The organism is Streptomyces sp. TM32, assembly GCF_004122755.1.
In the GTDB taxonomy this organism is placed as follows: Bacteria; Actinomycetota; Actinomycetes; order Streptomycetales; family Streptomycetaceae; genus Streptomyces; species Streptomyces sioyaensis.
In genome coordinates, this window is record NZ_SDIG01000015.1 from 1 (window position 1) to 57671 (window position 57671).

49 protein-coding genes and 1 pseudogene (1 of these 50 running past the window's edge) are annotated in these 57671 nt (G+C 71.1%); 27 read left to right on the top strand and 23 right to left on the bottom strand.

Features of this window, described 5'->3' with window-relative positions; translation table 11 throughout:
• Positions 1-570 (top strand): annotated as a pseudogene (locus tag EST92_RS05740) (hypothetical protein); the annotation flags it as partial.
• 152 nt (positions 571-722) lie between these two features.
• Positions 723-1055, top strand: a complete 333-nt coding sequence (locus EST92_RS05745) for a hypothetical protein (RefSeq protein WP_129279841.1) — start codon at positions 723-725, stop codon at positions 1053-1055.
• A 93-nt stretch (positions 1056-1148) separates the two neighbouring features.
• On the opposite strand, the gene EST92_RS05750 is transcribed toward EST92_RS05745, so the two are convergent.
• Positions 1149-2318, bottom strand: a complete 1170-nt coding sequence (locus tag EST92_RS05750) for an FAD-dependent oxidoreductase (RefSeq protein ID WP_129279842.1) — start codon at positions 2316-2318, stop codon at positions 1149-1151.
• Positions 2315-2635 carry a bifunctional 3-phenylpropionate/cinnamic acid dioxygenase ferredoxin subunit gene (locus EST92_RS05755; RefSeq protein ID WP_093481817.1) on the bottom strand — a complete coding sequence of 107 codons (321 nt, stop codon included), beginning with the start codon at positions 2633-2635 and terminating at the stop codon, positions 2315-2317. The genes EST92_RS05750 and EST92_RS05755 overlap by 4 nt, the downstream gene beginning before the upstream one ends.
• 216 nt (positions 2636-2851) lie before the next feature.
• Between EST92_RS05755 and EST92_RS05760 the strand changes: the two genes are divergently transcribed.
• The 4 genes from EST92_RS05760 to EST92_RS05775 all read left to right on the top strand — a co-directional run bounded on the left by EST92_RS05760 (position 2852) and on the right by EST92_RS05775 (position 8940).
• Positions 2852-3964 carry an S-(hydroxymethyl)mycothiol dehydrogenase gene (locus tag EST92_RS05760; protein WP_129279843.1) on the top strand — a complete coding sequence of 371 codons (1113 nt, stop codon included), beginning with the start codon at positions 2852-2854 and terminating at the stop codon, positions 3962-3964.
• 76 nt (positions 3965-4040) lie between these two features.
• Positions 4041-6536: an FAD-dependent oxidoreductase gene (locus EST92_RS05765; protein WP_129279844.1), complete on the top strand. Its 2496-nt coding sequence runs from the start codon at positions 4041-4043 to the stop codon at positions 6534-6536.
• A gap of 74 nt (positions 6537-6610) precedes the next feature.
• Positions 6611-7771 carry an N-methyl-L-tryptophan oxidase gene (solA, locus tag EST92_RS05770; protein ID WP_129279845.1) on the top strand — a complete coding sequence of 387 codons (1161 nt, stop codon included), beginning with the start codon at positions 6611-6613 and terminating at the stop codon, positions 7769-7771.
• Positions 7772-7782: 11 nt separating this feature from the next.
• Complete coding sequence (locus tag EST92_RS05775; RefSeq protein WP_129279846.1) at positions 7783-8940, top strand: aromatic ring-hydroxylating dioxygenase subunit alpha; 1158 nt, start codon at positions 7783-7785, stop codon at positions 8938-8940.
• 28 nt (positions 8941-8968) lie between these two features.
• Here the strand turns inward: EST92_RS05775 and EST92_RS05780 are convergent, their stop codons facing one another.
• Positions 8969-10942: a heavy metal translocating P-type ATPase gene (locus tag EST92_RS05780; protein WP_129279847.1), complete on the bottom strand. Its 1974-nt coding sequence runs from the start codon at positions 10940-10942 to the stop codon at positions 8969-8971.
• A gap of 96 nt (positions 10943-11038) precedes the next feature.
• Here EST92_RS05780 and EST92_RS05785 point away from each other — a divergent pair, with 96 nt between their 5' ends.
• Complete coding sequence (locus EST92_RS05785) at positions 11039-11419, top strand: metalloregulator ArsR/SmtB family transcription factor (protein ID WP_129279848.1); 381 nt, start codon at positions 11039-11041, stop codon at positions 11417-11419.
• Between the two features lie 81 nt (positions 11420-11500).
• On the top strand, positions 11501-12127 hold the full coding sequence (locus EST92_RS05790; RefSeq protein WP_129279849.1) for a GntR family transcriptional regulator: 627 nt from the start codon (positions 11501-11503) through the stop codon (positions 12125-12127).
• A 13-nt stretch (positions 12128-12140) separates the two neighbouring features.
• Here the strand turns inward: EST92_RS05790 and EST92_RS05795 are convergent, their stop codons facing one another.
• Complete coding sequence (locus tag EST92_RS05795; protein WP_129279850.1) at positions 12141-12935, bottom strand: carbon-nitrogen hydrolase family protein; 795 nt, start codon at positions 12933-12935, stop codon at positions 12141-12143.
• A 381-nt stretch (positions 12936-13316) separates the two neighbouring features.
• On the opposite strand from EST92_RS05795, the gene EST92_RS05800 reads away from it, so the two are divergent.
• The 3 genes from EST92_RS05800 (at position 13317) to EST92_RS05810 (ending at position 16172) form a co-directional block, all read left to right on the top strand.
• Positions 13317-14912, top strand: coding sequence for a zinc ribbon domain-containing protein (locus EST92_RS05800; protein ID WP_254068542.1), 1596 nt, complete (start codon positions 13317-13319; stop codon positions 14910-14912).
• Between the two features lie 135 nt (positions 14913-15047).
• Positions 15048-15416, top strand: coding sequence for a hypothetical protein (locus EST92_RS05805; protein ID WP_129279851.1), 369 nt, complete (start codon positions 15048-15050; stop codon positions 15414-15416).
• A 51-nt stretch (positions 15417-15467) separates the two neighbouring features.
• The gene (locus EST92_RS05810; RefSeq protein WP_254068544.1) at positions 15468-16172 is read left to right on the top strand and encodes a hypothetical protein; all 705 of its coding nucleotides are present in this window, start codon (positions 15468-15470) and stop codon (positions 16170-16172) included.
• A 40-nt stretch (positions 16173-16212) separates the two neighbouring features.
• Here the strand turns inward: EST92_RS05810 and EST92_RS05815 are convergent, their stop codons facing one another.
• The 3 genes from EST92_RS05815 to EST92_RS05825 form a co-directional block, all read right to left on the bottom strand.
• Positions 16213-17538, bottom strand: a complete 1326-nt coding sequence (locus tag EST92_RS05815; RefSeq protein WP_161981705.1) for an acyltransferase — start codon at positions 17536-17538, stop codon at positions 16213-16215.
• 184 nt (positions 17539-17722) lie between these two features.
• On the bottom strand, positions 17723-18820 hold the full coding sequence (locus EST92_RS05820) for an LCP family protein (RefSeq protein ID WP_254068545.1): 1098 nt from the start codon (positions 18818-18820) through the stop codon (positions 17723-17725).
• A gap of 390 nt (positions 18821-19210) precedes the next feature.
• The gene (locus EST92_RS05825; RefSeq protein ID WP_129279854.1) at positions 19211-19846 is read right to left on the bottom strand and encodes a TetR/AcrR family transcriptional regulator; all 636 of its coding nucleotides are present in this window, start codon (positions 19844-19846) and stop codon (positions 19211-19213) included.
• Between the two features lie 145 nt (positions 19847-19991).
• Here EST92_RS05825 and EST92_RS05830 point away from each other — a divergent pair, with 145 nt between their 5' ends.
• The 3 genes from EST92_RS05830 (at position 19992) to EST92_RS05840 (ending at position 24631) form a co-directional block, all read left to right on the top strand.
• Positions 19992-20381 carry a VOC family protein gene (locus EST92_RS05830; RefSeq protein WP_129247892.1) on the top strand — a complete coding sequence of 130 codons (390 nt, stop codon included), beginning with the start codon at positions 19992-19994 and terminating at the stop codon, positions 20379-20381.
• Between the two features lie 157 nt (positions 20382-20538).
• Positions 20539-23034, top strand: a complete 2496-nt coding sequence (locus EST92_RS05835) for a SpoIIE family protein phosphatase (protein ID WP_254068546.1) — start codon at positions 20539-20541, stop codon at positions 23032-23034.
• A gap of 184 nt (positions 23035-23218) precedes the next feature.
• Entirely contained in the window at positions 23219-24631 is a 1413-nt protein-coding gene (locus EST92_RS05840; protein ID WP_129279856.1) for an amino acid permease, read from the top strand.
• A 98-nt stretch (positions 24632-24729) separates the two neighbouring features.
• On the opposite strand, the gene rox is transcribed toward EST92_RS05840, so the two are convergent.
• Positions 24730-26211, bottom strand: a complete 1482-nt coding sequence (gene rox / locus EST92_RS05845; protein WP_129279857.1) for a rifampin monooxygenase — start codon at positions 26209-26211, stop codon at positions 24730-24732.
• Between the two features lie 302 nt (positions 26212-26513).
• Positions 26514-27254 carry a MerR family transcriptional regulator gene (locus EST92_RS05850; protein ID WP_129279858.1) on the bottom strand — a complete coding sequence of 247 codons (741 nt, stop codon included), beginning with the start codon at positions 27252-27254 and terminating at the stop codon, positions 26514-26516.
• 63 nt (positions 27255-27317) lie between these two features.
• On the opposite strand from EST92_RS05850, the gene EST92_RS05855 reads away from it, so the two are divergent.
• Complete coding sequence (locus tag EST92_RS05855; RefSeq protein ID WP_129279859.1) at positions 27318-27809, top strand: DUF6194 family protein; 492 nt, start codon at positions 27318-27320, stop codon at positions 27807-27809.
• 81 nt (positions 27810-27890) lie between these two features.
• Here EST92_RS05855 and xylB read toward each other — a convergent pair whose 3' ends face one another.
• The 3 genes from xylB to EST92_RS05870 form a co-directional block, all read right to left on the bottom strand.
• On the bottom strand, positions 27891-29294 hold the full coding sequence (xylB, locus tag EST92_RS05860) for a xylulokinase (RefSeq protein WP_129279860.1): 1404 nt from the start codon (positions 29292-29294) through the stop codon (positions 27891-27893).
• A 50-nt stretch (positions 29295-29344) separates the two neighbouring features.
• Positions 29345-30343: a zinc-dependent alcohol dehydrogenase family protein gene (locus EST92_RS05865; protein ID WP_129279861.1), complete on the bottom strand. Its 999-nt coding sequence runs from the start codon at positions 30341-30343 to the stop codon at positions 29345-29347.
• Between the two features lie 67 nt (positions 30344-30410).
• Positions 30411-31202: a DeoR/GlpR family DNA-binding transcription regulator gene (locus EST92_RS05870; RefSeq protein WP_129279862.1), complete on the bottom strand. Its 792-nt coding sequence runs from the start codon at positions 31200-31202 to the stop codon at positions 30411-30413.
• 166 nt (positions 31203-31368) lie between these two features.
• On the opposite strand from EST92_RS05870, the gene EST92_RS31980 reads away from it, so the two are divergent.
• The 8 genes from EST92_RS31980 (at position 31369) to EST92_RS05905 (ending at position 40199) form a co-directional block, all read left to right on the top strand.
• Positions 31369-32061, top strand: coding sequence for an MFS transporter (locus tag EST92_RS31980; protein ID WP_254068547.1), 693 nt, complete (start codon positions 31369-31371; stop codon positions 32059-32061).
• Positions 31970-32521 (top strand): MFS transporter, encoded by a 552-nt coding sequence (locus EST92_RS31985; protein ID WP_254068556.1) that lies wholly within the window; start codon positions 31970-31972, stop codon positions 32519-32521. The genes EST92_RS31980 and EST92_RS31985 overlap by 92 nt, the downstream gene beginning before the upstream one ends.
• A gap of 99 nt (positions 32522-32620) precedes the next feature.
• The gene (locus tag EST92_RS05880; protein ID WP_129279863.1) at positions 32621-33571 is read left to right on the top strand and encodes a sugar-binding domain-containing protein; all 951 of its coding nucleotides are present in this window, start codon (positions 32621-32623) and stop codon (positions 33569-33571) included.
• A 170-nt stretch (positions 33572-33741) separates the two neighbouring features.
• Positions 33742-35064, top strand: a complete 1323-nt coding sequence (locus tag EST92_RS05885) for a sugar ABC transporter substrate-binding protein (protein ID WP_129279893.1) — start codon at positions 33742-33744, stop codon at positions 35062-35064.
• 46 nt (positions 35065-35110) lie between these two features.
• Complete coding sequence (locus EST92_RS05890; protein ID WP_216849075.1) at positions 35111-36007, top strand: sugar ABC transporter permease; 897 nt, start codon at positions 35111-35113, stop codon at positions 36005-36007.
• Positions 36004-36876, top strand: coding sequence for a carbohydrate ABC transporter permease (locus EST92_RS05895; protein ID WP_129279865.1), 873 nt, complete (start codon positions 36004-36006; stop codon positions 36874-36876). The genes EST92_RS05890 and EST92_RS05895 overlap by 4 nt, the downstream gene beginning before the upstream one ends.
• Positions 36877-37131: 255 nt before the next feature.
• A complete protein-coding gene (locus EST92_RS05900; RefSeq protein ID WP_161981706.1) occupies positions 37132-37590 on the top strand; it encodes an ATP-binding protein in 459 nt (152 codons plus the stop codon).
• Between the two features lie 503 nt (positions 37591-38093).
• Positions 38094-40199: a SpoIIE family protein phosphatase gene (locus tag EST92_RS05905; RefSeq protein WP_129279894.1), complete on the top strand. Its 2106-nt coding sequence runs from the start codon at positions 38094-38096 to the stop codon at positions 40197-40199.
• Positions 40200-40247: 48 nt separating this feature from the next.
• Here EST92_RS05905 and EST92_RS05910 read toward each other — a convergent pair whose 3' ends face one another.
• The 7 genes from EST92_RS05910 to EST92_RS05940 all read right to left on the bottom strand — a co-directional run bounded on the left by EST92_RS05910 (position 40248) and on the right by EST92_RS05940 (position 48276).
• Positions 40248-40727, bottom strand: coding sequence for a hypothetical protein (locus EST92_RS05910; RefSeq protein WP_254068548.1), 480 nt, complete (start codon positions 40725-40727; stop codon positions 40248-40250).
• Between the two features lie 58 nt (positions 40728-40785).
• Positions 40786-42198 carry an aspartate ammonia-lyase gene (aspA, locus tag EST92_RS05915; protein ID WP_129279867.1) on the bottom strand — a complete coding sequence of 471 codons (1413 nt, stop codon included), beginning with the start codon at positions 42196-42198 and terminating at the stop codon, positions 40786-40788.
• Between the two features lie 52 nt (positions 42199-42250).
• Entirely contained in the window at positions 42251-43279 is a 1029-nt protein-coding gene (locus EST92_RS05920; RefSeq protein WP_129279868.1) for an asparaginase, read from the bottom strand.
• Positions 43279-44838 (bottom strand): amino acid permease, encoded by a 1560-nt coding sequence (locus EST92_RS05925; protein WP_254068549.1) that lies wholly within the window; start codon positions 44836-44838, stop codon positions 43279-43281. Before EST92_RS05925 ends, EST92_RS05920 begins: the two co-directional genes overlap by 1 nt.
• Complete coding sequence (locus tag EST92_RS05930; protein WP_129279869.1) at positions 44835-45572, bottom strand: FadR/GntR family transcriptional regulator; 738 nt, start codon at positions 45570-45572, stop codon at positions 44835-44837. The genes EST92_RS05925 and EST92_RS05930 overlap by 4 nt, the downstream gene beginning before the upstream one ends.
• Positions 45573-45802: 230 nt before the next feature.
• Positions 45803-46495, bottom strand: coding sequence for a response regulator (locus EST92_RS05935; protein ID WP_129279870.1), 693 nt, complete (start codon positions 46493-46495; stop codon positions 45803-45805).
• 104 nt (positions 46496-46599) lie between these two features.
• On the bottom strand, positions 46600-48276 hold the full coding sequence (locus EST92_RS05940) for a sensor histidine kinase (protein ID WP_129279871.1): 1677 nt from the start codon (positions 48274-48276) through the stop codon (positions 46600-46602).
• 227 nt (positions 48277-48503) lie between these two features.
• Between EST92_RS05940 and EST92_RS05945 the strand changes: the two genes are divergently transcribed.
• The 3 genes from EST92_RS05945 to EST92_RS05955 all read left to right on the top strand — a co-directional run bounded on the left by EST92_RS05945 (position 48504) and on the right by EST92_RS05955 (position 51277).
• Positions 48504-49319: an ABC transporter ATP-binding protein gene (locus EST92_RS05945; protein WP_129279872.1), complete on the top strand. Its 816-nt coding sequence runs from the start codon at positions 48504-48506 to the stop codon at positions 49317-49319.
• Positions 49309-50181 carry an ABC transporter permease gene (locus EST92_RS05950; protein ID WP_129279873.1) on the top strand — a complete coding sequence of 291 codons (873 nt, stop codon included), beginning with the start codon at positions 49309-49311 and terminating at the stop codon, positions 50179-50181. Before EST92_RS05945 ends, EST92_RS05950 begins: the two co-directional genes overlap by 11 nt.
• 64 nt (positions 50182-50245) lie before the next feature.
• The gene (locus tag EST92_RS05955) at positions 50246-51277 is read left to right on the top strand and encodes an ABC transporter substrate-binding protein (protein ID WP_129279874.1); all 1032 of its coding nucleotides are present in this window, start codon (positions 50246-50248) and stop codon (positions 51275-51277) included.
• A gap of 158 nt (positions 51278-51435) precedes the next feature.
• Here EST92_RS05955 and EST92_RS05960 read toward each other — a convergent pair whose 3' ends face one another.
• Positions 51436-51627, bottom strand: a complete 192-nt coding sequence (locus tag EST92_RS05960) for a DUF6381 family protein (protein WP_129279875.1) — start codon at positions 51625-51627, stop codon at positions 51436-51438.
• Positions 51628-52070: 443 nt separating this feature from the next.
• Here EST92_RS05960 and EST92_RS31295 point away from each other — a divergent pair, with 443 nt between their 5' ends.
• Positions 52071-53108: a hypothetical protein gene (locus tag EST92_RS31295; RefSeq protein ID WP_254068550.1), complete on the top strand. Its 1038-nt coding sequence runs from the start codon at positions 52071-52073 to the stop codon at positions 53106-53108.
• Positions 53109-53271: 163 nt separating this feature from the next.
• Here EST92_RS31295 and EST92_RS05970 read toward each other — a convergent pair whose 3' ends face one another.
• The 3 genes from EST92_RS05970 to EST92_RS05980 form a co-directional block, all read right to left on the bottom strand.
• Positions 53272-53769, bottom strand: coding sequence for a DUF6328 family protein (locus tag EST92_RS05970; RefSeq protein ID WP_129279877.1), 498 nt, complete (start codon positions 53767-53769; stop codon positions 53272-53274).
• 8 nt (positions 53770-53777) lie between these two features.
• Positions 53778-56327 carry an ATP-dependent Clp protease ATP-binding subunit gene (locus EST92_RS05975; protein ID WP_129279878.1) on the bottom strand — a complete coding sequence of 850 codons (2550 nt, stop codon included), beginning with the start codon at positions 56325-56327 and terminating at the stop codon, positions 53778-53780.
• A 214-nt stretch (positions 56328-56541) separates the two neighbouring features.
• Positions 56542-57671 carry the 3' portion of an FUSC family protein gene (locus tag EST92_RS05980; protein ID WP_129279879.1) on the bottom strand. The gene runs 1102 nt beyond the window's last position, so the window shows 1130 of its 2232 coding nt (coding positions 1103-2232); the start codon falls outside the window, past its right edge — the gene reads right to left on this strand; the stop codon is at positions 56542-56544.

Here is a 57671-nt window from a genome sequence, read left to right on the forward strand (position 1 = left end):
GAGCCGGCGCCCAGGCCGGCTCCGGTCCCCCCACCTCAGCCCGTCGGGCCCCAGCCCAATGAGCCGGCCTGGGCGCCGGCTCTGGACGCGGTCCTGATGAGCAGCTGGCAGGCCGGAGTTGACCTCTCCGCCCTGGCCGCCGAACTCGGGCTGGACGTCCGGATCCTGGTGGCCCGCGCACAACAGCTGTCCGCCGAAAGCCGTCCCGCGCCGCCACCGGACCGCATCGGCCGGCACCGCCGCCTCGTCAACGTCCCGCCACCCTCCCCGCACAGCGAGACTCCCCCTCCGGCCTGGCGTGAGCGGCCGCCGCAGCCGCCACGGGAGCACTACGAGCAGGAACCCTGGAAGCAACACCCGTACCAGAACTACCCGGAGCAGCAGGAGTATCAGGAGTACCGGGTCTACGAGCAGCATCCACAGCAACACCACTACCAGCAGCCCTCCCAGGGCACCTGGGACGCCAACGCCATCACGGCCGCCCAGCACGACTGGGACGGCATCCTCAGCCAGTGGGAAGCCACCACCTCCACCACCCCACCCATCTCACCCGGCCACACAGGCACATGAGGGAACGGGCCGCGGCCGGAAAACCGCCCGCCGCGGCCCGTGGCCGGAATGAACCCTCGCCCCTCCGGTGCTCCTCCGTATGATCGCCGAGGCAGCGGGCGACCCCTACGGAAGGCGTGAACGGCCATGGCGGAAAAGCGAGTTGTCCTCTCGTGAGCGGCAGTCTCTACCGGGACCGTTGGATCGAGTGCACCTCCGGCGCCCTCCGCATTCGCGGTTACTACTTCCCGTGGGGGACGAAGACCGTGCCGTACACGTCCATCCGCGGGTTCCGGCGCGTGGAGATGGGGGTGTTCGGCGGGCAGATGCGGATCTGGGGAACGTCGCACCCGCGGTACTGGGCGAGCCTGGACCCGGGGCGGCCCGCGAAGAAGGACGCGCTGATCCTCGATCTCGGCCGTTTCGTCCGCCCGTTCCTCACGCCGGGCGACACCGATGCCGTGGAGGCCGTCCTGCGGGCGCATGTCCCCACTACGGACCGCTGAGCCGAATGGAGCGCGGCCGACGGACGGGCCGGCGGCCCGTGCCGTCTCCGGCGCGGACCGTGGCGAGCTGCGCCGGGGCGGTGCCCGGGCCGGTCAGGTGATGGCCGGCTCGGCGGCGCGGGCGAGTGCGCGGCGGTGCCGCATGAAGGGGCGCGGGCGGTTGAGGGCGAGTACCGCGGTGGGGTGCCCGTCGCGTTCGTAGCAGGCGAGGAAGCTGCGGTCGTCGGGGGAGCCTTCGAGTACGCGCGGGGCGTCGCCGGGCAGCCGCCGGCCGGCGAACTGGATGCGGACGCCGTACTGGTCGGACCAGAAGTACGGCAGGCTCCGGTGGGTCGCGACGGTGCTGCCGGCCAGGAGGTTCTCCACCGCCGTGGCGGCCTGTTCGGTGGCGCTGGTCCAGTGTTCGGAGCGGGTGCCGGCCACCCTGGCGACATCGCCGACGGCCACGACCTGCGGCAGCGGGGTGACCCCTCCCGCGTCGCAGCGGACCCCGTCGTCGAGCGGCAGTCCGGAACCCGCCAGCCAGGCGGTGCGGGGCCGGACGCCGATACCGGTGACGACCACGTCGGCGGGGAGCAGCCGGCCGTCGGCCAGCTCGACCCCGGTGACGTGGTTTCCGGCGCCGCCGCTGTGCAGACGCGCGACCCCGGTGCCGGTGAGCAGGGTGACGCCGTGGTCCGCGTGGAGGGCGGAGCAGATTCCGGCCATCGTGTCGCCGAGTTGGGGGACGAGGGGGAGCGGGGCGGCCTCGACCACGGTGACGTGATGCCCGAGGGCGGTGCAGGACGAGGCGACCTCGGCGCCGATGAAGCCGCCGCCGATCACCACGACCCGGACCGGGCCGCGCGTCAGGTCCGCGCGCAGCGCCTGCGCGTCGTCGAGGGTGCGCAGGGTGTGCGAGCCGGCGGGCACCGGGCCCGGGAGGCGGCGCGGGGCGGCGCCGGTGGCGATGACCACACCGTCGGTCGTCAGGGACCGGCCGCCGTCGAGGAGCACCGTGCGGCCGCCGGTGTCGAGGCCGGTGGCCTCGGTGCCCAGCAGCCATTCGGCATCGAGTTCGGCGATCTCCTCGGCGTCGGCCAGAGCCAGTTGGTCCTGCCCGGTGGTGCCGGTGAGGAAGTCCTTGGACAGCGGCGGGCGGTCGTAGGGGCGGTGGCGTTCGTCCCCGACGATCATCAGCCGGCCGTCGAACCCCTGGGCGCGCAGGGCCCGGGCGGCGTACAGGCCGGCCAGCGAGGCTCCGATGACAGCGACCGACTTCATGCGGCGGTGCCCTCCTCGGCGGCGTGCTGGACGTAGATCATGCCGTCCTCGACGGTCACGGGGTGGGTGCGCACCGCCCGGCGGGCGGGCAGGCAGGTGGGCGCTCCGGTGCGGAGATCGAAGGTCGCGGCGTGCAGCGGGCATTCGACCAGGCAGCCCTCCAGCCAGCCGTCCGCGAGCGAGGCGTCCTGGTGGGTGCAGGTGTCGTCGATCGCGTAGAGCTGCCCCTCGGCGTGGAAGACGGCGATCGGAGGTGCGGTGTCGATGCGTACGGATTCGCCGGTGGGCAGATCGGCGAGACGGCAGACAGGAATCACGGGACCCCCTGGATCATCGAGTTTCGCGGTGCGCACGATGGAGCGCTATACGCAACAGAATCCAGTCGCTGGGCCGCTGCGTCAAGCGGTCCCGGGAAATGCCGGCCGCGGCGTGAAGTGCTCGCCCACACCCCCTTGACGGTGTCGATCGGCGTTCCCACTATGTCTCTCATCGCGCAACCAGTCGTGCAGTGCGCAACACTCAGGGGGTAGGGCATGCCACACGAAGTCCATGCCGTCGTCGCGGCGAAACCAGGCGCACCGGTCGAGCTGCGGACGATCCTGGTGCCGGACCCCGGCCCGGGAGAGGTCCTCGTCGCCGTCCAGGCCTGCGGGGTCTGCCACACCGACCTGCACTATCGGGACGGCGCGATCAACGACGAATTCCCGTTTCTGCTCGGCCATGAGGCGGCCGGCGTGATCGAGGCCGTCGGGCCCGGGGTCACCGATCTCGCGCCCGGTGACTTCGTCGTCCTCGCCTGGCGGGCGCCCTGCGGCAGCTGCCGTTCCTGCCGCCGCGGACGGCCCTGGTACTGCTTCGACTCCCGTAACGCGGCCCAGCCGATGACCCTGGTTGGGGGCACCTCCCGGACGGAGTCTGGGGGAGGCACCGCGCTCAGCCCCGCGCTGGGCATCGGGGCCTTCGCCGAGAAGACCCTGGTCGCCGCCGGACAGGCGGTCAAGGTCGACGCCCATGCCCGCCCGGAAGCCGCCGGACTCATCGGCTGCGGAGTGATGGCGGGATACGGGGCGGCCGTGCACACCGGCGCGGTGGGCAGCGGGGACACCGTCGCCGTCATCGGCTGCGGCGGGGTCGGCAACGCGGCGATCGCCGGCGCCTCGGTCGCCGGGGCGCGCCGGATCATCGCGGTCGACATCGACGACCGCAAGCTGGACGGCGCCACCCGCTTCGGCGCCACGCACACCGTCAACTCCCGCGGTACGGACCCCGTCGAGGCGGTCCGCGGCCTCACCGGCGGGCACGGCGCGGACGTGGTGATCGACGCGGTGGGCCGCCCCGAGACCTACACCCAGGGCTTCTTCATGCGCGATCTCGCCGGGACGCTGGTCCAGGTCGGCGTCCCCGAACCGGACATGCGCATCGAGCTGCCGCTGATCGATCTCTTCTCGCGCGGTGGCGCGCTGAAGTCCTCCTGGTACGGCGACTGTCTGCCCAGCCGGGACTTCCCGGTCCTCATCGACCGCTACCTCAGCGGACGGCTCGACCTCGACGGATTCGTCACCGAGACGATCGCCCTGGACGAGGTGGAGTCCGCCTTCGACAAGATGCGCGACGGCACGGTCCTGCGCTCCGTCGTGGTCCTGTGACGGCGTTACAGGACCCTTGGCCGCAACGGCCGTACCCACCCGCCCGCCCACCCCGAACAGCAGCAAGAGGAGGGACATGTCCCGCACGCCCGCACCCCGTTCCCGTGTGGTGGTCATCGGTGCCGGCATCGTCGGCGCCTCTCTCGCCGACGAGCTGACCGCCCGCGGCTGGAGTGATGTCACCGTCCTCGAACAGGGCCCGCTCCCGGCCCCCGGCGGCTCCACCTCGCACGCGCCCGGCCTGGTGTTCCAGACCGGTCCGTCCAAGACCATGACCGAGTTCGCCGCCTACACCGTGCGGAAGTTCGGCTCCCTCGACGTCGACGGGCTGCCCTGCTTCCACCCCGTCGGCGGACTGGAGGTCGCCACCACCGAGGCCCGCTGGGCCGATCTGCACCGCAAGGCCGGACTCGCCGCCTCCTGGGGCGTACGCGGTGAACTCCTCACCCCGCACCAGTGCAAGCAGCTGTGGCCGATGTTGGACGAGACCCGGCTGCACGGCGGCTTCCACACCCCCGACGACGGCCTGGCCCGGGCACTGCTCGCCTGCCGCGCCCAGATCGACCGGGCCACACGGCGCGGCGCACGCTTCCTGGAGCGGCACACCGTCACCGGCATCGAGCGGGCGGACGGCCGGGTCACCGGCGTGGTCACCGACCGGGGCACCTTCCCCGCCGACCACGTCGTCTCGGCCGCCGGTTTCTGGGGCCCGGTGATCGGCGCGATGGCCGGGGTGGACGTCCCGCTCCTCCCGCTGGCGCACCAGTACGCCAAGACCGCACCGCTGCCCGAGCTCACCGGCGTCAACGACCCGCGGACGGAGGCGAGCAAGCCGATCCTGCGCTTCCAGGACCGCGATCTCTACTTCCGCGAGCACACCGACCGGCTGGGCATCGGCTCCTACGCCCACCGCCCGATGCCCGTCGACCCCTTCACCGTCCCCGCCTACGACGACGCCCCCACCATGCCCTCGTCACTGCCCTTCACACCGGACGACTTCGCCCCGAGCTGGCAGGACAGCATCGGACTGCTGCCCGCGCTGGCGGACTCCCGGGTGGCCGAGGGCTTCAACGGCGTCTTCTCGTTCACCCCCGACGGCATGCCGGTCCTCGGCGAATCCCGCGAACTGCGCGGATTCTGGCTCGCCGAGGCGGTCTGGGTCACCCACTCCGCGGGCGTCGCCAAGGCCGTCGCCGAATGGATGACCGACGGGCGGCCCGCGATCGACATCCACGAGTGCGACCTCTACCGGTTCGAGGACGCCCAGCGCTCGCCCGCCTACCTCGCCGACCGCGGGGCGCAGAGCTTCATCGAGGTCTATGACGTCATCCACCCGCTGCAGCCCATGGACCAGCCGCGCCCGCTGCGCACCAGCCCCTTCTTCCCCCGGCAGCAGGAACTCGGCGCGTACTTCCTGGAGGGCGGCGGCTGGGAACGCCCGCACTGGTACGAGGCCAACGCCCCGCTCGCCGAGGGGCTCGAACTCCCCGAGCGCGACGCCTGGTCGGCACGCCACTGGTCGCCGATCGCCGCCGCGGAAGCCAAGGCGACCCGCGAAAAGGTGGCCCTGTACGACATGACCCCGCTGCGCCGGCTGGAGGTCACCGGACCCGGCGCCCTCGCCTTCCTCCAGCGCATGACCAGCAACAACCTCGCGAAGAAGCCGGGCGCGGTCACCTACACCCTGCTCCTGGACGAGGCCGGCGGCATCCGCTCCGACCTCACCGTCGCCCGGCTCGCCCCGGACCGCTTCCAGGTCGGCGCCAACAGCGGATCCGACCTCGACTGGCTGCTGCGGCACGCCCCCGACGGTGGGGGCCCCTCCCGCTCGAGCGAAGCCGAGAGTGGGGGAGTCCAGGTCCGCGACATCACCTCCGGCACCTGTTGTATCGGCGTCTGGGGCCCGCTGGCCCGCGACCTCGTCCAGCCGCTCACCCGCGACGACTTCTCCCACCAGGCCTTCGGCTACTTCAAGGCCCGGCACACCCACCTCGGCCACGTCCCGGTCACCGCGATGCGGCTCAGCTACGTCGGCGAGCTCGGATGGGAGCTGTACACCACCGCCGACCTGGGGCTCCGCCTGTGGGACACGCTCTGGGAGGCCGGGCAGGAGCACGGGGTGATCGCCGCCGGGCGCAGCGCCTTCAACAGCCTCCGCCTGGAGAAGGGGTACCGCGCCTGGGGCCATGACATGACCACCGAACACACCCCGTACGAGGCCGGCGTCGGCTTCGCGGTCCGCCCCGCCAAGGGCGACTTCGTCGGACGGGCCGCGCTGGAGGGCAAGAGCGAGGACACCGCACCGCGCAAGCTCACCGCGCTCACCCTCGACGACCCCTCGGCCGTCGTGCTGGGCAAGGAACCGGTCTACGTGGACGGCGCGCCGGCCGGCTATGTCACCTCCGCCGCCTACGGCTACACCCTCGGCCGCGCGATCGCGTACGCCTGGCTGCCGGCCCGTGCGTCGGTCCCCGGCACCCCCGTCCATATCGAGTACTTCGGTGAGAAGATCCCGGCCACCGTCGCCCAGGAGCCGCTCTTCGACCCGCAGATGGAGCGCATCCGCAGGTAGGAACGGCTGATGCGGCGAGCCGCCCGCACTCCCGGTACGCAGCACCCCCCCCCGTACGCAGAAGGAGCAACCGCATGGCTCCCACCTACGACGTCATCGTCCTCGGCCTCGGTGGCATGGGCAGCGCCGCCGCCCACCATCTCGCCGCCCGCGGCGCCCGGGTCCTGGGCCTGGAGAAGTTCGGCCCGGTGCACAATCGAGGCTCCAGCCACGGTGGTTCCCGTGTCACCCGGCAGTCCTACTTCGAGGACCCCGCCTACGTACCGCTGCTGCTGCGCTCGTACGAGCTGTACGAGAAGCTGGAGCGGGACACCGGCCGGGAGATCGCCACCCTCTGCGGCGGGGTGATGGTCGGCCGCCCCGACAGCCGTACGGTGCGCGGCAGCCTGGAGTCCGCCCGGCAGTGGGACCTGCCGCACGAGATGCTGGACGCCGGGGAGATCCGCCGCCGCTTCCCGACGCTCACCCCGGCCGACGACGAGGTGGCCCTCTACGAGGAGCGGGCGGGTCTGGTCCGGCCGGAGTACACCGTGGCCGCCCATGTCCAGCTCGCCGTCCAGGACGGCGCCGAGCTGCACTTCGAGGAGCCGGTCACCCGCTGGGAGGAGCTGCCCGGCGGCTCCGGGGTCCGGGTCCACACCCCCGAAAACTCCTACACCGCGGGCCAGTTGGTGATCTGCCCGGGTGCCTGGGCGCCCCGGCTGCTCACCGACCTCGGCGTCCCGTTCACCATCGAACGGCAGGTCATGTACTGGTTCGCCCCCGTGGGCGGCACCGCGCCCTTCGTCCCGGACCGGCACCCGATCTACATCTGGGAGGACGACCGGGGCGTCCAGATCTACGGCTTCCCGTCGATCGACGGCCCCGACGGGGGTGCCAAGGTCGCCTTCTTCCGCAAGGGCACCGTCTGCACCCCCGAGACCATCGAACGCACCGTGCACGACGACGAGGTACGGGCCATGGCCGCGCAGCTCGCCCCGCGGCTGCCCACCCTGCCCGGCCGTTTCCTCAAGGCCGCCACCTGCATGTACTCCAACACCCCCGATGAACACTTCGTGATCACCCGGCATCCCGCGCACCCGGAGACCGTGACCGTCGCCTGCGGGTTCTCCGGCCACGGCTTCAAGTTCGTGCCGGTGGTCGGCGAGATCGTCGCCGATCTCGCGCTGACCGGTGCCACCGCGCATCCCATCGAGCTGTTCGACCCCCGCCGGCCCGTCGCCGCGGCCGTCTGAGGAGACCGGATATGACGACCACACCCACCCCGTCCGCGGCCCCCGCCCCCGCGAGCACGCCCAGCCTGCTCGCCACCCTCGCCGGCCACCACTACACCGACCCGGAGATCTTCCGCCAGGAACAGGAGAAGATCTTCGAGCGCCTGTGGTTCTGCGCGGTCCGCAGCGCCGACCTGGACAAGCCCGGCGCCTTCCGCACGGTCCGGATCGGCCGGGAGAGCGTACTGATCACCCGCAACCGCTCCGGCGCACTGCGCGCCTTCCTCAACATCTGCCGGCACCGCGGCGCGCAGCTGTGCACCGAGGAGTCCGGCGAGGTCCGCCGCACCCTCCAGTGCCCCTACCACGCCTGGACCTACGACCTCGACGGCCGCCTGGTGGCCGCCCCCAACCTGCAGAAGATGCCGGACGTCGACCGCACCGAGCGCGGTCTGGTCACCGTCCCGCTGCGGGAGTGGCTCGGCTACGCCTGGGTGTGCCTGGCCGACGAACCCCCGTCCTTCGAGGACACCGTGATCGGTGCGGCCATCGAGCGGCTGGGGGACGCCGCCTCCCTCGACCGCTACCGCACCGAAGGCCTCGCCCTCGGCAAGCGCGTCACCTATGACGTGCACGCCAACTGGAAGCTCATCATCGAGAACTTCATGGAGTGCTACCACTGTGCCACCATCCACCCCGAACTCACCGAGGTGCTCCCGGAGTTCGCCGACGGCTTCGCCGCCCAGTACTACGTCGGACACGGCGCGGCGTTCGCCGAGGAGGCCACCGGGTTCACCGTGGACGGCACCGAGGGCTTCGGCCGGCTCCCCGGCATCGAGGACACCCAGGACCGCCGGTACTACGCGATCACCGTCCGGCCGCAGGTCTTCGTCAACCTCGTCCCGGACCATGTCATCGTCCACCGGATGTTCCCGAGGGCACCCGACCGCACCGTCGTCGAATGCGACTGGCTGTATCTGCCCGAGGTCGTCGACTCCGGTGCCGATGTCTCCAAGTCCGTCGAGCTCTTCCACCGGGTCAACGCCCAGGACTTCGCCGCCTGCGAGCGCACCCAGCCGGCCATGAGCTCCCGTGCGTACCGCGCCGGCGGGGTGCTGGTGCCCAGCGAGCACCACATCGGCGCCTTCCACCGGTGGGTGACCGACTGTCTGGCGGGGGAGGGAGCCTGACCCGGGGCCGCCGCTCGGGCGGTGGCCCCTATCGCGCGGCCGCCGCCCGGCGCCAGGCCGCGGTGCGCAGCAGCCGCAGCCCGTTGAGGCCGACGAGGACGGTGGAACCCTCATGGCCGAGGACGCCCAGGGGCAGCGGGAGTTCACCGGCCAGGTCCCACACCACCAGACCCGAGAGGAACACCGAGGCGAGCAACAGGTTCTGGACCACCAGCCGACGGGCCTCCCGCGACAGCGCGATCACGGCCGGTACGGCGGCGAGTTCATCGCGGACCACCACCGCGTCCGCGGTGTCCACGGCGAGGTCGGAGCCCGCCCGGCCCATGGCGATCCCGGTGTGCGCGGCGGCCAGCGCCGGGGCGTCGTTCACCCCGTCGCCCACCACCAGTACCCGCCGCCCGGCCGCTTCCTCCGCGCGGACGGCGGCCGCCTTGTCCTGGGGCAGCAGCCCGGCACGTACGTCCGTGATGCCGACGGCCGCGGCGAGGCGGGCCGCGGCCCGCGGGTTGTCCCCGGTGAGCAGCGTCGGCGTCCGGCCGGTGAGCGTGTCGAGCCGGGCGACGGTGGCCGCCGCGTCCGGGCGTTGCCGGTCGGCGATGCCCAGCACCCCGGCCGGTACACCGTCGGCCAGCACGAGGACGGCGGTGTGCCCGGCCGCCTCCCACTCCGCGACCAGGGCGCGGGCCGCCGCCGCGGCCGGATGGCCGGCGGGCAGCAGCCGGGCCGGGGCGCCGACCGCGATCCGGGTGCCGTCGACGGTGGCCCGTACGCCGGTGCCGGGGGTGGCGGCGAACTCCTCGGCGGCCGGCAGGGACAGCCCGCGGGCGCGGGCGGCCGCCACGATCGCGCGGGCCAGCGGGTGTTCGCTGCCGTGTTCCGCCGCGGCCGCCACGGTCAGCAGGGTCTCCTCGGTCCACCCCGGGCCGGGCAGCGGCCGGACGGCGGTCAGGCGCGGGGTGCCCGCGGTCAGGGTTCCCGTCTTGTCCAGGGCGACGGCGTCCACCTGGCCGAGGCGTTCCATGACGACGGCCGACTTGACCAGCACACCGTGCCGCCCGGCGGTGGCGATGGCCGACAGCAGCGGCGGCATGGTCGCCAGCACCACCGCGCACGGTGAGGCGACGATCATGAAGGTCATGGCCCGCAGCAGGGTGCGCTCAAGATCCGCGCCACAGAGCAGCGGGAAGAGGAACACCGCCAGGGTGACGGCCACCATGCCGAGCGCATAGCGCTGTTCGACCTTCTCGATGAACAGCTGGGTGGGCGCCTTGGTCGCGGAGGCCTCGGCGACCATGGCCACGATCCGGGCGATGACGAAGGCGCCGGCATCGCGCTCGACCTCGATGCGCAGCGCGCCGGTGCCGTTGCGGGTGCCGGCGAACACCTCGTCACCGCACTCCTTGAGCACCGGCAGCGGCTCACCGGTGATGGTGGCCTGGTCGACCTCGCCGGCCCCGTGCCGTACCCGGCCGTCCGCGCCGATCCGCTCGCCGGGGCGGACCAGGACGAGGTCGCCCACGACCAGGTCCGCGGTGGCCACCGTCTCCTCGCTGCCGTCGTCGGCCAGCCGGGTCGCGGTGCCCGGGGCGAGGTCGAGCAGACCGCGCACCGAGTCCTGGGTGCGGGCGGTGGCCAGCGCCTCCAGGGCGCCGGAGCCGGCGAAGATGACGATCAGCAGCGCCCCGTCCCGCACCTGCCCGATCGCGGCCGCACCGAGGGCGGCGACGACCATCAGCAGATCGACGTCCAGGGTTCTCTCCCGCAGCGCCCGCAGCCCCGACCAGGCCGGCTCCCAGCCGCCCGTCACGTAGGTGAGGACGTAGAGCGGTGCCCAGAATCCGGCCGGTGCGCCGGTGAGTTGCAGCGGCAGCGCGACCAGGAACGCGACGGTGGCCGCGGCCGCCCAGCGGGCCTCGGCCAGGGCGAGGACCCGGGTACGCCGCGGGGCGCCGGGGCGGGCGGCGGGCGCCCGGAGCGGACGCTGGAGTACGGCAGCAGGCATGGCAGAACGACCCTTCACGGGCGGGGAACCGGCAGGGTCACCACCGTACCGGAACAAATGAAGAGGTCTTCATCTATCGTCGTTAGGATGGCCCCTATGGGCCACGGAATGGATGACCACCGCACCACCACCCGCGAAAGACTGGACGCGGTGGGAGCCGATGATGTCGCCGCGACCCTCCAGGCCCTGTCGACCCCCTCCCGGCTGCGCATCCTCGCCCGCCTCCAGGAGGGCCCCTGCGCGGTCGGCGATCTCGCCGCCGCGGTCGGCATGGAGCAGTCCGCCTGCTCCCACCAGCTCCGACTGCTGCGCAATCTCGGCCTGGTCACCGGCGAACGCAACGGCCGTTCGATCGTCTACGCGCTCTACGACCACCACGTCGCCGAACTCCTCGACCAGGCGCTCTTCCACGTCGAGCATCTGCGGCTCGGCCTCCATGACGCCCCATCAGGAAGGGTGGACACCGGGGGTCGTTGACCGCCGCCCACCGTGTAGCCTTCGCATGCAGGCGATATGCGGTATCCCGTGGCGGGATGTCACGAGTGGGGAGAGCGGGCGATGCAGTCGGGGCGCGAGAAGGCCTACGCCTATCTCAAGGAGAATGTGCTGACCGACCCGGCCATGCAGGACCGCTTCCTGTCCGAGCAGGAGATCGCGGACCGGATCGGCGTCTCCCGCACCCCGATCCGGGAAGCACTGCTGCTGCTCGCCGCCGAGGATCTGGTGCGGCTGGTGCCCAAGCGTGGGGCGCACATCGCCCCGCTGTCCGGCCGTGAGATCGGCGAACTGATGGAGATGCGCGGTCTGATCGAGCGCTTCGCCGCACAGTGCACGACGGAGCGGGGCACCGCACCCGTCGAGGAGATGGCCGGCATCCTGGACCGGCAGGAGGCGCTGCGCGGCGAGGACGGCGCCAAGGAGTTCCTCGCCGCCGACCACCGCTTCCACGCCACCCTCGTCGCCGCCGTCGGCAACACCCTGATGAGCCGTCAGCACGACGCGCTGCGCAGCCGTCAGATCAGGGCCGGCGTGACCGCCCACTACCGCCCCGGAAACCGCCACGACGAGGTGCTCGCCGAACACCGCAAGATCCTCGACGGGTTGGCGGCCGGGGACGCCGCGGCCGCCTGCGCGGCCATCGACAGCCACCTCCAGGCGACCCGGCGCAGCCTCCTGGCCGCGTGACCACGGCCGGACGCTACAGCCGCCGGTTGTCCAGCACCGCCACGGCCCGCCGTACCCGGAGCGCCTCCTCGGCGTCCACCTCCCCGATGAGCAGGTCCGGCGCGGCGCCCAGTTGGGCGCGTACGGTCCCGTCGGGGCCGATCAGCGCGCTGTTGCCGACCCCGCTCGGCGTCTTGGTCGGCGCCTCCGGATCGGCTTCGGGGTCCGGGGCGGACTGATCGACGGCCGCGACCCAGACCGTCGCGTCCAGGGCGCGGGCCCGCACCAGCAGATCCCACTGGGCACGCTTGCCCGGCCCCGCGCCCCACGAGGCGGGCAGGACGGACACCGTCGCCCCGGCGTCCGCGTGCGCCCGGAACAGCTCGGGAAAGCGCAGGTCGTAGCACGTCGCCAGCCCCACCCGGACCCCGTCGACGTCGATGGTCACCACCCGGCTGCCCGCCGCGACCGTGTCGGACTCCCGGAAGCCGAACGCGTCATACAGATGGATCTTGTCGTAGGACTCCTCGACCCCGGGCCCGGTCGCCAGCAGGGTGTTCGCGACCCGTCCGTCGGATGCGGGGGTGAACATGCCCGCGATCACCGTCACCCCCGTTTCCCGGGCCACCGCCCGCACCCCCTCCGCCCATGGCCCGTCCAGCGGCTCGGCCACCGCTCCGAGCGACGCCCCGAACCGCACCATGGCCGCCTCGGGAAGGACCGCCAGCCGGGCCCCCTCGCGCGCCGCACGGCGGACGTGGTCCTGCACCTCCGCCAGGTTCTGCTTCGGATCGGTCGATGCCGTCATCTGGCACAGCGCGATACGCATCCGGCTCTCTCTTCCCTCGTGCCGATCGGTTACCTGGTGACCGGTCCGGAATCAGCCCCCGGACCCGGCCCGCCCCACGCGCCGGACGGGCCCGGACGGGACGTCCGCACCCCCGTGCCGGGACGACCCACCCAGACCATCCTCCCTCTGGACAGCCCGGCACGGGCCGCCGGGCCGCGCCCCCGAACAGTCCTGGTCACGCCAGGCCTGGTGGGAGGCGCCGTACGGACGGCGCGGGTGACCCGAGGCGGTCGGACGCGGCGGCCACCCGCCCTTCCGGATCAGTAACGGTACTGACTCAAAGAGTGACTCTGACGTTTTCTCAGGTGCCTTTGTGGTGCACTTTTCGGACGTGAGGCCGTCTCATGTACGGGGGGAGCAATGACGCATTCGACAGCCTGCGCCGACTGCGGTCAGGGCCTGGTCGCGGGGGCCGCATTCTGCGCCCACTGCGGCGTGGCCGTGGAAGCCCGCGATGCGGCCGTGACGATTTCGCTGCCGTCCGGCTCCTCGTCGACCGCACCGACCGTCTCCATGGAGCCGCTCACCGGAAGCGTCGCCCGGCGTCCCACGGCCGTGCCGCGGTGGGGCAACGGCGTGGACGTGACCAGGTACATCTGCGCTGCGGCCTATCTGGACCGGGAGTACGCCAAGTCGCTCATCAAACAGCTCGCGGCCGAGCCCCATCTGGGGGTGGTGGCCGCCCCGGCGTGCGACGTTCCGGTGGCTCTCCGGCACGCCTACCTCGCCAATACGCGCCGCCACGGCCGGGACCTCGTCCTCACCGTCCTGTTCCTGCTGGCACTCGTCTTCACTTTCTGGGTCGGCGACCTCGGAATCACCCTGCTGGTGTTGTTCCTTTCCTGGGTGACCCTGTTCTCCTTCGAGCTCTCGACCAAGTACGGCCGCCATCTGCAAAGCCTGCGCCCGGACCGGTTCGACCCCGCGGCCGCGCCCACGCCGCTCAATGACGACATCGCGACGCGCCTCCGCCAGATCGGCACCTACGCCGAGGGCAACGTCACCACCTACAGCGGCTATTCGCCGTTCATCGGGTACGGCTTCGAACGCAACTCGTGGTCCCTGACCTTCGACGTCACCACGTCGAGCGAGCCCGGGAGGAAGCCGGAGGGGTTCGACGTGGCGGATCTCTACGCCCACATCGCCGAGCGGGTCGGCACCCTGGCCCTGCCCTGTCTGGAGATCGAGGAGCGCCTCTTCGTCGACGGCTCGACCATCCTGGACGACCGGCGTTTCCTGCCCGACCCGCTCGGCCGCCCCGTCGCCCGGGTGCCGAACGAACAACTGGACGCGCTGAAACGGACACCCGAGGAAGGGGCGCGCCCCTACTTGGCCGTGCACTCCACCGGCTGGGGTGGCGAGGTGGTCACCTCACTCTTCCTGCGCTTCGTCCGCTCGGACTCCAACCTCTTCGTGGAGGCGGTCCCGACGGTGTTGTACCCCCTGCTCGACCGCTACCGGGTCATCGACACCCTCATGCCCCGCCCGCCCGTGAAGGAGGTCCTCAACCTCCTGTCCGAGACACTGGCCAGCACCGTGTTCGTGCTGCTGGCCGCACCAGCGCGGGCGGTCACGGGATTCTCCCCCGACTACGGGATGTCCCGGCGCAGGCGCCGGCAGAACAAGCTGATCACCCGGCTGCGCAGATTCGACTACGGAGCGCGGCTGAGCGTGCGCCGGCACGCCGCGTCCGCGGGGCACCACCGCCACTTCCAGAATGCCGACAGCGGCATGGTCCTGAAGACGGTCGAAAAGCGGGTCCTGGACGCACTGGTCGAATTCGCCCTGGAGCGCGGGATCGACGTGGGTGAACTGGTGCAGCGTCAGCAAATGATCATCAACAACGGGATCATCGCGTCCGGGGGAGCGCGGGTGGACTCCAGCTCGGTCGCCTCCGGCGAGAGGTCCCGTGTCTCCACGGTGCTCAACAAGATCCCGCTGGTCAACCTGGACTGAGAACCGGGACGGCCGAACTGAGAACTGAGCAGGCCGGGCTGGGAACCGAGAAGGCCAGGCTGTGAGAATCGCCAAGGCCGCCGGGCTGGGAACCGAGAAGGCTGGACCGAGAACGAGAAGGGATGACGAATCGGAATGCAGAGGAACGACGGAATCATCGCGACCGGCGGCTCGAACGTCGTCGGCAACGCCGTCGCCAGCGGCCGGGATGCGAAGGCCGAGGTCCAGAACAACGGGCTGAACCAGGCCGACGGCGGGCAGCGCTCCCCCCAGGAGATCGGCGACCTGCTCTCCCGGCTGATCGACGAGCTCGGCCGGTCCGCCCACCCCGACCGCGCCGACCTGATCGAGGTCGCGGAGGACGCACGCGAGGAAGTCGTCTCGCCGGCACCGCGCAAGACCAAGTTGAGCGTGCTCGCCACGGGGCTCGTGGCCGCGGTACCGGGGTTCACCGCTCTGGCCGCCCTGGCGAAGACGATCGAAGAGGCGGTCCGCGGGCTGTAGCCGGGCGCCACACGACCAGGATCCGAAGAACACGAGGAAACTCGGGGGGAGATGACCATGCCATCCTGCATCTACTGCGGCGCGCGCGGTGAGGACCCGGCCGCGACCTCCTGCCCAAGTTGCGGAATGCCGTACGAGGGCGGCGCGCCTCAGGAAACGAGCCGGCCCGCCGGGGCCACCACCCGGTACGGCTACGTCCGCGTGGGGCCCACCGTCCTCCCGCAGTGGCTGCTGTGGCTGGTGGCGGCTCTGCTGGTGGTGGGCGGCGTGACGGCGTACCTGCTGCCCGGCTCGTCCACGGAGTCCGCGTATCCGGCGGGCGATACCGTCGCATCGACCGAACCGCCTTCGGAGCCCGGCGTCACCACTGAGCCGCCGACCGACATGTACTCTCCCGCCGAGCCGGAGACCTGGCCGCCGACCGTCACCGACTCTCCCACCGTGGCGGAGACCTCGCCCTCTCCCGAGGACGCGAGCGCGGTCGTGAAGGACTTCTATCAGGACATCAACACCGGGGATTTCACGGCTGCTTGGGACCTCGGTGGCAAGAACATCGGTGGCTCCTCGTTCTCACGGTGGGTCGAGGGCTACAAGACCACCGCGTACATCTCGCTCAGCGCGGTGAACGCCGAGGACGCCGGGAAGGTCCGTGCCGTTCTGAACGCGAGGCAGAACGACGGCTCGGTGAAGGTGTTCCACGGGACCTACACGGTGTCCGACGGCGCCATCGTCAGCGCCGACATCAGCGAGGACTGATCCTGCGCCCCCGGCGGCATGACTCGGCCGTCGGGGTTCGTCACGCGTACTTGTGGAGATGTGCCTGCCACGACGGCTCCCCGGCCAGGGCCGCTGCCGTGGCGGTGGGCAGGCTGAGGTGAACCTCGCGGGAACCGTCCTTCTCCGGCGTCGGCATGATCTGCGCAGCCCAGGGGATCGGCACGTGCGGCAATGCGCAACGAAGGGGCGTCCCGCTGCCGAAGCCGAGGTCGTAGAAGGGCAGTTTGGCCCGATCGTTCACCTGAAAAAGGTTTGTCCAGGCTCGGTACAGCATCCGGGGCATCACCTTCCGCTCCCGGCCCGCCAAGCGCTGCTCGCGCAGGTAGGCAATTTCGTCGCGGGCGTTGGCGGCGGTGTTTTCTGACATGCTCTCCCGGATCAAGCGCGCCGTCCTCCCCAGTGAGCAGTTCTGTATTTCGCTTACCGGCAGGCGCAGTTCGGTGCATGTGATGGTGTTTCCCCAGTAGTTCTCCGGTATCTCCGTCAGGTAGCTGCTGAAATCAACGAGGAGTCCGAGGCGTTCGACGGACCCGGCCGACCGGGCACGGAGCCGGCCGAGGAGGCGCCACAGGTGCGCGGTGAGGGCATCGCTGGTGGAGATCCAGCCGTAGGGCAGGTGGGCGGTAGCCGCTTGCTTCATTGCGTGGAGCTCCGAAGCGCCGAATCGGCAGGTCGTCGTTCTCAGCCGCTGCGCCGACAGCGCCATGCGGCTCAGCATCGCGTACTTTTCCCGCCGGGAAGCCACCACGAAGCGGCTGTTGTGGTCCCCTTCTCGCGGTGCGGCACCGTCCGCGAGACCGTCGAGCAGCCAGCGGTCGTGGCAGGGCGTGCGGTACGGAAGACCGCGGTGCTCGGCGGCCCAGTCCAGCAGGAATTGCGTATAGGCCTGCCCGTCTGCCAGCACGTGTTTCATCTGCACACCCAGGACCGATCCGCCACCTGCCAGATGGGTGAGCTTCACCGCGAGCAGGGGAACGCCTTCCCCCACGAGCCGTACCACGGAGGCTTTCGGCAGGAAGGTGTTCAGCGACGGCTTTCCGTTCCGGGGCAACATGCAACTGGCCATGTCAATCGAGGAGTTCTCTTCCTCGAAGTGAACTCCGGAGTCATTGCACAGTACCTGCAGGACGCCGTTCGCATCCCTTTCCGCGCGACCGCTCAACAGCGGGTAGGACGCCAGGACTCGCGCCAATGAGGAGCGCAGTGCCGCACCGTCCAGGGCCTCGCGGAAGAAGAATGCTCGCCCGGTGGAGACCGCACCCATGGTCGCATCCAGGACGCACAGCGGAATGCGGACGCCGGTTGCACTGCCCGACCGGACGAGTTCGATGTGCCGTCTCTTCATTCTCATCCACCTTGCGCGTCGGTTTCGTGATGTGAACCTCTTGTTCTGTGGCGGGAAACTGCGGGAATGGTGGGGGAGTGGGAGTGTGGGTGATTTGGGGAGCGGGATAAGTGAGCCGGTGGGCGCCGGATCTGACGGATACTCGCGGCGCCGCGGCGACCGCGTCCGGAACGTGAAAGCTTGGTCAGTAGACGCAGGGAATGCCGTCCCCGCCCAGTGCTTTCGGGTCACCCGAGCTGCCGTCACCCGAGCCCGGGCGGGGTGACGGGGACGCGGGTGCCGCGCTTTGGCCGTGCGTGGACGGAGGCTGTGGCGAGGGGGCGGGACGCAGCAATTCCTGCACTTGCCGACGCACCGCCGCCGGGTCGACCACATTCACGGATTCGCTCCGGTACGTGCCGAAACCGTTGATCTTCAGCGTATGGAAGGCCACATTGCCGCCCGCCAGATTCTTCATCTGGTCGGCTGCGTCCGTCACGCTCCAGCCCTTGTCGATCACGATGTCGCGCTTGGCGGCTTCGAGCAGGGAGTAGGCGCGCCCTATCTTGTCGAGCGTGCCGCTGGCCTCCAGTTTGTGGACGGCGGACAGCAGGAAGGCCTGTTGCCGGCGGGTGCGGTCGAGATCCCCGCTGGGCAGATTGATCCGCTGGCGCACGAAGGCCAGGGACTGCCGCGCATTGAGCGTCTGCCGGCCCGCGGGGAAGTCGGCGCCGGAATTCTTGTCCTTGGTCGGGTGTTTGAGGCACACGTCCACACCGTTCAGCGCTCCGGCCAGATCGTAAAAACCGGCCAGGTTGACTTCCGCGAAATGATCGATGGGCACGCCCAGGAAGTTGCGCACGGTCTGGATCTCCGTACGGCGGCCGGCTTCCCTGCTCTTGCTTTCCAGTTCGGTGCGGTCCTTCACCCCCTGCGCCACGAGCCGGTCCTCCTCGCGCGCCTTGGCCAGGCCGTACGCTTCCTTGATCTTCTGCTTGCCGAAGCCCGGGACATCGACGAGATCGTCACGCGGGACGGACAGTCCGGTGGCCCGACTTCCGTCGGCGGGCAGGTGCAGCAAGATCAGGGTGTTGGTGTTGTAGCCCCCGACATTGCTGCTGGCGCCGGCGTGCAGCTGCTCCAGGATGTTCTTCGGGAGCGGATTGCCGTTGAGGTCCTTGCGGCTGTCCAGGCCCATGAGCAGGATGTTCTGGTCCCCTTTGGACGAGCCGGCGCCCTTGTCGCCCAGCGCGTCCGAGGTCCGCACCCCGTTGACCACCTGTGCGTAGACCCAGTACCCCACGGCGGCACCCGCAACAAGCAGGCAGGCCACCGTCACGCCTATCAGCCGCGCCCACCGGACACGCCGCCCACCCGCGGCTGCCCTCGTACGCCTTCGCCGCCCTGCCATCACTCCTCCTCGCTCCGGCCTCCGGGTGCGGACCGGAGATCTGCATGTGCATGTGCACAGGAAGAGAGGGAATAGGGATCGGCAGTTCGGGCATTAGCCGTGGATTAGGGTAATTTCTCGTGTATAAAGTTTTATGCCTATTTGGCCCTTGTGATCAGCGAATTCTTATAACTCCGTGCTCCTGGTCCAGCTCGGTGCTCCTCGTCAGGCCGGGGATCGGTGTCCCTGCCGCGTCGTGGCCCACCTGCTCGTGCCCTGCCCCGTAGGTGGCCGCCGTGGGGGCTATCGGACGGCGTAGTCACCCAGGGCGGGTTCCAGTTGGTCGAAGACCTGGGTGGCTTCGGCGGTGAGGGTCGTGGCGATGTGGTCGTTGTCGTGCCCGGCGAGGGTGAGTTCCTGGATGCGGGAGAACAGCAGGCGGTGGGCGGCGCCGAGTTGGGCGGCCGCGGCACGGGGGGCGATGTCCTCGGGGGCGGCGCCGGTGGCGGCGGCGAGGGCGTCGGCCAGGGCCCGTTCCCGCTGGTCGTGCAGGTCGCGTAGCCGCGTGGTGAGGGTGGGACTGCCGGCGATCATGCGGGAGAAGTCGGGCCCGGCGAAGCCGGCCACGGCGTCGTGTTCCTCGACGGCGGAGCTGAAGGCTCCGCGCAGCGCGGCGAGGGCGGATTCGCCGTCGGCGCGGGTCTCGACGGTGCGGGCGAGGCTCGCGGTGAATGCCTCGTGGTGGTCGAGGGCGATGTCTTCCTTGCGCGCGAAGTAGTTGGTGACGGTCTTCTTGGCGACACGAGCGGCGGTGGCGATCTCCGCGATCGTCGTCTCGTCGAACCCCTTCCGGAGGAAGAGGCGGGTCGCGCGGTCGGAGATCAGCTGCCTGGTCTCCTGCTTCTTGGCCTCGCGAAGGCTCAGGGGCTCAGCATCCATGGGACAAGCTTATACCCGACGTAAAAATCCCCTTGACGACTGCATGCTCCGCACGTAAAAGTATGTCCGACGTAAAAATGCGCCTGCTGGAGCCGGCGCGGCTGCCCGAACTGCCCTGCCCGCGATGCCGCCTTGAGGAGAACCCATCAACATCACCGCCTCCACCGTCTCCCTGACCGTCGACGACGTGGTCGCCTCCCGCGACTTTCTGCTCACCCACTTCGGCTATACGCAGGTCGCGGCCGCGGACGGGTTCGCCTCGCTGACGCGTGACGACGCCGCGGTCGACATCGTCCTGCTGGCGCGCGGCATCGAGGTGCTGCCTCCGGAGCAGCGCGACCAACGGGCGTCCGGCCTGATCCTGGCCTTCACCGTCACCGGCATCGCCGACCACGAGGAGCGCCTCCGCAAGGCGGGCGCACCCATCACCATGCCCCTGCGCGAAGAGCCGTGGGGTGAGCGGCTGTTCCAGGTCACCGACCCCAACGGCATCGTGCTGCAGCTCGTCGAGTGGGCTGAGGGGGCCTCCATGTGACCCCTCCGACGTTCCCCGCAGCCGGAGCCCCGGCAGCGGGGGCCGCCCGCTCGCGCGGTCCGGCGCTCCTTGAGGGGCGTGGCCGACGCCTAAAATGTGAAGGACAGAACGAAGGGGAGTACGGCCACCCATAGAAGGCGCTATGCCACCCAGCGGTATGGAGTCGAGCACATCACCGGTCGGCACGGTGCGCACCGGCGGGTCGTCGGAGCGTGACGATGCTCTGCTCGGCGCCGTGGTCAGAGCCGTCGAGGTGACCGGGGCGCATGCGGGCAGCGTGTTCCTGGTGTCGCGCGACCGTCGCTCGCTCGTGCTGAGCGCGGTGTCCGGGACGCCGCCCTCGCTGCTCGGTGGCTGGCAGCGGATCCCGGTGAACAGTGCCATCCCGGTGGCGGTGGCGTACCGCTCCGGGCGGACGGTCCATCTGGCCGGCGCCGACGAGACGATGCGGCGGTTTCCGCAGCTCGCCATGGCGCTGCCCTACGCGTTCGGTTCCGCCTCCGTTCCGGTGAAAGCGGGGGAGGCCGTCTTCGGGGCGATGGCCGTGGTGTGGGCTGCCGGACCGGAGCGGGAAGGGCTGTCGAAGGTGCAGCGACGACGGTTGCGCGCCACGGCGGATCGCCTCGGCGCGTCGCTCGCCGAGCTGCACGCACGCGGCGCACTGGGGGAGAGCGACGCGGGGGCCGCCGCCCCGATGATGGCGCCGGCGCGACCGGCCCCCGCGGTGCGGGTGGGCCTGTTCGACTGGGACCTCGACAACGGCACCCTCGTGGCGGACGACGAACTCTGCGCGATCTTCGGGATCGCCCCCGCCGAGTTCGACGGGCAAGCGGCCACCCTCGCCGCCAAGATCGACGACGCCGGCCTCCCCGGCCTTCGGTCCGCCGCCCGCACCGCGGTGGAGGAGGGCCACGTCCTGGCCCATGCCCTGCATCTGCGGGACGGCGGTGAGCACCGCACCGTCGAACTGTGGGGCCGCGTACCGGACGCCCCCGACGGCCGGCAGGCGCGCCCCCACCTGGTGGGGGCCGTCCTCGACGCCGGCACCGGAATGGCCGCCGTGGAGGCGATCGAGCGGCTCGCGGACGGCTTCTTCGCACTTGCCCCGGACGGGCGTGTCACCTACGCCAACCACGGCCTGGAGCGCCTGCTGCGGGTCCGTCAGGGCGAGCTGTTGGGCCGACGCCCCTGGGACGTGCTGCCGTGGCTGGCCGATCCCGTCTACGAGGACCGGTACCGGGCCACCATGGTCTCCCAGCAGCCCGTCTCCTTCCTCGCCCGCCGGCCACCCGACCAATGGCTGGTGTTCTCCCTCCACCCGGGCTCGCACGGCATGACGGGCTGGGCGGCCCGGGTCCGCGGGCCGTTGCCGGCCGATGCCGAACCGGGCACACCGGTCGCGGAAGAAGCGGCGCTCGGCACGACGTCGCCCCGCACCCCTCGCCTGGGCACGCTCTACCGTGTGCTCCAGCTCGGCAGCGCGCTGACCGAGGCGGTCACGTCCCACGAGGTGTGCGACGTGGTCGACGAGCAGCTCCTGCCTGCTTTCGGCGGCCAGCGGATGGCGCTGTACCTCGTGACCGAGGGCCACCTGCACCTGCTCTCACAGCGCGGCTACCGCACAGGCTTTCTCGACCGGTTCGAGGGCTCGCCGCTCCGCCCCGGCCTGCCGGTGTCGGACGCGCTGATCTCCGGGGCTCCGCTGTTCATCGAGTCACGGCAGGAGTTCGCGCGGGCCTATCCCGGAATCCACGCGAGCGAGTCCGGTTCCTGGGCGTTCCTTCCGCTCATCGCCTCCAGCCGCCCCGTGGGCGCCTGCGTCCTCGGCTTCGACGAGGCCCGCCGCTTTCCGGGCGACGACCGCGATCTGCTGACGGCGTTGGGCGGGGTGATCGCCCATGCGCTGCAACGCGCCAGGCTCTACGACGCCGAATTCGCCGTCGCCCACGGTCTGCAGGACGCACTGCTCCCGCACCGGCTGCCCGCGCTGTCCGACGTCCGCGTCACCGGCCGGTATCTCCCGGGAACCCGCGGCATGGACATCGGCGGCGACTGGTACGACGTCATCCCCACCCGCGAGGGTGTCGCGCTCATCGTCGGAGACGTCGAGGGGCACAACGTCGCCGCGGCGGCCGTCATGGGGCAACTGCGCAGTGCGGTACGGGCCTTCGCCAGCGCCGGCCATCGGCCGGGCGACGTGATCTCCAGTACCAACCGGCTGCTCGTCGACCTGGACCCGGGGCCCCTCGCCAGCTGCTGCTACGTCCGCCTCGACCCCGGCTCGGGCGTCGCGCGGGTGGTCCTCGCGGGCCACTGTCCGCCGTTGCTGCGCCGGCCCGGCGGGCATACGGAGGCGTTGGATATGCCGTGCGGTCCGCTGCTCGGCGTCACGGAAGCGGCCAACTACCCGGAATCCGACGTGCACTTCCTGCCCGGCTCGATCCTGGCGCTTTATACGGACGGGCTGGTGGAGCGACGCGGGTCGGACGTCGCCACGGGCATCGACCGGCTGCGGACGGTGTTGGCCCATGCGCGCGCGGCCTCCCTGGAGGAGCTGGCCGACAGGCTTCTGAGGGATGCCCGTAGGTCCCCGCACCGTACGGACGACATCGCGCTGCTGCTCAGCGAGTACGCCCCCGCACCGGCCCGCTGACCGGCACCACGGGCGCGGACCGGACCACCGACCCACCCGAGGAATCGACGCCTTCACTGCGTGTCAGCTCGTTCACCATGTGTGCGCAAAGCGTCCGAATAGCGGGCGTTCACCTCTTGCGCGCACCTGCACCTTCACACTCTTGGGGCTCACCGAACGTCTCACGTAATGAACAGGCACGACCATGAGTCGGACAATCCACCGGTCCCCCCAGGACGCCCCGCAGGCGGCACAGCACGGCGAGTCCGTGTTGTCGCACGGCCTCAAGCAGCGCCATCTGTCGATGATCGCGCTCGGCGGGGTCATCGGCGCGGGGCTCTTCGTAGGCTCCGGGGTCGGCATCGCCGCGGCCGGGCCGGCCATCGTCCTCCTCTTCGTGGCGACCGGCGCGCTGGTCATGCTGATCATGCGGATGCTCGGCGAGATGTCCGCGGCCCGGCCGTCCACCGGCTCGTTCTCGGTGCACGCCGAGGAGGAACTCGGCTCGTGGGCAGGGGTCACCTCGGGCTGGATGTACTGGCTGATGCTCTGCGCCGGTGTGGCCGCCGAGGCCACCGCGGCAGGCACGATCATGCACACCTGGGTGTCGTTCATCCCCGCCTACGGGTGGGTGGCGATCTTCATGGTGTTCTTCTGCGCCAGCAATCTCACCGCGGTCAAGAACTTCGGCGAGTTCGAGTTCTGGTTCGCCGCCATCAAGGTCACCACGATCGTCGCCTTCCTGGCGCTGGGCGTGCTCGGCATCCTCGGGGTGTTCGGAGACGCACCCGGCACCAGCCATCTCACCGGACACGGCGGCTTCTTCCCGACCGGCGCCGCCGGACTCGCCGCCGGCCTGCTGACCACCATCTCCGGGTTCGCCGGACTGGAGACCGTCACCATCGCGGCGGCCGAGTCCGACAACCCGAGCCGGAACGTGGCCCGTGCCGTCCGTACGGCCGTCTGGCGCATCGCCGTCTTCTACATCGGCTCCATGGCCGTGGTCGTCACCCTGGTGCCGTGGAACAACCCGAAGGTCGCCACCGAGGGTCCGTACGTGACCGTTCTCGACCGGCTCGGCATCCCGGCGGCCGGCACGATCATGCAGATCGTGGTGCTGCTGGCGCTGCTCTCCGCGATGAACGCCAACATCTACGGCTCGTCGCGCATGGCGTACTCCCTCGTCCACCGGGGCCAGGGCCCGCGCTTGCTGGGCAAGGTCACCCGGGGTGTGCCGGCGGCGGCGGTGGTGGCGTCCTGCCTGTTCGGCTTCGCCGCCGTGATCGCCGGGATCGTCTGGCCGACCACCGTGTTCGCCTGGCTGCTGAACATCGCGGGCTGCTCGGTGCTGGTCGTCTGGTCCATCGTCTGCCTCACCCAGCTGAAGATGCGCCGCCGTCTGGAGCGCGAGGCACCCGAGCTGCTCTCGGTGCGGATGTGGGGCTTCCCCTATCTGAGCTGGGTGACGTTCGCCGCCATCCTCGGCGTCTTCGCCGTCATGGCCGCCAGTGCGGACGGCCGTCAGCAGCTCGCCGGCACGGCCGTCGTGGTAGCGGTGCTGGCAGGCGCGGGCCACCTCAAGCAGCGCCGCGACCAGCGGGCCGCCGTCACCGACTGAGACGTCGCGCCGCCTCAGGGCGGGTCCGGGGCCTCGGCCGTGCGCGCGCACGGCCGAGGCCCCGCCCTTTCCTGACCCGTCCTGTCACACCTGAGCGCTCAGCTCACGGCGGCGCCGAACCACTTCGGCAGCCGGCCGAGCAACTCCTGCTGCTCTTCACCGACCCACGCCACGTGGCCGTCCGGCCGCAGCAGCACCGCGGGCACGGCCAGTTCCTCGCTGACGTCGACGACGTGATCGACCCGATCCGCCCACCCCGCCACGGAAAGCCGGCCGGTCCGGTCGAGCAGCAGCCCGCGGCCGCCGTGCATCAGCTCGTAGAGGCGACCCCGCTTCAGCCGCACGTCCCGCATCCGCCGGCCGAGCAGTTCGTGGCCCTCGCCGACGTCGTAGCGGACGCCGACCGCGGTGATCATCTCGGTCACGTACCGGTTCACCTCCTCGAAGTCCAACAGCTCCGCGAACAACCCCCGCAGCGCGGTCGCACCAGGATCGGTCCCCATCAGCGTCATCTGCGCGCGGGTGTTGTCCAGCACGGCGGCGCCCACCGGGTGCCGTTCGGCGTGATAGCTGTCCAGCAGCCCCTCCGGCGCCCAGCCGTTGATCTCGGCGGCCAGCTTCCAGCCGAGGTTGAACGCGTCCTGGACACCGAGGTTGAGCCCCTGCCCGCCGGTCGGCGGGTGGATGTGCGCCGCGTCGCCGGCCAGCAGCACCCGGCCGGCGCGGTAGCGCTCGGCCTGCCGGGTGGCGTCGCCGAACCGGGACAGCCAGCGCGGCGCGTGCACGCCGAAGTCGGTGCCCGCGACGGATCGCAGCCGCTGCCGGAACTCGTCGAGGGTCGGCGCGGTCGTCCGGTCCTCGGCCACCTCGGCGGCGGGCACGACGATGCGGTACACCCCCTCGTTCCCGTCCACATCGGGAAGGGCGCCGAACCGCAGGTGGGTCTTGCGGACTTCCCCGACGACGGCGGCGATCGTCGCCGGATCCTCGGTCACTTCCATGTCGCCCAGCAGCGTCTCGACCTTGGCGGGCTCACCGGGGAACCCGATGCCGACCAGCTTGCGTACCGTACTGCGGCCGCCGTCACAACCGACGAGGTAGCGCGAGCGCAGCCGCGTGCTTCCACCGTCCCCGGCGGCTACGCCCCCACCGGCGGGAGTACCCCCATGGGCCAGCTCGACGGTCACCCCGTGCTCGTCCTGGCTCAGCCCGACCAGTTCGCAGCCGCGCCGGATCTCGGCACCGAGCTCGACGGCGCGCTCGCTGAGCAGCCGTTCGGTGACGGTCTGCGGAGTCGCCAGGCCGTACGGGTGGGCGGTGTCCAACCGGTCCGGCCACGGCTTCATGAAGCCCGCGAAGAGACTGCCGGCCTTGAACTGCTCGCTGACCGCGAGGAACCGGTCGAGCAGGCCGCGTTGGTCCATCACCTCGACGCTGCGGGTGTGCAGGCCACGCCCGCGGGACTGCCGGGTCGGCTCGGCCAACTTCTCCAGCACGACCGTGCGCACCCCCGCCAGCCGCAGCTCGCAGGCCAGCATCAAGCCGGTCGGCCCCCCGCCGGCAATGATCACGTCGAACATCCCCATCCCCCTGTATTTGCGCTGGTTGTGGCTTCGGCGGGTGATTCTGCGGCACGACGGGGGCCTTGCCGCAAGCCCCCTGGTGCGCTATACCTTGAGAGTGGCAAGGAGTGGATGACCTCCTTGCCTTTGTTTTGCCGCAGCCTGGGTCGCTGCTTGTGCCGCTGTCTCGCCCTCTGCGTCTTCCTCTGCCTCTGCGGCTTCCTTTGCCTCTGCGTCTGTCTCTGCCTTTACCGCTGCCTTTGCTGTCCGCCGTGCCTGCGCGCGGAATTCGCGGGCAGTTCGGGGGGAATCGCCGTCACTCAGGAGGAAGTCCGGTCGTCTCCGCGCGAGTCGGCGGCGAGGACCGCACCGAGTGCGACGGTGGCGTCGAGGAGGGCACGGGAACGAGCCGTGATGTTCGTGTCCCGGGCCGCGAGTGCGGCTTCGACGGCTTCCGATCGGTGCCCGCGCCGCAGTTCCGGCATCAGCGTCCGGAGCGGGTCGATGCGGTAGCCGGCCGTGCGCAGCTGGTGGACGATCCGGGCGTCGCGGGTGTGGGCCGGTGCGTAGCGTCGCGTTCCTCGCGGGGCGAGCCGGTCGGGAACCACCAGCCCCTCGGCGTCCCAGTGCCGCAACGTCGACGGGCGTACGCCGAGCGCGGCGGCGAGTTCGGAGACGCTCATCGCGTCCGAGGGGCGTACGTCGCCGATCGGCTCGGCAGAGATCGCCGCGGCGGCCTCCTTGGCGAGTGTGAGGTCCCTGCGCTCCCGGTCGAGTCGGGCGTGTGCCGCGTCGAGAAGGGCGAGTACCTGCGGGGTCGGGCACTCGTGCACGGCGCGAACGATCCGCTTGGCCTCCACCGGACCCGTGGCGGCCGCGAGGGCTCGGTAGGCCAGCGCGGAATGCAGGTGAATCTCTCCGTAGCGCCGGTAGCCCACGGCGGTGCGCGCCGCCGGCGGCAGTACACCGTCGCGTTCGAGATTGCGGACCTGTTGTACGGAGTACCCGGCACGTCGGGCGACATCGACCGTACGCAGGGCCGACGACTTGAGAGTTGACACCCGCCGCTCCTCCGCCTTCCGGTGCAAAGCCTCCACAAGCACCTTAATGAAACGCTTGAGCACATGACCATGGACGAGATCATCAGCTTCGTGGAAGGCCTCGATGGCGTTCTGGCCATCAGGCCAGGCCCGGACGACGGCTCACCGGAGATCAGCTGGGGGGACACCTACTTCTTCCACTCTCCTGACGGCGTCGTACCGCCGGCGACCCAACCCTTCGCGACGATCGTGACGAAGAACTACCCGGGCGACGAGAGTTCGCGTCTGGACCGCCCGGATGCGTTCCGCGTCAATATCGCCGCCGGGAAGGAATCCTTCCGCCACTGGACCGGCCACGCGCCGCGCGAGCCAGTGGTCAGCGACGACCCCGGCGCCGCCGACGTCGTGCAGGCGCACCCCGTCTACGGCTCCCTCGGCTGGCTCGCGGTGGTGAATCCGGGCCGGCGGACCGATACGGCAGTCCGCGAGCTGCTCCGCACCGCCCATCGCCTCGCACGCTCGCGCTATGAGCGGCGGAAGGAGTCAACGAGGAGTGCGGAGGTGGGGGGAGGGTGATGCCGACGCGGTGCTGACGGACCGATGTCCTGATGTGCTGACGGTGCTTCAGGTGCGAGGCGGGCCGGCGGGCCCCCTCGCTCATCCGTACACCATCGCCGCGGCGTCGGCGTAGGCCTCCCGGATGCGGCGGCCGGGCGAATCGTCGGCGGGTGCGGGCAACTCGCGTGCCGCGGCGAGCGGCCAGTGCGGTGGCTCGGGGGTGCCGGCCAGTGCCCAGGCGGCCTGGCGGGCCGCGCCCAGGGCGACGTACTCCTCGGGTTGCGGCACGGTGACCGGCGTCCCGAAGATCTCGGCGGCGATCTCGCCGACCACAGGGGCCTTGGCCGCCCCTCCGATGATGAGGACGCGCCGGGCGCCGACACCCTGGGCGCGCAGCCGGTCGAGGGCGTCGGCCATGTTGCACAGCATGCCTTCGACGGCTGCCCGGGCGAAGTTCGGGGGGTGCATGTTCGTCTTGCGCATGCCCATCAGACTGCCCGCGGCCTCGGGGAGGTTGGGGGTGCGTTCGCCGCCCAGATAGGGGAGCAGGACGAGGCCGCCGGCGCCGGGCCCGGCCTCGCGGGCGAGGGGGCCGAGGTCGTCGAGTGCGATGCCGAGCATGCGGGCGGTGGAGCTGAGGACCCGTGCGGCGTTGAGGGTGCACACCAGCGGCAGGAAGCGGCCGGTGGCGTCCGCGAAGCCGGCGACGGCGCCGGTGGGGTCGGCCGCGCAGTGGTCGGAGAGGGCGAAGGCGGTGCCGCTGGTGCCCAGGGAGACGACGACGTCGCCCGGCTGGAGGCCCAGGCCCAGCGCCGCGCCCATGTTGTCGCCGGTTCCCGCTGCCACCAGGGCTCCGTGCGGGGTGCGGCCGGCCACCTCGTACGGGCCGAGCACGCGGGGCAGTTCGGGGGTCCGGTCGCCGAAGGCGAGGGCGAGGAGGTCGCGGCGGTAGGTGCCCTCGGCCGGTGACCAGTAGCCGGTGCCGGAGGCGTCCCCGCGGTCGGTGACCGGTTCGGCGCGGGTGCCGGGACCGCCGCACAACTGCCAGGTCAGCCAGTCGTGCGGGAGCAGCACCCGGTCGGTACGGTCCGCGAGGTGCGGTTCGTGCTCGGCCAGCCAGCGCAGCTTGGCGACGGTGATGGCCGCGACCGGTACGGTGCCGACCGCCTGGGCCCATTTTTCCGGCCCGCCGAGGTCGTCGACGAGATCGACAGCGGCCCGTGCGGAGCGGGTGTCGTTCCACAGCAGCGCGTCGCGCACCGGCCGCCCGGCCGCGTCGAGGGCCACCAGACCGTGCTGCTGCCCCGCGACCGCGAGGGCGTCCACGTGTTCCAGCAGGCCGTTGCCCGCGTCGAGGAGCGCCTGCCACCACGCCTCGGGGGCGACCTCGGTGCCCTCGGGGTGGGCGGCGCGGCCCCGGTGCAGTACCTCCCCGGTGTCGGCGTCGCAGACGACGACCTTGCAGGACTGGGTGGAGGAGTCCACCCCGGCAACTGTGGGCATGACGTCGTTCGCTTTCGCTTCCGTACAACGAGAGGAGGTGGGAGGGGAGTTCAGGCCTGGGGGCGGAGCTGGATCTTGCGGCCGGAGCCGTCGCGGAACGTCTGGAGGGCGGCGCCGAAGTCGTCCAGGCCGAAGCTGTGGGTGATCATGGTGTCGGCGTCGATGACACCCTTCGCCATCAGGTCCACGGCGCGCCCGAAGCTGTGCAGGACGGCCATCGACCCGACGATGGTGATCTCGTCGTTGTAGACGCGGAACGGCGAGAAGGACGCCTTGTCGGCGGACGGGGCGACGCCGAACTGCTGGAAGGTGCCGCCGCGGCGCACCCGGGTCAGGCCGTCCTCGATGACGGGGATGGCGCCGGTGCAGTCGATGACGGTCTCCCAGCCCTGCGGCCGGTCCAGGTCCGCCGCGCTCGCCGCGGTGGCGTCCGCGCCGAGGCGTTCGGCGATCCCCAGGCGGTCCTTGTTGATGTCGACGACCGAGAGGGAGGCCGCGCCCGCGGCCTTGGCGAGCTGGAGCATCATCAGTCCCATGGTGCCCGCGCCGTAGATGAGGTAGTGGTCGCCGAGGCGGCGGGGCAGGACGTCGAAGCCGCGTACCGCGCAGGACAGCGGCTCGATCAGCGTGCCCTGCGCGACGTCGATGCCCTCGGGCAGCCGGTAGCAGTTGGCGGCCGGCACCTTGACGTACTCGGCCATCGCGCCGTCCACGGTGTCGCCGATCGCGCCCCAGTTCTCGCACAGGTTGCCGTGCCCGATCGCGCAGTAGTGGCAGGCGCCGCAGAACAGCGACGGGTCGACGGCGACCTGCTCGCCGGTGCGCAGACCGCGCACCCCCGCCCCCAGCGCGACGATCTCGCCGGTGAATTCGTGGCCGGGAACGATCGGGTACGGGGTGGGCGCGAACTCGCCCTGGACGATGTGTACATCGGTGCCGCAGATGCCCACGGCGGCGGGTGCCACGAGCACCTCACCGGGGCCCGGGGTGGGGTCGTCGACGGTGGTGACCTCGTAGTGCCCGGGGGTGTGGATGACGACAGCACGCATGGATCGGGGCCTTTCTCGGGTGCGCCAGGGGGGTGCGCTCGGGTGGGGAGCCTCGGCTCGGGCCGGGTCAGCTCTGTGGATCGACGGTGCGGACCTCGACGCCGAGGTCCCGGACGGGCCGCAGTTCGCGCTCCGGTGTGTCGATGTCGGTGACCAGCAGGTCGTAGCCGCTGACATCGCCGTAGGCGTAGGTGGCGGTGCGGCCGAACTTGCTGTGGTCGACGGCGAGTACGGCGCGGTCGGCGGCCTGCAGATACGCCTGCTTGGACTCCGCGTAGGCGCGCACCGGATGGAAGAGCCGGCCGTCGCGGACCGAGGTGGCGGTGACGAAGGCGACGGTGGCGCGGATGTCCTCCAGCTGACGACGGGTCTGCGGACCCGCACAGGACTCGAAGTCCTCGTAGAAACGGTCGCCCAGCAATGTCACCTCGGCCGGCGAGGCCGCCAGGAGGTAGGTGATGCGCAGCGAGTTGGTGATCACGCGGATCCCCTCGACGGCGGCCAGCCGGCGGGCGAGCGGGAAGAGGGTCGAGCCGCAGTCGATCAGCACCGTGTCACCGGGGGAGACCTCGTCCACCAGCGCGTCCGCGATGGCGTTCTTCACGGCGACGTTGGCGTTCTCCCGGAACCGCAGGGCGCTCTCCATGGCGACGTCGGAGAAGGCCGTCGCCACTCCGCGGCCCTTGCGCAGCAATTGCCGCTCGTGGAGGTTGTCCAGGTCCCGGTGCATGGTCATGACGCTGACGTGCATGCGCGCGGCGAGGTCGGCGATGCGGATCTCCCCTTCCTGGGCGACATGGCGCAGCACCGCCTGACGGCGCTCCTCCACCTCGGCCTCGGAGCCGCGACTCGCTCTCATCGTGGGCGTCCCCCGTTCGTTTCCGTGGCGGTCTTCCGCCGTGTTCTCACCCTAGAACATCACACACTTTATGTGAAGCTCTTGAAATTCTCTGTGAGGTTGTTCAGTCCGATGGCCACCTACGGGCGAACGCCCGACCCCTCAGGAGGTCGGCGTCATCTTCACGGTGTACGGCATCACCGCCGCGGTGGGCGCCTTCCTGGCGGGCGGGCTCTGTGACCTGTGGGGGCCGCGCCGGGTGATGATGGCCGGCGCCCTGTGCTGGGCGGTCTGCCACACCCTGTTGCTCGCGGTGGCCGTCCCCGCCCACTCCTACGGGCTGATCCTGCTCACCTACGGCCTGCGCGGCTTCGGGTATCCGTTGTTCGCCTACGGATTCATGGTCTGGATCATGGTGGGCGCCCCGGAGCGCCAGCTCGGCAAAGCGCTCGGCTGGTTCTGGTTCTGCTTCACCATGGGCTACCCCGTCATCGGCTCCGCCCTGGTCTCCGCCCTCAAGCCCGCCATCGGCTTCTACCGCACGCTGTGGGTGTCCCTCGCGATGATCGTGGCCGGCGCCCTGGTCGTCCTGCTCCTGCTGCGTGAACGCACCGGATTCCAGGGTCTGTCCAGGGGGCCGGAGCGGGTCGGCCTGCCGCGTACCTTCCTGGGCTGTTTCACCGTCCTGTTCGACAAGCCGCGCGTCGGCATGGGAGCGGTGGTCCGGCTCATCAACCACCTCGCAGTTCGGTGTGTGGGTCTTCCTCCCGCTCTTCCTCGTCGACCGGATCGGCTTCCGCGCTCAGGAGTGGGCCTCGCTGCTGATCGTCATGATGGTCAGCAACCTCGCCTGCGTCGTCACCTTCGGTGCGCTCGGTGACCCGTGGAGCCGGCGCAAGACCGTCGCCTGGCTCGGTGGCGTGGTCTCGGCGCTCGCCTGTCTCGCGCTGTATTACGTGCCCGAGGCCGCCGGGCACAACTACCTCCTGGTCGCGATCGCGGCCGGCGCGCTGGGTGTCGGCATGGCCGGGTACGTCCCGATGCCGCCGCTGATGACCTCGCAGGATCCGGAGCGCAAGGGGCAGATCATGTCGGCGTACACGCTGGGGGCCGGCGCCAGCATGGCCTTCGGTCCGCTCATCGGCACGGTCTTCATCGGTGCGATCGGCATCGGGGGAGTCATGTGGATCTATGCCGCCCTGCATCTGCTCAGCACCGTCCTCGTGCTGGGCATGAAGACGCCGCCCGAGCCGCGGCCGGAGCCCGCGGACCACACCGATGTGCACCCGGCGGAGCGGCAGCCGGTGGGCGCGTTGACAGCGCCCTCCAGGGGTCTTTAATGGAGAAAAGGCGCATATGAGATGCATGTGCTCATGCGAGCACCGCACTCGCGGCGTCCAGAAGGGCGACTCGCGGCGTCCAGAAAGGCCAGGCCCGCCATGCGTACCCACCACACCGGCCCGGAGTACCTGGTCCAGACGGCCGCCATGGCCCGGAGGTTCTACCTCGAAGGCAAATCCAAGATGGAGATCGCCGAGGAATTCGGCATCAGCCGGTTCAAGGTGGCCCGGACCCTGGAGACCGCCCTCCGCGACGGCCTGATCCGGCTGGAGATCCGGCTTCCCGCCGAGCTCGACGCCGGCCTCTCCGACGCCCTGCGCACCCGATTCGGTCTGCGGCACGCCATCGTCATCGACTCGCGGCAGGAGGAACCGGACGACACCGCGCAGGCCACCCGCCGCCTCGGCGCGGTCGCGGCCGACCTGCTCGCCGAGATCGTCGTCGAGAACGATGTCCTGGGGCTCGTCTGGGGTCCCGAGATCGAGGCCCTCGGCTTCGAGCTGACCACCCTCGCCCGGTGCACGGTCGTCCAGCTGTGCGGGGTGACCCCGCTGCGCCCCGTGAACAAGACCGCGGTGGAGGCGGTAGGCCGGGCCGCCACCATTTCGCGCGGCGTCGTCCACCCCATCTACGCACCGCTGCTGCTGCCCGACGCGACGGCGGCCCGGATGCTGCGTGAGCAGCCCGGCGTGGTCGACGCGGTCCGCCACTTCAGCAAGGTGACCAAGGCCGTGGTCACCGTCGGCGGATGGGGGCCGGGACTCTCCACCGTGTTCGACGCGCTCACCGAGGCCGAACGCGAGGAGTACCGGAGCCGCGGAGTGTGCGCCGAAGTCGCCGGCCATCTGCTCGACGCGGAAGGACGCATCATCGTCCCCGAACTCACCGAACGGGTCATTGCGATCAGCTTCGACGAACTGCGCGCGGTGCCCGACGTGATCCTGCTGGCCGACGGCATCGAACGGGCAGCCGCTGCCTCGGCGGCGGTGAAGACCGGTCTCTTCAACGGCGTGGTCACCGATGCCGGGGTGGCCGAGAGCTTGCTCTGAACGCGCGAACCCGTGCGCTTGTCGTCCGCCGGCAGGTGCACGGCCGCGCGCCGAGGCGATAGACCTGGTGCGGGCAGTAGCGGGCGGGGTGAAAGGTGCCAGCCGTGAGAGCACGACGCCGTGGTCGGGCCCGACGGGACCGTCCCGGTCACCTCGTCCGGCAGATCGCCGTGACCCTGGCCGTGGTGCTGGCGGCGGGCGGCTGCTATCGGGGCGCCGGCGATGTCGGCAACACCGGCAGCAACACCCTCAATGTGCTGATGGTGAACAACCCGCAGATGGTGGATCTGCAGCGGCTCACCGCCGAGCACTTCACCAAGGAGACCGGCATCAAGGTCAATTTCACCGTGCTGCCGGAGGACGATCTGCGCGACAAGATGAGCCAGGACTTCTCCAGCCAGGCCGGGCAGTACGACGTGGCGAGCCTGAGCAATTACGAGACGCCGATCTATGCCCGTAACGGCTGGCTGACCGAACTGGGCGCGCGGGCCGCCGAGGACCGCGCCTTCGACCAGGGCGACATCCTCCCGCCGGTCCGCTCCTCGCTGACCGCCGCCGACGGCAAGGTCTATGCGGAGCCGTTCTACGGCGAGTCGTCGTTCCTGATGTACCGCAAGGACCTGTTCAAGGCGGCCGGGCTGACCATGCCGGCCCACCCCACCTGGCGCCAAGTCGCCGCGATGGCTGCCACGTTGGACGGCATCCGCAAGGGCGTCAAGGGGATCTGTCTGCGCGGGCAGCCCGGCTGGGGCCAGCTGATCGCCCCGCTGACGACCGTGGTGAACACGTTCGGGGGGACGTGGTTCACCAAGGACTGGCGGGCGAAGGTCGACAGCCCCGCCTTCACCGCGGCCACCCGGTTCTATGTCGATCTGGTGCGCAAGCACGGCGAGCCGGGTGCACCGCAGGCCGGCTACACCGAGTGCCTCAACGACATGCAGCAGGGCAAGGTCGCCATGTGGTACGATGCGACCGCCGGCGCCGGCTCGCTGGAGAGCGGCGAGTCCAAGGTCGCGGGCAAGGTCGGCTATGCCCCGGCGCCGGTGGAGAAGACGGCCGTCTCGGGCTGGCTCTACACCTGGGCGTGGGGCCTGCAGAAGGCCAGCAAGCACCAGGACGCGGCGTGGAAGTTCATCTCCTGGGCCTCCAGCAAGACGTACGAACGCCTGGTGGGCCGGGAGCTCGGCTGGTCGCGGGTGCCGGCGGGCAAGCGGGCGTCGCTCTATCGCGACCCGCAGTACACCGAGTCCGCCCGGGCCTTCGCCGGCCCGACCGAGCGGGCGATCAGTACGGCCCGGCCCGACGACCCGGGCGTCCAGCCCCGCCCCGTGCCCGGCATCCAGTTCGTGGACATCCCCGAGTTCGCCGCCCTGGGCACCAAGACCAGCCAGGAGATCAGTTCGGCCGTCGCCGGCAAGCAGAGCGTGGCCGCCGCACTCCGTCACGGGCAGCGACTGGCAGCGGAGGTGGCCCGTGTCTACGCAGGCCACTGACGCGTCGGCGCACGGCCCGCACGGTGCCGTGGACGCCCGGGCAGCCGTGGACCGGGCCGCGGTGCGGGCCCGCCGGGCGCCCCTCCTCCCCGCCGTGGTCTTCCTCGTCGTCGTCACCCAACTCCCGTTCCTGACGACGGCGGTGATCTCCTTCCTCCGCTGGAACGCACTCGCCCCCCAGAACCGGGGCTTCGCCGGCTTCGACAACTACCGGGCGGTCTTCACCGACCCCGCGCTGCGCAGTGCGGTGGTGACCACGATCCTGCTGACGGTGACCGTGGTCCTGGTCAGTCTGCTGCTCGGGCTGGGCCTGGCGCTGCTGCTCGACCGGCGCTTCCGCGGACGCGGCCTCGTCCGTACCCTGCTCATCACGCCGTTTCTCATCGTGCCGGTCGCCGCGGCCCTGCTGTGGAAGCACGCCCTGTTCAACACCTCCTACGGCCTCCTCAACGGCGTCCTGACCTGGCTGTGGAGCCTGTTCGGCAGTGACAGCCCGCCGCAGCCGGACTGGATGACCAGCGCCCCGCTCGCCGCGGTGGAGGTGACGCTGATCTGGCAGTGGACGCCGTTCATGATGCTGATCCTGCTCGCGGGACTGCAGAGCCGGCCCACCGACGCCGTCGAGGCCGCCCTGGTGGACGGCGCCTCCGCGTTCGACGTCTTCCGCTATCTGACCCTGCCGCATCTGCGGCGCTACCTGGAACTCGCCGCCCTGCTCGGGACGGTCTTCCTCGTCCAGAACTTCGACGCGGTCTTCACCCTCACCTCCGGCGGCCTCGGCACCGCCAACCTCCCCTACACGATCTACCAAACCTTCTACCAGGCACATGACTACGGGCTGGCGTCCGCGCAGGGCGTCGTCGTGGTGGTCTGCTCCCTGATCGTGGCCGCCTTCGCACTGCGCACCGTCTCGTCCCTGCTGCGCGAGGAGGACATCCGATGACCGGCATGCCGCGCGCCGTCCGCCGGCTGCCGGCAGCCGCCCGGCGCCGGCGTCGCACACACGCGTATCTGGTCCTGCTGGCCTGGCTGAGCGGGCTGCTCTTCTTCGTGCCCGTCGCCTGGATGGTGCTGACGTCGTTCCACAGCGAGACGGACGCGGCGACCAACCCGCCCGGCCTCGGCGCTCCGCTCACCCTGCACGGCTACCGCGAGTTCTTCGGCGCGGGCAGCGGCGTCAGTCCCTGGCCCCCGCTCCTCAACTCGCTGACCGCCTCGGTGGTTTCCACGATTCTGGTCCTCGCCCTGGCCGTCCCCGCCGCCTACGCCCTGGCCATCACACCGGTGCGCAAGTGGCGCGACGTCCTGTTCTTCTTCCTCTCCACGAAGATGCTGCCGCTGGTGGCCGCACTGCTGCCGCTCTACCTCGTCGCACAGCACACCGGAATGCTCGACAACATCTGGCTGTTGGTCCTCCTTTACACCGCGATGAACCTGCCGATCGCGGTATGGATGATGCGCTCGTTCCTCGCCGAGATTCCGGTGGACATGCTGGAGGCCGCCGCCATCGACGGTGCGGGTCTGGCCACGACACTGACCCGGATCGTCGCGCCGGTCGCGCTGCCCGGTCTGGCCGCGACGGCCCTGATCTCCTTCATCTTCAGCTGGAACGAGCTGCTCTTCGCCCGGGTCCTGACCGGCGTCGTCGCCGGCACCGCGCCGGTGTTCCTGACCGGCTTCGTCACCAGCCAGGGCCTTTTTCTGGCAAAGGTGTGCGCCGCCGCCGCGTTCATCTCCCTTCCCGTGGTCATCGCCGGATTCGCCGCGCAGGACAAGCTCGTCCAGGGCCTCTCACTCGGGGCCGTGAAATGACGCGGTGCGGTTCACCGGGCATCGTCGATCCGCTGCGCACCGTGACGAATTCCGGTCGAAATTGCTCGTCTGAGCATGACTTGCTCATGTTTCAAAAGAGCCCTTGAAAACCATTGACATCCCCCTTTGCCGATCTTTAATAGGGAGTAATTCGATATATGAGCTGTTGGTGCTCATTCGAGCAATTCACATGCTGTAAACGCGGCCGTGTTGATCGCGCGCTTGCTTGTTTGAAGGGTCAAGGAAATGGCTGCAGTGGCTGAATTCGTCATCCCACGGGATGTCGAACTTCCTTCTGCCTCGCTCACGTTGCCGGCAGTCCTGTCCTCCGCCAGGCAAGCCCGGACCTTCACCGCGGAGGCTCTGCGGTTCTGGGGTGCGAGCGAGGAACTCATCGATTCGGCCGTGCTGATCGTCTGCGAGCTGGCCACGAATGCCATTCGGCACGGAGCTCGGCTGCCGACGCGCGGCCGGGGGACGGATTCCACGATCATTCTCCGGCTCGCCCTGGAAGTCGAGGCGCTGTGCATCGAGGTGCATGACGGGTCGATGGTCCTGCCGGTCCCGCGCGCCGCCGGCCGAGACGAGGACTGCGGACGCGGCATGCAGATCATCGCGGCGCTCGCCGAGTCCTGGACCTGCGGCCGGGACCCCGAGGGCGGCAAGTGGGTCCGCGCGACCCTCTCGCGGGTGGACGGCGCCGCTGACGGGTGACGGCGGTGCCCCGTGCGGCGAGGGGCCCGGGTCGATCGGCCCGGGCCTCGGCCATCCCTGCGGGGCCGAGGGGCGTGCTCTCGTCCCACAGCCGCGTGGCGTGCGCTCGTCCAACTGCCCACGATTCCCAGGGATGTCGTCCACGAAAACCTCATAGCACCCGCTTCGCGCCGAGCTCCTCAGGGGAGAGTGGTCCTCACTTGCGGGACGTTCGACCTACGGACCCACCCGATATCAGACGTAAACTGCCCGTATGCGAATGTGTGGTGTGGCCGGTGCGGCAGGTCGTTGCCGGCGTGGGTCGGCCGGCTGATGCGCCGGGCGCTGGGGGCGGCCCGGCAGGTCGGGACGAGTCGGGTGCGGATCGGGGCCGTCCCGGTGGGCGGTGCCGACGTGGCACGCGGTCGCTTGGGACGCGTACGAGCCGCCACCCGCCACGCCGACGGGGACGGGTGACGGCGGTGCAGGGTCTCTTCGGGGGCGCCGCGGCCGGGGGCTCCGACATGCTGCTGGAGGCTCCCTTGGTGCAGGCCGTGCAGGAGTCGGGCGCTTCCGGCGGCCTGGTCTACCTCTTGCCCCGGGGCGCCGGTGAGCTGCAACTGACGGTGCTGACCGGGGTCTCGCGGCGGATCGTCGCCCCCTGGGAGCAGGTGCGGCTGACGACCAGGGGCCCGGTGCCCGATGCCGTGCGGGAGCGGCGGCTGGTGTGGCTGCCCGGCTACGAGGAGATGGCGCGCCGATATCCGCGGACCGCGTTGGTACTGCCTTACCCGTTCGCGGTGGCCATCGCGCCGATCACCACGGCTGCGGACGTGTGGGGCGCGCTGGCGTTGATGTGGCCCGGAGCGCACCCGCCGGAGCTGTCCCAGCAGGAGTCCGACGCGCTCCACTCGTGTTGCCGGCGCCTGGGCCTGCTGCTGGAGGGGGCCGCCGACAGCGACCACCCGGTACTGCCCGGCCGGGAGCCGCGGTTGATCCCGTCGCTGCGGGCCCGCGCTCCCGCGGCGGCCGAGGCGCTGGCGGCCTTCGACTTCGCCGAACGGCTCCCCGAGGGCTGCTGCGCGCTGGACCTGGACGGCCGGATCACCTTCGTCACCGCGGGAGCCGCCGAGCTGGTCGGCGCCGAGGCCCCCGAGCTGCTGGGCGCGCTGCCCTGGGAGGCCCTGCCCTGGCTGGACGATCCGGGCTTCGAAGACCACTACCGGGCCGCCGTGATCAGCCGTCGGTCCGTCTCCTTCAGCGCCCTGCGCCCGCCGGACCGGCGGCTGTCCTTCCAGCTCCTCCCGGATGCCGGCGGTCTCAGCGTCCTGATCACCCCGGCCGTCGGGCCCGGAGCCGCCGGCGCTCCCGCACAGCGTCAGCTGCCGGAGCCCGTGGGCCCGAGCCGGGCGGATGTGCTGTACCACCTCCTGCACCTGGCCGCCATGCTCTCCGAGGCGGTCGGGGTCCGGGACGTGATGGAGCGGGCCGCCAGCCAGCTCATGTCCGCCTTCGACATCCAGGCCCTGGCATTGCTGACGGCCGAGGAGGGCCGGTTGCACGTCATCGGCCAACGCGGTTTCACCGCCACGCTCACAGCCCGCATGGACGCCACCCTCCTGACCGAGGAGGTCGCCCCCGCCCAGGTCCTGAACAGTGGAGTTCCCGGCTTCTTCGCCACCTCCGAGGACCTCGCACGGGCCTACCCGCACGCGCAGGTCCACGAGGACGTCGCCGCGTGCGCCTTTCTCCCCCTGATCGCCTCCGGCGCCCCGGTCGGAGTGCTGGTCCTCGGCTACGACCGGCCCTTCCCCTGGACGCCGCAGGAACGGGCCGCCCTCACCTCTCTCGCCGGCCTCATCGCGCAGGCTCTGGACCGCGCCATCCTCTACGACGCGCAGCACCAACTCGCCCGCAGCCTGCAGGCGGGCCTGCTGCCGGCGGCCCTCCCCGCCGTCCCGGGCCTGGACGTGGCCGCCCGCTATCTCCCCGCCGGCCGCACCATCGATGTCGGCGGCGATTTCTACGATCTGGTCCGCCTCGATGGCCGTACCGCTGCCGCGGCCATCGGCGATGTCCAAGGCCACAACGTCAACGCCGCCGCCCTCATGGGCCAGGTACGCACCGCCGTCCATGCCACCGCCGGCGCACCTCCCGGCGAAGTCCTCGCCCGTACCAACCGACTGCTCACCGACATGGACGCCAACCTGTTGACCAGCTGCCTCTATGTCCACCTCGATCTGGCGCAGCACCGCGCCCGGCTGGCCACCGCCGGCCACCTTCCGCCGATCTGCCGCCACCCCGACGGCCGCGTCGAAGTCCTCACCCTGCCGCCCGGCCTGCTGCTCGGTGTCGACCCCGACGCCGACTACCCGACGATCGAAGTGCCCTTCCCTCCCGGCAGCACGCTCGCCCTGTACACCGACGGACTCGTGGAAGCCCCCGGCTGCGACATCGAGGAGGCGATGAGCAGCCTGGCCGACCGCCTCGCGCAGGCGTCGCCGGGACCGATGAGCGCCCTCGCCGACACCCTCGTCCAGCAGACCGAACCGTCCGCACCGCACACCGACGACATCGCCGTGCTGCTCATCCACCACGACCCGCACGAGACACGCACGCCCGGCACCTGAGCCCGACGCCCATGTCCCCGTCGCTGAGCGCGCGTCCCGGTTGCTCGCTCACTCGATCCCCAGGGGCCCGAAGCCCAGGTCCGCACGCATGAGGTGACGCATCCGCGCCATGGCCGCGCGCCGTTGCGCTATCAGGGGCGCGTCCTCGGCGGAGCCGACCGCCACCCCTCGGGCGTAGGCGTCGCGGAGCGCGCGCAGGCGGTGGAACGCCTCGTTGCCCGCCGCCACGACCTGCGGCGGGCCCACGAGCCAGAGGCGTTCACTCGCCGTGTAGATACCGGTGCCGCGCACGGCTTCGCGTACGGCCGCGTCCCGCGCCGACTCGGACATGTGATCTCCCAAGGCGACGGCCCGGATCTCTTCCCCCGCGGCTTTGAGGGCGGAGACGAACTCGGTGTACACCTCGCGCCGCACTTCCAGTGCGTGTCTGGCCTCCTCCCGCTGCCACCGTCGGCGATCGGCGAGCAGTGTGGCCGTGATGCCGATGACGGCACCGGTCAGTGTGGAGAGCAGCGGCATCCAGTCCATGTGCGGCAGCGTGTCCCAGTCATGGCGCCGGCACCAGTGGTCGTGCCGCGGACGTGGCTTACCTGGCGCTCCCGGTGCCCGCGATTTCCTCCGGCCGGAGCAGGGCCGCGAGGCGGTCGGCCGGCAGCAGGCCCTGTTCCAGGACCAGTTCGGCGACGCCGCGGCCGGTGGCGAGCGCCTCCTTGGCGATGGCGGTGGCGGCGGTGTAGCCGATGTGCGGGTTGAGGGCGGTGACCAGTCCGATGGAGTTCTGCACGCTCGCGCGCAGGGTTTCGGTGTTGGCGGTGATGCCCGCGACGCAGCGTTCGGCGAGGGTGCGGCAGGCGGCGCCGAGGTGGGTGATGCTCTCCGAGAGGGAGTGCAGGATGACCGGCTCGAACGCGTTGAGCTGGAGCTGGCCCGCCTCGGCGGCCATGGTGATGGTGACGTCGTTGCCGATGACCTCGAAGGCGACCTGGTTGACGACTTCCGGGATCACCGGGTTGACCTTGCCGGGCATGATGCTCGAACCGGCCTGTACCGGCGGCAGGTTGATCTCCGCGAGGCCCGCGCGCGGACCGGAGGAGAGCAGCCGCAGATCGTTGCAGCTCTTGGAGAGCTTGACGGCGATGCGCTTGAGGACACCGGAGAGATGGACGAAGGCGCCGCAGTCCTGGGTGGCCTCGACGAGGTTGGCGGCGGTGACCAGCGGCAGACCGGTGAGGGCGGCCAGGTGGTCACGGGCCGCCTCGGCGTAGCCCTTGGGGGCGTTGAGGCCGGTGCCGATGGCGGTGGCGCCGAGGTTGATCTCGTGGATGAGCAGGACGGCCTCCGCCAGCCGGCTCTGGTCCTCCTCCAGCATCACCGCGTACGCCGAGAACTCCTGGCCCAGGGTCATCGGCACCGCGTCCTGGAGCTGGGTGCGCCCCATCTTGAGGACCTCGCGGAACTCCTCGGCCTTGGCCGCGAAGGCCTCGCGCAGCACGGTCATCGAGTCGAGCAGTTCCCGTACGGCGATGATCGTGGCGACGTTCACGGCCGTCGGGTAGACGTCATTGGTCGACTGGCTGAGGTTGACGTGCTCGTTGGGGTGCAGATGGCCGTAGTCGCCCTTGTCGTGGCCGAGGATCTCCAGCGCCCGGTTGGCGATCACCTCGTTGGCGTTCATGTTCGTCGAGGTACCGGCGCCACCCTGGATGACGTCGACGATGAACTGGTCGTGCAGCCGGCCGCCGTCCCGAATCTCCCGGCACGCGGCGGCGATGGCATCGGCCCGCTCCCGGTCCAGCAGCCCGAGGTCCTCGTTGGCCCGGGCCGCGGCTTCCTTGACGGCGGCGAGCGCATTGATCAGATGCGGGTAGGCGGCGATCGGCGTACCGGTGATGGGGAAGTTCTCCCTGGCGCGCAGGGTGTGCACGCCCCAGTACGCCTCGGCCGGTATCTCGCGGTCGCCGAGCAGATCGTGTTCGCGGCGGTGGCCGGCGGCAGTCATGGTGCTGAGGGTCCTTTGTGAAGGGGGATTGCGGAGGTGAGGCGAGGGGGTGTCAGGACAGGTGGGGTGCCGTGGGGCGCACGGCCCGGAGGGTGCCGACCGGCGCGCCGCCCCCGAGGACGGGGGCGGTGGCGAAGGCGGCGAGGACACCGGGGTCGACGCCGCAGAGCGCCAGGGCCGCCGCCGTCACCGGCATCCGGGCGCGGTCGGCGCCGTCGGCTATCTTCACGCCGACGGCCCGGCCGTCCGGCAGCGCCGCGACCTGCACCCCTTCGAAGCCGTCCTTCGCGAGCAGACCGGGCACCGCGCGCACCAGGTGGGCGACGTCCCGGTTGCTGCCGGAGACCATCTCGGGGTGGGCGCGCATCGCCGCGGCGATGCGGCCCTCGTCGGTGCCGGGTGCCGCCGTCGCCAGCCGGGCGGCGGCCCGGGTCAGCCCGTGCAGCGAGACCGAGAACAGCGGGGCGCCACAGCCGTCGACCGTGACGTGGGCGATGCGCTGGCCGGTGAGGTCCTCCACGGTCGCGGCGAGTTCCTGCTGCAAGGGGTGCCCGGCATCGAGGTAGTCGTCCAGCCGCCATCCCCGCGTGCGGGCCGTCAGCAGCATGGCGGCGTGCTTGCCCGAGCAGTTCTGCGCGAGGCGGGAGGGGGCGAGGCCGCGCCGGATCCACTCGTCGCGGACGGCCGGGTCGTACGGCAGATCGGGGACGTTGCGCAGGTCGTCCTCGGTCAGCTCCGCGGCGGCCAGGATGCGCCGGGCGCCGGCCAGATGTCGTTCCTCACCGGAGTGGCTGGCCGCGACCAGGGCCAGCAACTCCTCGTCCAGCGGCGGCAGCCCCGCACGCAGCAGCCCGACCGCCTGGAGCGGCTTCAGCGCCGAGCGCGGGTAGCACGCGACCTCGATGTCGCCTGCCTGGTACGCCACGCTCCCGTCGGCCGCCAGTACGACGACCGACCCGTGGTGGACGCCCTCGATCATTCCTCCGCGTACCACGTGGGCGACGGGTACGTGTGCCGGTTCGCGGACCACGGGTGCTTCGCCCGGGGTGCGGTGCGGCCGGACAGTGCTCTGTCTCATCATCAACTCTCGCTGGATCCACTGCTCTTGGGGTCATCGGTGGCAGGCCGGGGGTGGGGAATGGGGCCGGCGGCCGCACTCCCGGCGGCCTCCGGCGCACCGCTCTCGCGCGTCGCCGCGTCCCGCAGGGTGCCGACCCGGCCGCGTACCAGGAACCAGCCGCCGACCAGTGCCGCCACGATCACCGGGAGCGAGAGCACGGTGGCCCGGCCCGGACCGTCGTCGGCCCACATCAGCACCAGGACGAGGGCGAGGAAGGCCAGCGTCACACACTCGGTCCACGGCGAGCCGGGCAGCCGGTAGCTGGGGCGGGCGAGCTCCCCGGCCCGGGTCTTCCGCCAGAAGAGCAGATGGCAGATCATGATCATCGCCCAGGTGCTGAGGATGCCGATCGCCGCGAAGTTCAGCACGATCTCGAACGCGTCGCTCGGCACGACGTAGTTGAGGCCCACGCCCAGGACGCAGATTCCCGAGGTGAGCAGGATGCCGCCGTACGGGACCTGGCTGCGGCTCATCAGGCCGGTGAACTTCGGCGCGGAGCCGGACATCGCCATCGAGCGCAGAATGCGGCCGGTGGAGTAGAGGCCGGAATTGAGGCTGGACATCGCGGCGGTGAGCACGACGAGGTTCATCACGCCGCCCGCGGCCGGCACGCCGACACGGGACAGCACGGTGACGAAGGGGCTCTCGTCGGCGGAGTACGAGCTCCAGGGCAGCAGCATCGACAGCAGGACCACCGAGCCGACGTAGAAGATGCCCACCCGCCACATGATCGAGTTGATCGCCTTGGGCATGATCTTCTCCGGCTCGGCGGTCTCGCCGGCCGTGACGCCGACCAGTTCGACCGAGGCGTAGGCGAACACCACACCCTGGATGACCAGCAGCATCGCCAGCGTTCCGGTCGGGAAGAGCCCGCCGTGGTCGGCGATCAGCGCGGGGCCGGGGGAGTGGCCGCCGACCGGGTGCTGGCTGACCAGCAGGAAGATGCCGATCAGCATGAAGACGACCAGCGCACCGACCTTGACGATCGCGAACCAGAACTCCATCTCGCCGAAGATCCGCACGGAGATGAGGTTGACGGTCAGCACGACCGCGAGGGCTATCAGCGCGATCACCCACTGCGGCACATCGGAGAACATCCCCCAGTAGTGCGTATAGGTCGCCACCGCCGTGATGTCGGCGATTCCGGTGGTCGCCCAGTTCAGGAAGTACATCCAGCCCGCGACGAACGCCCCCTTCTCGCCGAGGAATTCACGGGCGTAGGACACGAACGCCCCGGAGGACGGCCGGTGCAGCACCAGCTCGCCCAGGGCGCGCACCACGAGGAAGGCGAAGAGTCCGCAGACCGCGTACGCGACGAACAGCGACGGCCCGGCGTCGGCGAGCCGGCCGCCCGCGCCCAGGAAGAGCCCGGTGCCGATGGCCCCGCCGATCGCGATCATGTTGACGTGCCGGGACTTGAGGGACTTCTGATAACCGGCGTCGCCGGCGTCCACATGCCCGCTCGTCGGTGTGGGTGGTTGTTGCTGCCGTTCCGCCTGCCGGAGGGATTGCTCGCTCACGCGTGATCCTCGTCTTCCGTGGAGGGGGCCGTGCGGTGTTGCGGCCGCACGATGGTGGTCAGCGTCGTTTCGACGCGTACGAGGTGGTGCGCCATGGCGTCCACGGCGTCCTGTTCGGAGCTGTCGACGAGAGCTTCGACGATCGCCCGGTGTTCCCGGTTGGACTGCTCGCGCCGTCCGCCGAGTTCATTGAGGAATGCCGACTGGCGGGCCAGTGCGTCGCGGATCTCCTCGATGACCCGGCGGAAGACCGGATTGCGGGCCGCCTGGGCGACGGCGAGATGGAACATCGTGTCCATCGCCACCCACGCGGTGGTGTCGGTCTCCTGCTCCATCCGCTCCAGCAGATGGGTCAGGTGATCGAGGTCCTCCGGCGTACGGCGCACCGCCGCGTACCCGGCCACCGGGATCTCCACATGACGACGGACCTCCAGGAGGTCGCTCGCCGTGTAGTCGCCGAAGGTCGGGTCGGCCGCCGCGCCGTCGGAGACGACGAAGGTGCCCTTGCCGGTACGTGAGACCGTCAGCCCCATCGTCTGGAGCGCGCGCAGCGCCTCGCGGAGCACGGGGCGGCTCACTTCCAGCCGGCGGCAGAGCTCTGCCTCCGACGGGAGCTTGTCGCCGACCGCGAAATCGCCCCGCTCGATGGCGTCGCGCAAATGGTGCAGCACCGCTTCCATGGCACTGATCCGTCGAGGGGAGCCGCCAGCTGTCTGGCTGTCTGACAGGTTCACCCCGGGATCGTCGGATCCGGCCGGGGGAACTGTCAAGGGGTGGGGCGCAGATCGTTCCCCGGGCCCGGTCCGGGCCCGGCCCCTCGGACCCCGCGGCCTGTTGTAGCGGTCCGGCTACTGTCGGTGCAGGGGTTCCTGCTCGGGCGGTACGCCGTGGGGGACGTCACGCGGGGAGCAGAGGCAGGGGAGCGGGCCGGGGGCACGGGCCGGGGCGGCCGGTCGTGGCCCGGTCAGTGGGCGCGTGCCCAGCGGTAGCGGTGTTCGGGGCGTCCGGTGTCGCCGTATTTGAGGGTCAGGGTGATGTGGCCGGTGCGTTCGAGGTGCTTGAGGTAGCGCTGGGCCGTGGAGCGGCTGACGCCGGAGCGTTCGGCGACCTCGTGCGCGGACAGGGGGTGCCCGGCCCGGTCCAGGACCTTTCGGATCAGCTCGACGGTCGCCGCCGAGTGGCCCTTGGGGAGCTCGGTGTGCGGGGAGTCGGCCGCCCGGAAGGCGCCGAAGATCCGGTCCACCTGCTCCTGGCCGGCCTCGCCGCGGCCCCCCACCCCGGCCACGGTCCGGCGCAGCGCCGCATAGCCCTCCAGCTTCGCCCGCAGGCCGGAGAAGCCGAACGGCTTGACGAGATACTGCAGCGCCCCACAGCGCATCGCGTCCTGGACGGTGGCGACGTCCCGCGCCGCCGTCACCATGATCACGTCGGTGCGGTGGCCGAGCTGCCGCAGCCGCCGCACCAGCGCCAGCCCCGTCTCGTCGGGCAGATAGTGGTCGAGCAGCACCAGATCGATCCGGGTGCGCTCCAGCGTGGCCAGGGCCTGGGCGGCGGTGTGGGCGCGGCCGGCGACCCGGAAGCCGGGCACCTGGGACACGTAGGCGGCATTGATCTCGGCGACGTGGAAGTCGTCGTCCACCACAAGGACATCGATCATCGTGACGCTCCGCTCACCCGGCACTTCGCTGCTGTGATTCCGCGCTCGGCCGTTGCCCCGGCCGACCCCGCCCGTTAGTGGCGCTCCCGGCGCCGGGACCGCGCTCACCTGGGCTCTCCCGCGGTCGTCAGGGCACGCACGGGGGAGTCGGCCGGCGGGGCGAGCGCCTCGGGCAGGACGACGGTGAAGACCGCGCCGCCGCCCGCGCGGGCGGTCACGCGGGCCATCCCGCCGTAGCGCTCGGCGAGCCGGCGCACCAGCGCGAGGCCGATTCCCCGGCCGCGGTGGAAGGCCACACCGCGCCCGGACGGGCGGTCCGCGGGGGCCGGCGGGACGGCCTTGGTGGACCAGCCCTCGGCGAAGATCCGCTCCCGGAGCTCCACCGGCACCCCCGCCCCCGTGTCCGAGACCCGCAGCACGGCCGTGCTGCCCTCGGCGTGCAACTCCACCTCGACGAACGGCTCGGCACGGCGGTGCTCGGCGGCGGCGTCCAGCGCGTTGTCGATGAGATTGCCCAGGACGGTCACCAGATCGCGCGGGTCGACCACCGCATCGGGCAGCAGCGTCGCGGGCGACACCCGCAGCGGTACGCCGCGTTCGGCGGCGATGGCGGCCTTGCCGACCAGCAGCGCGGAGAGCAGCGGGTCGTGCACCCGCTCCGCGATCTGTTCCGCGGAGGCCCGCTGGGCGCTGGTCACTTCGGTGACGAATTCCACCGCTGTGTCGTGCCGGCCGAGTTCCAACAGTCCGCGCAGGGTGTGCAGTTGATTGGCGTGCTCGTGGTCCTGCGCCCGCAGCGCGTCCAGCAGTCCCTGGGTGCTGTCCAGTTCGCGGCCGAGCAGCTCCAGCTCGGTGCGGTCGCGCAGGGTCACCACCGCCCCGCCGTCCGGCGTCGGCATCCGGTTCGCGACCAGCACCCGCCCGCCGCTGACGGCCAGCAGATCCGCGCCGGCCACCCGCCCGGCCAGCACTTCCGTGGTCCGGCCCGGCGAAAGCACCTCGTCCAGCGCCCGCCCCGCAGCCTGCCCGTCCAGGCCCAGCAGCCGCCCGGCCTCGTCATTGACCAGCCGGATCCGGCCGTGCCGGTCGAAGGCGACCACCCCCTCACGGATGCCGTGCAGCATCGCCTCCCGCTCGTCGAGCAGCGCGGAGATGTCGGCGAACGCCACCCCGTGGGTACGGCGCCGCAGCCCGCGGGCGAGGACGAGCGCGGCGAGGACGCCGACGGCCAGCGCCGCGCCCGCGTACCGCAGCACCACGGGGATGGTGCCCAGCAGCCGGCTGTGGACGCTGTCGTAGGCGATGCCGACCGATACCGCGCCGACGATCCGGCCGCGGTCGTCGCGCAGCGGCACCTTGGCGCGGGCCGAACGCCCCAGCGTCCCGGTGTCGATCTGCCGGACCTGGCGGCCTGCCAGGGTCCGGCTGGGGTCGGTGGAGACGTGCCGGCCGATCTCGGCGGGGTTGGTGTGCGACCAGCGCACCCCGCGGGTGTCCATCACCACGATGTACAGCGCCCCGGTCGCCTTGCGGATCCGCTCGGCGTCGGCCTGCACCGGCCCGTGTGCGTCCGGCGCGGTGGCGGCCAGCTCCCGGGCGAGGTCCGGTTCGGCGGCGGTGGTCTGGGCGATGGACAGCGCACGGCGCATCGCCTGATCGTCCAGCTGGGAGCTGAGCGGGGCCAGGAACAGGCCGGTGGCCAGCACCATGACCCCGGTGGTGAGGGTCACCTGCGCGGTCAGCACCTGTGCAAAGACACGTCGCGGCCGGCGGATGCGCATGAGGCCTCCCTCGTCTCCGGCCCTCCGCTGCCATGCGGAACCGAAACTTCCTGTTATCTCGCGGTGCCCCGCACGGTAAGCCGCGCGTAAGCAATTGCGCACCCCTTGATAAAGACTTAGCTGTTCTAGCGTGAGCAAAATGAGCACAACAGGGTTTGCGCGCAGAAAACCGGGTTGCGCCCACAAGGCTGCCGCTGTGGCCCCGCTCACTCCTAGCCTCCCGGGCCATGAACAGGAACACGAGCCCCGCTATCGAATTGCGGGGTACGAGCAAGGCATTCCGGACTCCCTCGGGGGTGCTGCACACCGCCGTCCGGGATCTGGATCTGGTCGTCGAGCGCGGTGAGTTCGTCGCGGTCGTCGGCCCCACCGGCTGCGGCAAGTCCACCACGCTGACCCTGGTCAGCGGGCTGGAGGAGCCGACCGAGGGTGAGGTGCTGGTGGCCGGCGAGCCGGTCCGGGGCATCGGGGACAAGATCGGGTTCGTCTTCCAGCAGGATGCGGTCTTCCCCTGGCGCACCGTGCTGTCGAACGTGATGGCCGGCCCGCGGTTCCGCGGTGTCCCCAAGACGGAGGCCCGGCAGCGGGCCCGGGAGTGGCTCGCCCGGGTCGGACTGGCGTCCTTCGAGGACCGCTATCCGCACCAGCTCTCCGGCGGGCAGCGCAAGCGCGTCGCCCTCGCCGCGACCTTCGTCAACGACCCCGAAATCCTCCTCATGGACGAGCCCTTCTCCGCCCTCGACGTGCAGACCCGGGCGCTGATGTCGGACGAACTGCTGGAGCTGTGGTCGGGCACCGGCGCCTCCGTCGTGTTCGTCACCCACGACCTGGAGGAGTCCATCGCGCTCGCCGACAAGGTGGTGGTCATGACCGCCGGTCCGGCGACCGTCAAGGAGGTCTTCGCGGTCGATCTGCCGCGTCCGCGCAAGGTCGAGTCGATCCGGCTGGAGCCGCGGTTCCTGGAGATCTACCGGGAGATCTGGTCCTCGCTCGGTGAAGAGGTCCGCATCACCCGCGAAAGGGGTGCCGCACATGTCGCCTGAAACCGTCACCCCCGTCGCGTCCCGTCCCGCGGCGGGCCGCACCGACCGTGCGCAGGCCAGGGCGCGCGCCGCCCGCAACCACAAGCTCCTGGTGTACGGCACCCGGGTGCTGCTGCTGGTCGGGCTGCTCGCGCTGTGGGAGTGGCTGGCCCGCGCCGCCGTCATCGATCCCTTCAACTTCTCGATGCCCTCGAAGATCTGGGACCAGACGGTCCAGTGGGCGCTGCACGGCACCCCGCAGGGCACGCTGTGGGAGCAGGTCTGGTACACGCTCTACGAGGCGCTCCTCGGCTGGGTCATCGGCGTCACCGGCGGTGTGGTGCTGGGGATCACGCTGGGCCGGATCCGGTTCCTCGCCGATGTGCTCGGCCCGTACATCAAGGTGCTCAACGCGCTCCCGCGGATCGTCCTGGCCCCCATCTTCCTCATCTGGTTCGGCCTCGGACCGGCCTCCAAGGTCGCCTCGGCCGTCGTCCTGGTCTTCTTCCCGGTCTTCTTCAACGCCTTCCAGGGCGCCCGGGAGGTCGACCGCAACCTGGTCGCCAACTCCCGGATCCTCGGGGCCAGCAACCGCCAGGTCACCTTGCAGGTGGTGATCCCCTCCGCCACCTCATGGATCTTCACCAGCCTGCACGTCAGCTTCGGCTTCGCGCTCATCGGCGCGATCGTCGGCGAGTACATCGGCGCGACCAAGGGGCTGGGCCTGCTGGTCGCGGCGTCCCAGGGCACCTTCAACGCGGCCGGTGTGTACGCCGCGATGGTGATCCTCGCCGTGGTCGCCCTGCTCGCCGAGGGGCTGCTGGCCTTCCTCGAACGGCGGCTCTTCCGCTGGAAGCCGGCCGACGCCGGCGACGGCCGCTGACCCCCTCCCGCCCCACACCGTCTCTTCCCCCTCTTCTGCCTGCCACCTCACAAGGACGTGACCCATGCGTACCCCACTGAAGATCTCGGCCGCCGTGGCCGCCGCCACCCTCGCCCTGACCACGCTCACCGCCTGCGGCGGCGGCTCCGCGGCCGCCGGCTCCGACGACGACAACGGCAAGATCAAGATCATGGTGGGCGGCCTCGACAAGGTCATCTACCTGCCGGCCAGACTCACCCAGCAGCTGGGCTACTTCGAGGACGAGGGCCTCCACGTCACCCTGCTCACCGAACCGGCCGGCGTGCAGGCCACCACCTCGCTCGTCTCCGGCGACGTCCAGGGTGTCGTCGGCTTCTACGACCACACCCTCGATCTGCAGGTCAAGGGCAAGCAGGTGGAGTCGGTGGTGCAGTTCGCGCACGCCCCCGGTGAGGTCGAGGTGGTGTCGAACAAGGCGGCCGGTGAGCTCACCTCGCCCAAGGACTTCAAGGGCAAGAAGCTCGGTGTCACCGGCCTCGGCTCGTCCACCGACTTCCTGACCAAGTACCTCGCGGTGAAGAACGGGGTGCAGACCAACGAGTTCACTCCGGTGGCGGTCGGCGCCGGTCAGACGTTCCTCTCGGCCCTCCAGCAGGGCTCGATCCAGGGCGGGATGACGACGGACCCGACGGTCGCGCAGATCGTGAACAAGAACCTCGGCAAGGTCCTCGTCGACATGCGTACCCCGGAGGGCTCCCGGAAGGCGCTCGGCGGGCCCTACCCGTCCTCCAGCCTCTACATGAACACCGACTGGGTGAACAGCCACAAGGAGACCGTGCAGAAGCTGGCCCGCGCCTTCGTGAAGACCCTCACGTGGATGTCCACCCACACCGCCGAGCAGATCGCCGCCAAGATGCCGGCCGACTACGCCCAGGGCGGCAAGAAGCTGTACGCCCAGGCGATCAAGGACACCCTGCCGATGTTCACCAAGGACGGGGTGATGCCGGCCGACGGCCCGGCGACCGTCGAGCGGGTGATGAAGTCCTTCAACCCCAACCTGAAGAACGCCACGGTGGACCTGAAGAAGACCTACACCACGGAATTCGTCAAGAAGTAGCAGGCGAGAAGGAGCAGGAAAGAAGGAACAGGAAAGAAGGAGCAGGGCTGACCCGCCGGGAGTTCTCGGCGGCAGGAACACAGCGGACGGGACGCGACCCGAGGGGGTGCGTCCCGTCCGTGGTGTTTCCCGCGTTCCGTGAGGACGTGCGGCGGCTCTCACTCCGAGGGGTAGATGTCTCCGCTGGCCATTCCGCTTTCCTGCTCGCTCTGGGACTGCAGCCTGCGTGCCTTCTCCTGGAGCCGCTTGCGCTCCTCGGGGTCGCCGGCGCGTTCCGCGGCCGCCTGCAATTCCTGGGCCTTGTCGCGCATCTGCTGGATTCGTCCGCGAGTTTCTCCGGTAGCGCTCATGATCTCTCCTTGGGCGGTATGGGGGAGAGCTGTATTACCAGCGAATCAGGCCCGGCAGCGCCCAGCAACCCCCGCACGGTCACACTCCGTGAGGGGGGTGTTCCGCTGTCCGGCGCCCCGGGGACCGGTTGGGCGCGCCCGTGGCGCCGGGTGGGACCGGCCCGGCCGGCCGGGTCCGGCGGCGTCCGCCGCGCCGCGGCCGCGGGGGCGCGGCGCGCCCGGGTGTCACGGCGTGTCTCCACCGGATGGCCTTCCTGAATGGCGGGAGCGGCCCGTAGGGACGTTGGCTGAAGCACAGCACGCTCACAGTCCGCCGAGTGTCAGCGCTTCTGGTGTTTGACGCTCCCCTCGTTCAGTGGAGTCCCTCCATGTCATCCGAACCAGCTCTTTGTGGGGGCGACGCCGAACTGTCCTCGACAGGAACCGGCGAGCAGTTTCCGCCCATGACCCCTGAGAAAAACTCCGCCCGCACCCTTTTGTGGGAGGCAGTCACCCATCGGCCCTTGGAGGAAGTCGCCGCCCTTGTGGAGCTGCTCAAGCGCAGTGGCGACGTTCCCAACCCCGGCGATGAAGCGCTGCGAATGGCGGTCATTTCCCGTCCGGTGAGCGAGGTCGCCGCGCTCTTCGACATGCTCAGAGCCGCTCCGCACACCGCGGAATCGAGCAATGACGCACTGCGCGCGGTGGCCACCGACAGATCCGTCGAGGAGGTCGCCCAACTGTTCGAGCTGTTCGACCGGACGAAGGGCGGCGGCGAGGGCTACCCGATGGCCGAGCACTTCCCGTCCGGCCCTGGCGGCCCCGGCGGCCCCGGCGGCCCTGGTGGCCCTGGCGGCCCCGGCGGGCACGGCGGGCCGGGTGGACCCTTCGAGCCGGAGCCCACCGCGTCCATGCACGTCCTCGACCCCGATGTCCGCCCGCTGGGACGCGACGGTCAGCCGCTCGCCCCCGGACAGCGAGAGAATCCGGTCAACCAGCCGCCGAACCGCCCCCCGTGGGCCCAGCGGACGACCGGTATGCCGCAGGCCGGGCCGTGGTCCACCCCGGACGACGCCTCCCGCCAGCCGGGCTACGCGGTTCCCGGTGTGCTGCGGTCCGTACTGCGCTGGCCCGCGGCCCTGGCCCTGGCGCTGTGCGGGCTGGGCCATCTGCCGGTGAACGCCTCGCACCTCCAGGGCGCGCCCGCGGTCGCCGGGCTCTCGATGGCCATCGCCGTCATCTATCTGATGCTGGCCGGGCTGCTGGCGATGCGCGACACCGCCCTGGTCTGGACGGCGAGTGCCGCCGGAGCCATGATCATCATCGCCCTGCACGCGCTGTCCCGGGCCGGGGTCTTCGCCCCGCTGGGCAGCGGGCTGGGCGACACCGGGATGTGGCCCGAGATGCTCGCCGTGGCTCTCGCGATCGTCACCGCCGGCCTCGCGGGTGCCGCGCTGCTGACCCGTCCGCGCCGCGCCGGCACGGCCACCGCGGGTGCGTGACCGGCCACTCCTCTACGGCCGCCCAGGGCGCGGGCCGGGACCCTGACCAGGGGACCGGCCCGCGCCCTTGGCGGCCCGTCCGCGTGCGGCCTCCGGTGGGTCCCTCGGCCGGGGCCCGCGGCGTCCCGGCGCGGCGGGCGCGGGCCGTGCCCCGGCCGTCCGCTCACTCCTTGGACGAGTACCGGTGCAGCACCCAGACCGGCAGCGCGAACCAGCAGAGCATGAACCAGGCGACGAGCCCCGCGACGACCCAGGGGACGGCGGAGTTGTTCATCGCGATGCGCAGGATCAGCAGCAGCGCGGAGGTGACCGTCGCCAGGAGGAGGACGATCCCGACCAGGGACAGGCGCGAGGCCCAGAGCACCGTCTCGGGCTTCAGCCGGTGGCCGGCGACCAGCCGGTGGAAGGTCACCGTGCCGACCAGCGCGCCGGTGGTGGCCGCGCCGAGCAGGACCGTCACCACGTAAATGGTCTTGTCGGTCTGTGGGAGGGTGGCGAAGCGCGGGGTGAAGACGACGGTCAGCAGAAAGCCGAAGAGGATCTGCACACCGGTCTGGATGACCCGCACCTCCTGCAGCAGCTCGCCCCACCGCCGGTCGGCCCGCTGCTCCGGCGACTCGTGGCGTCCCGGCGAGGTGTCCCGCGGCCTCAGCGCTCCCACCGGTCCTCCTACGTCTTCACATCGGTACGGAACGCCAGTTCGTTGTCCTTGACCTCCACGCGCACCTGGTCCCCCGCCGACAGTGCGCCGTCGAGCAGCAGCCGGGAGAGCGCGTTGTCGACCTCTCGCTGGATGGTGCGGCGCAGCGGCCGGGCGCCGTATTCGGGCTGGTGGCCGCGGTGGGTGAGCCAGTCCACGGCGCCGGGCGTGAACTCGATGCCGATGTCCTGGGCGCGCAGTCTGCGGCTGGTCCCGTCGAGCAGCAGTTCCGTGATCTGCCGCAACTGGTCGTCGGTGAGCCGGCGGAAGACGATGATCTCGTCGAGCCGGTTGAGGAACTCCGGGCGGAAGTGCTCGCGCAGGGAGGCCAGAGCCCGCTCCCGCGCGCCGTCGCCCGCCTCCGCCCCGGAGATGTCCGGGCCGAAGCCGAGCACGCCGCGGCCGCCGCTGAGCGCCTCGGAGCCGAGGTTGCTGGTCATCACGATGACGGTGTTCTTGAAGTCGACCGTGCGGCCCTGCGCGTCGGTCAGATGCCCGTCGTCGAGGACCTGCAGCAGCATGTTGAAGACATCGGGGTGCGCCTTCTCCACCTCGTCGAGCAGCAGCAGCGAATACGGGTGGTGGCGCACCGCCTCGGTCAGCTGGCCCGCGTCCTCGTGGCCGACGTATCCGGGGGGAGCACCGACCAGCCGGCTGACCGCGTGCCGCTCCTGATACTCGCTCATGTCCAGCCGCACCATGCGCTCCTCGCTGCCGAACAGCGCCTCGGCGAGCGCGCGGGCCAGCTCGGTCTTGCCCACGCCGGTCGGGCCGAGGAAGAGGAAGCTGCCGATCGGACGGTTCGGGTCGGCCAGGCCGGCCCGCGAGCGCAGAATCGCCTCGGAGACGGCCGTGACGGCGTCGTCCTGTCCGATCACCCGGGTGTGCAGCTGTCCTTCCAGGCCCAGCAGCAGCTCCTTCTCCTGCTGGGTCAGGCTGCTCACGGGCACACCGGTCTGCCGCGACACGATCTCGGCGATGTCCTCGGCGCTGACCCTGACGATCCGGCAGTCGCTGGGCGGCTCCCCCCGCTCGGCCTCGATCCGCGCGGTGACCTCGGCGAGCCGGTCGCGCAGCTCGGTGGCCCGTTCGTACTGCTCGGCGGCCACCGCCTGGTCCTTGTCCCGGGCCAGCTGCTCCACCTCGCGTTCCAGCTCGCGCACATCGGTGGCCGTGGCACCCGAACGGAGCCGCACCCGGGCGCCGGCCTGGTCGATCAGGTCGATGGCCTTGTCGGGCAGGAACCGGTGGGCGATGTAGCGGTCGGCGAGCTCGACCGCGGCGAGCAGCGCCTCGTTCGTGTAGCGGACCTGGTGGTGCGCTTCGTAGCGGTCCTGGAGGCCGCGCAAGATCTCCACCGTGTCGGAGACGCTCGGCTCGGGCACCAGGATCGGCTGGAAGCGCCGGGCGAGCGCGGCGTCCTTCTCGATGTGCCGCCGGTACTCCTCCAGGGTGGTGGCACCGATGACGTGCATTTCCCCGCGGGCCAGGGCGGGCTTGAGCATATTGCTCGCCTCCAGGGAGCCGCCGTCCCCGCCGCCCCCGCCGGCGCCGACGACCGTGTGCAGCTCGTCGATGAAGACGATCAGTGAGCCGGGGTGGGCGCGGACCTCCTCGATGATGGCGTTCATCCGCTCCTCGAAGTCACCGCGGTAGCGGGTGCCGGCGACGACGGCCGTCAGATCCAGGGCGACGACGCGCCGGCCCGCCAGGGTCTCGGGGACGTCCCCGTCGGCGAGGCGCTGGGCCAGGCCCTCGACGATCGCGGTCTTGCCCACGCCCGCGTCGCCGACCAGGACGGGATTGTTCTTCCCCCGCCGGGAGAGCACCTCGATGGTCTGCTCGATCTGCTCCGCGCGGCCGATGACCGGGTCGATCCGGCCCGCCCGGGCCAGGTCGGTCAGATCGCGGCTGTACTTGTCGAGGGTCGGCGTGTCGTGCTTCGGGGCGGCGCCGTGCTCGCCGCCCCCCGGGTGCTGTGGCCCGTGGCTGCCCTGCGGGGCGGCCTGCGGGTCGAAGTGGGCGAGGTTCAGAATGCGCCCCGCCGCCGAGTCCAGGTTCGCCGCCAGGGCGTCCAGCACATGCTCCGGGCCGATGTACGAGGCCCCGTTGCCCCGCGCCAGCTCGTGCGCGCTCAGCAGCGCCCGCTTGACCGCGGGGGTGACCGCCACGCTGCGCTGCTTCGGCCCCGTACCGGCGCTGCGGTCGATCTCCGCCGCCAGCGTGTCGGGGTCGGTCCCCGCGTGCTGGAGCATGCTGCGGGTCGGTTCGGCGGCCAGGGCGGCGCGCAGCAGATGCTCGGTGCCGAGCTCCGGGCTGCCGTGCTCGGCGGCGTAGGCGGCTGCGGAGGTCACCAGGTCCCGGGCGGGGCCGCTCATCATGCGGGCGATGTCGGCCTGCGGGTGCGTGGGTTTGCCCGGCTTGCCGTTCGCGGACTGTGCGGCACCGAAGAAGCGCGCGAGGAAGTCACCGAAAGAGTCCGGGCCGTAACCCTCCGGACCCATGAATCCATTGCTCATGTGCGTCCGTTCCGCTGCCACGGCGCTACCGCGGCATGCTGCCTTGCCGGGTTCCTTGTGCTGTTGGCTCGTGCCCTGGCGGTTGCCCGGGAGACGCGACGCCCACACGTGACACACGGCTCCACTGCTTCAGGATCAGGGGCAACACCCCCGTCCGCACCCGGGCGGACCGGAACCGGAGCCCGCACCCGCCCGACGGCGCACCGCACCGGCCTCACCCCTCCTGGTCGATGCGGCTCAGATCGTCGGTGAGCGCATCGAGCCAGATCACCGAGTCGAGGAGGAGGGCGGCGGAGACCGCGCGGCGCTCCCGGTCCGGGCCGTGGTGCGGCACGGGAGGAGCGAGGGCCAACAGGGCGCGGATGTCGAGGGGTTGGGGACGTTCGTGCGGCATGCCGCGGTCGGCGCAGAGGCGGTCGGCGAGGGCGCGGTAGTCGGCCGCGGTGGTGTCGGCCGCCCGGTGCAGCCAGGCTCCGACCTCGTGCGGCGCGATCCGGCCGGGCCGGTCGGGCAGCAGCCGCCCGCCGCGCCGCGCGTCCGCCCCGGCGACCAGCACCGCGGGCCAGTCCGGCTGCCCGGCGGCATTTTCCCGGGCCTCGCACTGGAACTGGGTCAGGCTCTCCCGCGCGAGGATCAGGGCGCGGTTGAGGGCGAAGATGTCGGTGCTGCCGGCGCGTTCGACGACCTGCGTGGTGGTCTGGCCGATGGCATCGGCGATGGCGGAGCACAGCCCCGCCATGCTCTTGCGCACCTCGCTGCCCGCCCCCCGCGGCCAGGCCACCAGCCCACAGGCCAGCCCGATGACGCTGCCGACCAGCACATCCATCAGCCGTACCGGGGCCAGCTGCCAGGTGGACGGCGTGACCTGCGCGAACAGCGTGGCCACCACCAGCGTGAAGCCGCCCTGCGCCCAGGCCAGCCCGCGCAGCGGCCCCGCGATGAAGGCCGTCAGCATCACCAGCGGCAGGATCACCGCGTACACGGTGTCCCGGTCGTGGACCACCACCAGCAGCCCGGCGGCCACCACCGCGCCGACCAGGGTGCCCAGCAGCGCCTGCCGCACCGCGGACCAGGTCTCCAGGGTGGTGGTGCGGGTGAGGGTCAGTGTCGCCAGCAGCACCCAGAAGCCGTGCTGGAGGTCGAGGAGCCCGGCGGTGGCCCGCGCCGCGGCCAGGCCCAGTGCGAACCGGCAGGCGTTCTGGAAGATCACCGAGCGCGGGGTGAGGTGGACGGTCAGCCGCTGCCACCACAGCCGCGGGGCGTGCACCCGCGCATAGGCGAAGCTGTGCCCGACCGGGTTCAGGTCGACGGTCCGGTCGCCGAGCAGCAGCCGGGTGGCCAGGA

Excerpts from the sequence above, each read along its gene's own strand:
- EST92_RS05750 (WP_129279842.1), bottom strand. The coding sequence starts at position 2,318 with ATGAAGTCGGTCGCTGTCATCGGAGCCTCGCTGGCCGGCCTGTACGCC.
- EST92_RS05760 (WP_129279843.1), top strand. The coding sequence starts at position 2,852 with ATGCCACACGAAGTCCATGCCGTCGTCGCGGCGAAACCAGGCGCACCG.
- EST92_RS05765 (WP_129279844.1), top strand. The coding sequence starts at position 4,041 with ATGTCCCGCACGCCCGCACCCCGTTCCCGTGTGGTGGTCATCGGTGCC.
- solA (WP_129279845.1), top strand. The coding sequence starts at position 6,611 with ATGGCTCCCACCTACGACGTCATCGTCCTCGGCCTCGGTGGCATGGGC.
- EST92_RS05775 (WP_129279846.1), top strand. The coding sequence starts at position 7,783 with ATGACGACCACACCCACCCCGTCCGCGGCCCCCGCCCCCGCGAGCACG.
- EST92_RS05780 (WP_129279847.1), bottom strand. The coding sequence starts at position 10,942 with ATGCCTGCTGCCGTACTCCAGCGTCCGCTCCGGGCGCCCGCCGCCCGC.
- EST92_RS05785 (WP_129279848.1), top strand. The coding sequence starts at position 11,039 with ATGGGCCACGGAATGGATGACCACCGCACCACCACCCGCGAAAGACTG.
- EST92_RS05790 (WP_129279849.1), top strand. The coding sequence starts at position 11,501 with ATGCAGTCGGGGCGCGAGAAGGCCTACGCCTATCTCAAGGAGAATGTG.
- EST92_RS05795 (WP_129279850.1), bottom strand. The coding sequence starts at position 12,935 with ATGCGTATCGCGCTGTGCCAGATGACGGCATCGACCGATCCGAAGCAG.
- EST92_RS05800 (WP_254068542.1), top strand. The coding sequence starts at position 13,317 with ATGACGCATTCGACAGCCTGCGCCGACTGCGGTCAGGGCCTGGTCGCG.
- EST92_RS05805 (WP_129279851.1), top strand. The coding sequence starts at position 15,048 with ATGCAGAGGAACGACGGAATCATCGCGACCGGCGGCTCGAACGTCGTC.
- EST92_RS05810 (WP_254068544.1), top strand. The coding sequence starts at position 15,468 with ATGACCATGCCATCCTGCATCTACTGCGGCGCGCGCGGTGAGGACCCG.
- EST92_RS05815 (WP_161981705.1), bottom strand. The coding sequence starts at position 17,538 with ATGAAGAGACGGCACATCGAACTCGTCCGGTCGGGCAGTGCAACCGGC.
- EST92_RS05825 (WP_129279854.1), bottom strand. The coding sequence starts at position 19,846 with ATGGATGCTGAGCCCCTGAGCCTTCGCGAGGCCAAGAAGCAGGAGACC.
- EST92_RS05835 (WP_254068546.1), top strand. The coding sequence starts at position 20,539 with ATGGAGTCGAGCACATCACCGGTCGGCACGGTGCGCACCGGCGGGTCG.
- EST92_RS05840 (WP_129279856.1), top strand. The coding sequence starts at position 23,219 with ATGAGTCGGACAATCCACCGGTCCCCCCAGGACGCCCCGCAGGCGGCA.
- rox (WP_129279857.1), bottom strand. The coding sequence starts at position 26,211 with ATGTTCGACGTGATCATTGCCGGCGGGGGGCCGACCGGCTTGATGCTG.
- EST92_RS05855 (WP_129279859.1), top strand. The coding sequence starts at position 27,318 with ATGACCATGGACGAGATCATCAGCTTCGTGGAAGGCCTCGATGGCGTT.
- xylB (WP_129279860.1), bottom strand. The coding sequence starts at position 29,294 with ATGCCCACAGTTGCCGGGGTGGACTCCTCCACCCAGTCCTGCAAGGTC.
- EST92_RS05865 (WP_129279861.1), bottom strand. The coding sequence starts at position 30,343 with ATGCGTGCTGTCGTCATCCACACCCCCGGGCACTACGAGGTCACCACC.
- EST92_RS05870 (WP_129279862.1), bottom strand. The coding sequence starts at position 31,202 with ATGAGAGCGAGTCGCGGCTCCGAGGCCGAGGTGGAGGAGCGCCGTCAG.
- EST92_RS05880 (WP_129279863.1), top strand. The coding sequence starts at position 32,621 with ATGCGTACCCACCACACCGGCCCGGAGTACCTGGTCCAGACGGCCGCC.
- EST92_RS05895 (WP_129279865.1), top strand. The coding sequence starts at position 36,004 with ATGACCGGCATGCCGCGCGCCGTCCGCCGGCTGCCGGCAGCCGCCCGG.
- EST92_RS05905 (WP_129279894.1), top strand. The coding sequence starts at position 38,094 with ATGCTGCTGGAGGCTCCCTTGGTGCAGGCCGTGCAGGAGTCGGGCGCT.
- EST92_RS05910 (WP_254068548.1), bottom strand. The coding sequence starts at position 40,727 with ATGGACTGGATGCCGCTGCTCTCCACACTGACCGGTGCCGTCATCGGC.
- aspA (WP_129279867.1), bottom strand. The coding sequence starts at position 42,198 with ATGACTGCCGCCGGCCACCGCCGCGAACACGATCTGCTCGGCGACCGC.
- EST92_RS05920 (WP_129279868.1), bottom strand. The coding sequence starts at position 43,279 with ATGATGAGACAGAGCACTGTCCGGCCGCACCGCACCCCGGGCGAAGCA.
- EST92_RS05935 (WP_129279870.1), bottom strand. The coding sequence starts at position 46,495 with ATGATCGATGTCCTTGTGGTGGACGACGACTTCCACGTCGCCGAGATC.
- EST92_RS05940 (WP_129279871.1), bottom strand. The coding sequence starts at position 48,276 with ATGCGCATCCGCCGGCCGCGACGTGTCTTTGCACAGGTGCTGACCGCG.
- EST92_RS05945 (WP_129279872.1), top strand. The coding sequence starts at position 48,504 with ATGAACAGGAACACGAGCCCCGCTATCGAATTGCGGGGTACGAGCAAG.
- EST92_RS05950 (WP_129279873.1), top strand. The coding sequence starts at position 49,309 with ATGTCGCCTGAAACCGTCACCCCCGTCGCGTCCCGTCCCGCGGCGGGC.
- EST92_RS05955 (WP_129279874.1), top strand. The coding sequence starts at position 50,246 with ATGCGTACCCCACTGAAGATCTCGGCCGCCGTGGCCGCCGCCACCCTC.
- EST92_RS05960 (WP_129279875.1), bottom strand. The coding sequence starts at position 51,627 with ATGAGCGCTACCGGAGAAACTCGCGGACGAATCCAGCAGATGCGCGAC.
- EST92_RS31295 (WP_254068550.1), top strand. The coding sequence starts at position 52,071 with ATGACCCCTGAGAAAAACTCCGCCCGCACCCTTTTGTGGGAGGCAGTC.
- EST92_RS05975 (WP_129279878.1), bottom strand. The coding sequence starts at position 56,327 with ATGAGCAATGGATTCATGGGTCCGGAGGGTTACGGCCCGGACTCTTTC.